46 protein-coding genes and 5 tRNA genes (1 of these 51 only partly in view) are annotated in these 56,408 nt (G+C 34.6%); 31 read left to right on the forward strand and 20 right to left on the reverse strand.

Annotated elements, in window-relative coordinates:
* The 5 genes from RM51_RS14335 to RM51_RS14355 form a co-directional block, all read right to left on the reverse strand.
* A protein-coding gene (locus RM51_RS14335; protein ID WP_039370952.1) for a thioredoxin family protein crosses the window boundary here: on the reverse strand, nt 1–82 show its beginning. Its footprint begins 452 nt before the window's first position; the window shows 82 of its 534 coding nt (coding positions 1–82); the start codon lies at nt 80–82; its stop codon lies off the left edge, out of view.
* Nucleotides 83–120: 38 nt separating this feature from the next.
* Entirely contained in the window at nt 121–1,632 is a 1,512-nt protein-coding gene (locus RM51_RS14340) for a peptide MFS transporter (RefSeq protein WP_039370954.1), read from the reverse strand.
* A 155-nt stretch (nt 1,633–1,787) separates the two neighbouring features.
* The gene (locus RM51_RS14345; protein WP_039370956.1) at nt 1,788–3,542 is read right to left on the reverse strand and encodes a peptide MFS transporter; all 1,755 of its coding nucleotides are present in this window, start codon (nt 3,540–3,542) and stop codon (nt 1,788–1,790) included.
* A 133-nt stretch (nt 3,543–3,675) separates the two neighbouring features.
* Nucleotides 3,676–5,331: a peptide MFS transporter gene (locus RM51_RS14350; RefSeq protein WP_039370959.1), complete on the reverse strand. Its 1,656-nt coding sequence runs from the start codon at nt 5,329–5,331 to the stop codon at nt 3,676–3,678.
* 170 nt (nt 5,332–5,501) lie between these two features.
* Complete coding sequence (locus RM51_RS14355) at nt 5,502–7,631, reverse strand: S9 family peptidase (RefSeq protein WP_039370960.1); 2,130 nt, start codon at nt 7,629–7,631, stop codon at nt 5,502–5,504.
* A gap of 119 nt (nt 7,632–7,750) precedes the next feature.
* On the opposite strand from RM51_RS14355, the gene RM51_RS14360 reads away from it, so the two are divergent.
* The gene (locus RM51_RS14360) at nt 7,751–8,224 is read left to right on the forward strand and encodes a hypothetical protein (RefSeq protein ID WP_039370963.1); all 474 of its coding nucleotides are present in this window, start codon (nt 7,751–7,753) and stop codon (nt 8,222–8,224) included.
* 11 nt (nt 8,225–8,235) lie between these two features.
* Nucleotides 8,236–8,421 carry a DUF6496 domain-containing protein gene (locus RM51_RS14365; protein WP_039370965.1) on the forward strand — a complete coding sequence of 62 codons (186 nt, stop codon included), beginning with the start codon at nt 8,236–8,238 and terminating at the stop codon, nt 8,419–8,421.
* A gap of 219 nt (nt 8,422–8,640) precedes the next feature.
* Here the strand turns inward: RM51_RS14365 and glgP are convergent, their stop codons facing one another.
* The gene (gene glgP, locus RM51_RS14370) at nt 8,641–10,305 is read right to left on the reverse strand and encodes an alpha-glucan family phosphorylase (RefSeq protein ID WP_039370976.1); all 1,665 of its coding nucleotides are present in this window, start codon (nt 10,303–10,305) and stop codon (nt 8,641–8,643) included.
* 200 nt (nt 10,306–10,505) lie between these two features.
* Between glgP and RM51_RS14375 the strand changes: the two genes are divergently transcribed.
* From RM51_RS14375 to RM51_RS14395, 5 genes are all read left to right on the forward strand, one after another.
* Nucleotides 10,506–11,303: a hypothetical protein gene (locus RM51_RS14375; protein ID WP_039370979.1), complete on the forward strand. Its 798-nt coding sequence runs from the start codon at nt 10,506–10,508 to the stop codon at nt 11,301–11,303.
* A 138-nt stretch (nt 11,304–11,441) separates the two neighbouring features.
* Entirely contained in the window at nt 11,442–13,538 is a 2,097-nt protein-coding gene (locus tag RM51_RS14380; RefSeq protein WP_039370982.1) for a T9SS type B sorting domain-containing protein, read from the forward strand.
* Between the two features lie 86 nt (nt 13,539–13,624).
* Nucleotides 13,625–14,215 (forward strand): DUF1572 domain-containing protein, encoded by a 591-nt coding sequence (locus tag RM51_RS14385; RefSeq protein WP_039371115.1) that lies wholly within the window; start codon nt 13,625–13,627, stop codon nt 14,213–14,215.
* 67 nt (nt 14,216–14,282) lie between these two features.
* Nucleotides 14,283–15,629: a tRNA (N(6)-L-threonylcarbamoyladenosine(37)-C(2))-methylthiotransferase MtaB gene (mtaB, locus tag RM51_RS14390; protein ID WP_039370985.1), complete on the forward strand. Its 1,347-nt coding sequence runs from the start codon at nt 14,283–14,285 to the stop codon at nt 15,627–15,629.
* Between the two features lie 53 nt (nt 15,630–15,682).
* On the forward strand, nt 15,683–17,200 hold the full coding sequence (locus RM51_RS14395) for an FMN-binding glutamate synthase family protein (protein ID WP_039370987.1): 1,518 nt from the start codon (nt 15,683–15,685) through the stop codon (nt 17,198–17,200).
* A 52-nt stretch (nt 17,201–17,252) separates the two neighbouring features.
* Here RM51_RS14395 and RM51_RS14400 read toward each other — a convergent pair whose 3' ends face one another.
* A complete protein-coding gene (locus RM51_RS14400; protein ID WP_039370989.1) occupies nt 17,253–17,999 on the reverse strand; it encodes a hypothetical protein in 747 nt (248 codons plus the stop codon).
* 58 nt (nt 18,000–18,057) lie between these two features.
* Between RM51_RS14400 and RM51_RS14405 the strand changes: the two genes are divergently transcribed.
* Nucleotides 18,058–18,495 (forward strand): RNA-binding S4 domain-containing protein, encoded by a 438-nt coding sequence (locus tag RM51_RS14405; protein WP_039370991.1) that lies wholly within the window; start codon nt 18,058–18,060, stop codon nt 18,493–18,495.
* A 23-nt stretch (nt 18,496–18,518) separates the two neighbouring features.
* Here RM51_RS14405 and RM51_RS14410 read toward each other — a convergent pair whose 3' ends face one another.
* On the reverse strand, nt 18,519–19,034 hold the full coding sequence (locus RM51_RS14410) for a shikimate kinase (protein ID WP_039370994.1): 516 nt from the start codon (nt 19,032–19,034) through the stop codon (nt 18,519–18,521).
* 114 nt (nt 19,035–19,148) lie between these two features.
* Between RM51_RS14410 and RM51_RS14415 the strand changes: the two genes are divergently transcribed.
* The 4 genes from RM51_RS14415 (at nt 19,149) to RM51_RS14430 (ending at nt 19,736) form a co-directional block, all read left to right on the forward strand.
* Nucleotides 19,149–19,221, forward strand: a tRNA-Lys gene (locus RM51_RS14415).
* Between the two features lie 35 nt (nt 19,222–19,256).
* Nucleotides 19,257–19,339 (forward strand) — tRNA-Leu (locus RM51_RS14420).
* A gap of 72 nt (nt 19,340–19,411) precedes the next feature.
* Nucleotides 19,412–19,484, forward strand: a tRNA-Lys gene (locus RM51_RS14425).
* Nucleotides 19,485–19,663: 179 nt separating this feature from the next.
* Nucleotides 19,664–19,736, forward strand: a tRNA-Lys gene (locus RM51_RS14430).
* A gap of 158 nt (nt 19,737–19,894) precedes the next feature.
* Here RM51_RS14430 and panC read toward each other — a convergent pair.
* The gene (gene panC / locus RM51_RS14435) at nt 19,895–20,743 is read right to left on the reverse strand and encodes a pantoate--beta-alanine ligase (RefSeq protein WP_039370997.1); all 849 of its coding nucleotides are present in this window, start codon (nt 20,741–20,743) and stop codon (nt 19,895–19,897) included.
* A gap of 170 nt (nt 20,744–20,913) precedes the next feature.
* On the opposite strand from panC, the gene RM51_RS14440 reads away from it, so the two are divergent.
* The 8 genes from RM51_RS14440 (at nt 20,914) to RM51_RS14475 (ending at nt 31,235) form a co-directional block, all read left to right on the forward strand.
* Complete coding sequence (locus RM51_RS14440; RefSeq protein WP_039371000.1) at nt 20,914–21,684, forward strand: glycogen/starch synthase; 771 nt, start codon at nt 20,914–20,916, stop codon at nt 21,682–21,684.
* 12 nt (nt 21,685–21,696) lie between these two features.
* Entirely contained in the window at nt 21,697–23,307 is a 1,611-nt protein-coding gene (locus tag RM51_RS14445) for a DUF4270 family protein (protein ID WP_039371003.1), read from the forward strand.
* 28 nt (nt 23,308–23,335) lie between these two features.
* Nucleotides 23,336–25,189, forward strand: a complete 1,854-nt coding sequence (glmS, locus tag RM51_RS14450) for a glutamine--fructose-6-phosphate transaminase (isomerizing) (protein WP_039371005.1) — start codon at nt 23,336–23,338, stop codon at nt 25,187–25,189.
* Nucleotides 25,190–25,297: 108 nt separating this feature from the next.
* Nucleotides 25,298–26,716: a T9SS ring complex lipoprotein PorK/GldK gene (gene porK, locus RM51_RS14455; protein WP_039371008.1), complete on the forward strand. Its 1,419-nt coding sequence runs from the start codon at nt 25,298–25,300 to the stop codon at nt 26,714–26,716.
* A gap of 48 nt (nt 26,717–26,764) precedes the next feature.
* Complete coding sequence (porL, locus tag RM51_RS14460; protein WP_039371011.1) at nt 26,765–27,457, forward strand: type IX secretion system motor protein PorL/GldL; 693 nt, start codon at nt 26,765–26,767, stop codon at nt 27,455–27,457.
* 52 nt (nt 27,458–27,509) lie between these two features.
* Entirely contained in the window at nt 27,510–29,102 is a 1,593-nt protein-coding gene (gene porM / locus RM51_RS14465) for a type IX secretion system motor protein PorM/GldM (RefSeq protein ID WP_039371015.1), read from the forward strand.
* 22 nt (nt 29,103–29,124) lie between these two features.
* Nucleotides 29,125–30,063: a type IX secretion system ring subunit PorN/GldN gene (gene porN / locus RM51_RS14470; protein WP_039371017.1), complete on the forward strand. Its 939-nt coding sequence runs from the start codon at nt 29,125–29,127 to the stop codon at nt 30,061–30,063.
* 137 nt (nt 30,064–30,200) lie between these two features.
* Nucleotides 30,201–31,235: an NAD(P)/FAD-dependent oxidoreductase gene (locus RM51_RS14475; RefSeq protein ID WP_039371020.1), complete on the forward strand. Its 1,035-nt coding sequence runs from the start codon at nt 30,201–30,203 to the stop codon at nt 31,233–31,235.
* A gap of 59 nt (nt 31,236–31,294) precedes the next feature.
* On the opposite strand, the gene RM51_RS14480 is transcribed toward RM51_RS14475, so the two are convergent.
* Nucleotides 31,295–31,729: an META domain-containing protein gene (locus RM51_RS14480; RefSeq protein WP_052248517.1), complete on the reverse strand. Its 435-nt coding sequence runs from the start codon at nt 31,727–31,729 to the stop codon at nt 31,295–31,297.
* A gap of 41 nt (nt 31,730–31,770) precedes the next feature.
* Complete coding sequence (locus RM51_RS14485) at nt 31,771–32,166, reverse strand: hypothetical protein (RefSeq protein WP_039371024.1); 396 nt, start codon at nt 32,164–32,166, stop codon at nt 31,771–31,773.
* A gap of 381 nt (nt 32,167–32,547) precedes the next feature.
* Between RM51_RS14485 and RM51_RS14490 the strand changes: the two genes are divergently transcribed.
* From RM51_RS14490 to RM51_RS14515, 6 genes are all read left to right on the forward strand, one after another.
* A complete protein-coding gene (locus tag RM51_RS14490) occupies nt 32,548–32,940 on the forward strand; it encodes a hypothetical protein (protein ID WP_039371027.1) in 393 nt (130 codons plus the stop codon).
* Nucleotides 32,941–33,092: 152 nt separating this feature from the next.
* On the forward strand, nt 33,093–34,175 hold the full coding sequence (locus RM51_RS14495) for an efflux RND transporter periplasmic adaptor subunit (RefSeq protein ID WP_039371030.1): 1,083 nt from the start codon (nt 33,093–33,095) through the stop codon (nt 34,173–34,175).
* Between the two features lie 20 nt (nt 34,176–34,195).
* The gene (locus RM51_RS14500; RefSeq protein ID WP_039371033.1) at nt 34,196–37,390 is read left to right on the forward strand and encodes an efflux RND transporter permease subunit; all 3,195 of its coding nucleotides are present in this window, start codon (nt 34,196–34,198) and stop codon (nt 37,388–37,390) included.
* Nucleotides 37,377–38,819: a TolC family protein gene (locus tag RM51_RS14505; RefSeq protein ID WP_039371122.1), complete on the forward strand. Its 1,443-nt coding sequence runs from the start codon at nt 37,377–37,379 to the stop codon at nt 38,817–38,819. Before RM51_RS14500 ends, RM51_RS14505 begins: the two co-directional genes overlap by 14 nt.
* Before the next feature lie 228 nt (nt 38,820–39,047).
* A complete protein-coding gene (locus RM51_RS14510; protein WP_039371036.1) occupies nt 39,048–40,580 on the forward strand; it encodes a M20/M25/M40 family metallo-hydrolase in 1,533 nt (510 codons plus the stop codon).
* A 91-nt stretch (nt 40,581–40,671) separates the two neighbouring features.
* Complete coding sequence (locus tag RM51_RS14515) at nt 40,672–41,361, forward strand: hypothetical protein (RefSeq protein ID WP_039371038.1); 690 nt, start codon at nt 40,672–40,674, stop codon at nt 41,359–41,361.
* Nucleotides 41,362–41,449: 88 nt separating this feature from the next.
* On the opposite strand, the gene RM51_RS14520 is transcribed toward RM51_RS14515, so the two are convergent.
* A tRNA-Ser gene (locus RM51_RS14520) sits at nt 41,450–41,536 on the reverse strand.
* Nucleotides 41,537–41,581: 45 nt separating this feature from the next.
* A complete protein-coding gene (locus tag RM51_RS14525; RefSeq protein WP_039371040.1) occupies nt 41,582–42,607 on the reverse strand; it encodes an asparaginase in 1,026 nt (341 codons plus the stop codon).
* A gap of 78 nt (nt 42,608–42,685) precedes the next feature.
* Between RM51_RS14525 and RM51_RS14530 the strand changes: the two genes are divergently transcribed.
* Both RM51_RS14530 and RM51_RS14535 read left to right on the forward strand, forming a co-directional pair.
* On the forward strand, nt 42,686–43,357 hold the full coding sequence (locus tag RM51_RS14530; RefSeq protein ID WP_039371043.1) for a TrmH family RNA methyltransferase: 672 nt from the start codon (nt 42,686–42,688) through the stop codon (nt 43,355–43,357).
* Nucleotides 43,358–43,384: 27 nt separating this feature from the next.
* Entirely contained in the window at nt 43,385–43,918 is a 534-nt protein-coding gene (locus RM51_RS14535) for a hypothetical protein (RefSeq protein WP_039371046.1), read from the forward strand.
* Here RM51_RS14535 and RM51_RS14540 read toward each other — a convergent pair.
* The 3 genes from RM51_RS14540 to tsaD are packed head-to-tail and all read right to left on the reverse strand — an operon-like array spanning nt 43,915 to nt 46,057.
* Nucleotides 43,915–44,610 carry an RsmE family RNA methyltransferase gene (locus RM51_RS14540; protein WP_039371049.1) on the reverse strand — a complete coding sequence of 232 codons (696 nt, stop codon included), beginning with the start codon at nt 44,608–44,610 and terminating at the stop codon, nt 43,915–43,917. The two genes, RM51_RS14535 and RM51_RS14540, sit on opposite strands and share 4 nt — an antisense overlap.
* 20 nt (nt 44,611–44,630) lie before the next feature.
* Entirely contained in the window at nt 44,631–45,041 is a 411-nt protein-coding gene (locus RM51_RS14545; RefSeq protein WP_039371051.1) for a hypothetical protein, read from the reverse strand.
* The gene (tsaD, locus tag RM51_RS14550; RefSeq protein ID WP_039371053.1) at nt 45,041–46,057 is read right to left on the reverse strand and encodes a tRNA (adenosine(37)-N6)-threonylcarbamoyltransferase complex transferase subunit TsaD; all 1,017 of its coding nucleotides are present in this window, start codon (nt 46,055–46,057) and stop codon (nt 45,041–45,043) included. Before tsaD ends, RM51_RS14545 begins: the two co-directional genes overlap by 1 nt.
* A gap of 4 nt (nt 46,058–46,061) precedes the next feature.
* Here tsaD and RM51_RS14555 point away from each other — a divergent pair, with 4 nt between their 5' ends.
* The 3 genes from RM51_RS14555 to RM51_RS14565 all read left to right on the forward strand — a co-directional run bounded on the left by RM51_RS14555 (nt 46,062) and on the right by RM51_RS14565 (nt 51,900).
* Nucleotides 46,062–50,849 carry a translocation/assembly module TamB domain-containing protein gene (locus RM51_RS14555; RefSeq protein WP_039371056.1) on the forward strand — a complete coding sequence of 1,596 codons (4,788 nt, stop codon included), beginning with the start codon at nt 46,062–46,064 and terminating at the stop codon, nt 50,847–50,849.
* 134 nt (nt 50,850–50,983) lie between these two features.
* Complete coding sequence (locus RM51_RS14560; RefSeq protein WP_039371059.1) at nt 50,984–51,454, forward strand: Lrp/AsnC family transcriptional regulator; 471 nt, start codon at nt 50,984–50,986, stop codon at nt 51,452–51,454.
* A gap of 68 nt (nt 51,455–51,522) precedes the next feature.
* Complete coding sequence (locus RM51_RS14565; RefSeq protein ID WP_039371063.1) at nt 51,523–51,900, forward strand: hypothetical protein; 378 nt, start codon at nt 51,523–51,525, stop codon at nt 51,898–51,900.
* Nucleotides 51,901–52,021: 121 nt separating this feature from the next.
* Here the strand turns inward: RM51_RS14565 and RM51_RS19170 are convergent, their stop codons facing one another.
* The 4 genes from RM51_RS19170 to RM51_RS14585 all read right to left on the reverse strand — a co-directional run bounded on the left by RM51_RS19170 (nt 52,022) and on the right by RM51_RS14585 (nt 56,329).
* Nucleotides 52,022–52,699 carry a TlpA family protein disulfide reductase gene (locus tag RM51_RS19170; protein WP_052248518.1) on the reverse strand — a complete coding sequence of 226 codons (678 nt, stop codon included), beginning with the start codon at nt 52,697–52,699 and terminating at the stop codon, nt 52,022–52,024.
* Between the two features lie 128 nt (nt 52,700–52,827).
* A complete protein-coding gene (locus tag RM51_RS14575) occupies nt 52,828–53,772 on the reverse strand; it encodes a transketolase family protein (protein WP_039371065.1) in 945 nt (314 codons plus the stop codon).
* 97 nt (nt 53,773–53,869) lie between these two features.
* A complete protein-coding gene (locus tag RM51_RS14580) occupies nt 53,870–54,721 on the reverse strand; it encodes a transketolase (protein ID WP_039371067.1) in 852 nt (283 codons plus the stop codon).
* A gap of 168 nt (nt 54,722–54,889) precedes the next feature.
* Nucleotides 54,890–56,329: a sodium:solute symporter gene (locus tag RM51_RS14585; RefSeq protein WP_039371070.1), complete on the reverse strand. Its 1,440-nt coding sequence runs from the start codon at nt 56,327–56,329 to the stop codon at nt 54,890–54,892.
* Nucleotides 56,330–56,408 lie beyond the last annotated feature (79 nt).

Raw genomic sequence — 56,408 nt, forward strand, 5'->3', positions numbered from 1 at the left:
CCTCTTCAATGGTCATCCATTTTACCTGCGCAAAGTTGAAAGTCAACAAAAAAAGACAGATGATGCTTATAATTTTCTTCATGATTTGATATTTAAGTAAAAATAAGCATTTGCTTATTCCTATTTTACTTCCTGCATTAACTTTTTCACGAATGGGGAAATCAAAATTAATACCACTCCGGCAATTACCGCATATAATCCCAATTGTTTATATCCATCAGTATAAGTGATAAGAGCATCATAATTGGTAGAACCTTCTTTTGCGGTCGCTAAACCAGCTCCGATAATTCCGGCAACATATTGTCCGTAAGCCGAAGCCAGAAACCACATTCCCATCATCATTCCTTGAAGGTTTTTTGTGGAAAGTTTCGTCATAATAGATAATCCGATAGGAGAGAGGCAGAGTTCTCCTAAAGTAATCACTAACAAAGCAACGGTGAAGAAATTTAGAGAGGTGATCCCCTGAAGGTCTGCAAAAAGTCTTGTGGCAAATAAAATATAGTATCCTAATCCTAAGAAAATGAATCCCAGACCGAATTTAATGATGGTATTGGGCTCAATTTTTCTTTTGTTTAACCAAATCCAAAGTAATCCGATAAGCGGTGCAAGGAAAATAATGAAGAAAGCTCCTCCTGAATTATTTACTCCATTCGGATCTAAGCCAAGAAGATCTTTGTTCAGATTTTTCGCAGCGAAAATACTTAGTGAACCTCCACTTTGTTCGTAAATTCCCCAGAATAAAATTGAGAATAGAATGAAAACTAAAGCCGCCCAAAGTTTTTTACGTTCGGAAGGCGTTACTTTTGTCATTTCATAGAATAGATAGATCAATGTTAATGGTCCGATAGTCCACATGAAATAATCTGTGTATTCGGTTTTTGCAACCATGATCATAATAATCGGAACGAAGATTAATGATAAAACATAGGTTCCATATTCTTTCCATTTTGGAATCGGTGCAGATTTTACTTCATTGTTTGGATGTCCCGGTTGAAGCCCAATTGTTCCTAAACTTTTTTGTGTAAATACGAAATTGATTAAACTTATTACCATTACAATAGCTGCAAATCCGAATGCTAAGTGCCATCTTAATTCTTCAGGAATAATGCTGGCAAAAAGTTCTCCTTTTCCTATTGCAATACACAAATATCCTCCAAGCAAAGCTCCTAGATTAATTCCTGCATAGAAGAGTGAAAAACCGGCATCTGCTCTCGAATCGTTTGGTTTGTAAAGCTGTCCTACCATTGAAGAGATATTAGGCTTAAAGAAACCAGTTCCTACAACAGTAAATGCAATTCCCAGGAAGAAAAATTTGTGAGGATCTGCTGCCAGAATTAAACTTCCGACAATCATTAAAAGTCCGCCCCAGAAAAGAGATTTTCTGAAACCTAAGATTTTATCAGCGAAGAGTCCGCCAACAAAGGTAAAGGCGTAAACGAAAGCCTGTGTAGCTCCATATTGAAGGTTGGCTTCACTTTCATGAAAATCGAGTTGTGAGATCATAAAGAAAACCAACATTCCTCTCATTCCGTAGAAACAAAAACGTTCCCACATTTCAGAGAAGAAAAGGCTCCAGATTTGCTTAGGGTATTTTCCTTCGAAATTTTGTATTTCTTCTAGAGTTTTGCTCATAATAAGTATATGATTAATTTTTAATTAAGAAGTTCAATTCAATTGCTTAATTATTGAGATGATTTATCAATAATTATGGTTTTGATAAAGAACATACGAAAATAAAAAAAACCTCTGACTTAGCAGAGGTTTTAGTTGTATTTTATTGATGCAGATTAGTTGACACCGTGCATCATTTTCTTTAAGATTGGCGAAATTAAAGCTAAGATCACAGCCGCGATACCACACAATACTACGAATACCATGAAGAATTCGAATAAGTTGTGGATTTCAAATCCTACAAAAGTTGGATTTTCTAAAGGTAACTGAGCCTTTTCAAAAGCAGCAACCTGATCTGCATTTAATGTTACTTTTTTATCTAGAACATCCTGAAGATTTACTCCGATTTCCTGTGCTTTAGAGAATTTATCACCTGTTGCAGGAATCAATGCTCCTAATGAACCTGCCAATGCATAACCGGCAGCATTAGAAATAAAGAATACACCATATAATAAAGATGCAAATCTTTTTGGAGCTAATTTACCTACCAAAGATAAACCGATTGGAGATAAACAAAGCTCACCACACGTTTGGATGAAATATAATAACATTAACCATTTGATCGCTAATAATCCTGTATTTCCAAGATCTTTTACGTTGTGTGCGATGATGAAATAACTTAAAGCAATTAAAGCCAAACCAATTGCTTGTTTCATTGGAGAAACCGGCTCTTTTCCTTTTGCTCTTAATTTATCCCAACATAAACTGAAAGGAACAGCTAATAATACAACGAAAATACCGTTGAAGATCTGAACCATTGAAGGAGGCATATTCCATCCGAAGATGCTTCTGTCTGTTTGGTTATCTGCAATAAACGTTAATGAAGATCCTGCCTGTTCGAAGGCTGCCCAGAAGAAAATAATAAAGAATGATACGATATAGATTACCCAGATTCTTTGTTTTTCTATTTTATTTTCTGCAGAAGACATAATAAGGAATGCCAACGAAATACCGGCTGCATAAATGAAAGGATAAATAATACCTTTGATTAATTGCCCCATTTCTACCGCTTTGAATCCGAATTCTCCTACTAATAAGTATCTGAATACAAAGAAAAGAACGATGAAAATAAATCCTGTAATTCCTAAAGCTGCTCCAGAGAATTTTGCAGTTTGCGTTTCTCCTTCTTCAAAATCAGCACTTGTATTATGTTTTGGTAACCCTCCGATAGGTCTTCCTTCCGGTGTTACAACATATTTATTTTTAAGGATAAAGAATGTTACTGTTCCAATTACCATAGCAATTGAAGCCGCTAAGAATCCCCATTTGAAAGCAAAAATATCTCTTACTCCTGTAGTAGCATCTTTTACGTCTCCTACGTATGGACAGATAAACTGACCTAAAAATGCTCCGATGTTGATTCCCATATAGAAAATCGTGAAAGCAGAGTCTAATTTTGATTTTTCTTGTTTAGGATAAAGACTCCCCACCATTGAAGAAATATTCGGTTTGAAGAATCCGTTCCCGAAAATAATGATGAAAAGTGCCAACCACATGAACATTTTCGCACTATCAAGGCTTCCTGAGAAAGTTGAAGCACTGATGAAAAGTAAGAACTGGCCAATTGCCATTAATGAACCTCCAATTAGGATGGCATTTCTATTACCGATATATTTATCAGCAATGAACCCCCCTAAAAGTGGAGTAAGATAACATAAAGCTAAAAATCCACCATAAATGATCGCTGCATCTGCTTCTTTTATTAATAAGGAATTTACCATGAAGAGCGTTAAAAGAGCTCTCATTCCATAAAAGTTGAAACGCTCCCACATTTCCGTTCCAAAAAGTACCCATAATCCTTTAGGGTGTCTGGAACCTTTTCTTTCAACAAGTTCATCCGGTTTCGGACTTAATGCTTCAGTATTATCCATTTTTTATTGTTAATTTTTGTTAAGACTGACAAATATAGTTTTTTTTGTGTTTTCGGCAAGGTTTTAATTTTATATTTAAATAAAAAAGCCACAGAATAACTCTGCAGCTTTATTTTCTTTATTATAAAAAGGATTAATGCCCTTTTTCTTTCATAATTTTGTTTAATCTTTTTAACATAGACAGCCCTAAAAGTGTAGCAAATATCAATAAAGCGAAGTTTACAAGGAAATAATTCATCTTATTATCATAGTTATACCATGTACTCGCTAAAATTCCGGAAAGCTTGTTTCCAACTGAATTGGCCAGGAAAAATCCTCCCATCATCAAGGCTGTAATTCTCGCAGGAGACAATTTGGAAACGAAAGATAATCCCATCGGAGAAAGACATAATTCTCCAACGGTGATGACTCCGTAGCTCGCAACCAGCCACCAAGGTGAAACTTTTACAGCGCCATTATCTCCGGCCCAAACTGCCAAAACCATTACCAAACAAGATAATCCCGAAATGAAAAGTCCCAGGACGATTTTCGTTGGTGTTAAAGGCTCTTTTCCTTTTCTTCTCAATAAAGCCCAGAATGCAACAACAACAGGGGTCAAAGCAATTACCCAAAACGGATTGATGGATTGGAATAACTCAGTATTGTATAAATAAGTTTTTGTCTCTGGATTTTTCTCTAATTGGGCACGCTGTTCAGGAGAAATATTTTTAAAATAAACATCTTTTCCCTGTACTTTAATGGTGTTCCCATCTTTGTCTTTTTGCGATTGGAATTGGTCGTCGTAGACAGGAACCTCTTTATTTTCATAACTTTTTCCTTCCACCATATAAATTCCTTCCAATGGTTTTTCCAATGATGCCGGAACACTTCTGTCGGTATAATAATTTGCCCATCTTGTTAAAGCCGTTCCGTTTTGTTTGAACACTGCCCAGAAGAACATACTGATCAAAAATACTGAGAGTAAAGCTCCGATGGATGACTTTTCTTCGGGTTTTGCTTTAAAATAAAGAGATGCATAAAAGTAAATAACAGGAATACAAGCGAAAATAAAAGCATCCGTATTATCACTTCCAAAAATATTTCCTGGAATTACCCAACCGATTGCTCCAGCGATAATTGCAGGTAAGAAAACTTTAAGCATGATTTCAGAAAGCTTTGTATCGCCTTCCTGTACAGGTTTCATTTGAGCTGCGTGAATGTAATGCTTTCTACCGATTGTAAAAATCACCATACCAATTAACATCCCGACTCCGGCCGTGATGAACGCTTCACCCCAACCGAATTTATTTCGCATAAACGCAGCAATAATGTTGCAAATAAACGCTCCGATATTGATTCCCATGTAGAAAATATTGTATCCGGAATCTTTATTGGCTTTATAAGGCTCTTCGGAATATAGATTTCCAAGCAATGTGGAAATAGTAGGTTTAAAGAATCCGTTTCCGATAATAATCAAAGCCAGTGAGCTGTAAAACAGAGTCAGATCTTTGAAGACACCCATCCCGATATATCCGGCTGCCATTAGAACTCCTCCTAAATAAATGGATTTAATATAACCCAAAACTCTGTCTGCCAAAAAACCACCGATGAAAGGCGTCAAATAAGTTAAAGCGATATAAGTCCCGAAAATGTCGTCTGCAGTTTTGTCGGGAAGTCCAAGCCCCCCTTTTAAACCTGTCGGTTCAATTACATACAATACAAAAATTCCGAGAATTAAATAATACCCGAAACGCTCCCACATTTCAGTGAAGAAGAGGAAAGGCAACCCTTTAGGATGTTTAGTCTTCATAGTTGAAAATTTCAAATTTCCCAAAAATAGGTTTTTAATTTTAATTGATAAAATGAATTGAATTTTCGTGAAATGATTAATGAAATAAATATAAAAATCCCTCTCAGTACCGAGAGGGATTTTTTATGTATGCTTAAAATACAATACGTGTCATTCTGATGAAGGAAGAATTATAAGTTCTCCAAAATAAAATCAGTCATTTTCTGATACAATTGCGGTCTTGTTTGTCCACCGTAAATTCCGTGGTTTTTATCAGGATACGCCATGAATTCAAATTGCTTTTTGTTTTGAATCAAAGCTTCTGAGAATTCCATAGAATTTTGGAAATGTACATTATCATCGGCAGTTCCGTGGATTAACAAGAATTTTCCTTTTAAAAGATTGGCATATTCAGTAGGAGAGTTTTTGTCATATCCATCCGGATTTTCCTGTGGAGTTCTTAAGAATCTTTCTGTGTACACAGAATCATAATATCTCCAGTTAGTTACCGGTGCAACAGCGATTCCTGTTTTGAAAACATCTGCTCCTTTTGTCATAGCTAAACTGGCCATATAACCACCGAAGCTCCATCCGAAGATTCCGATTCTTGATTTATCGATATAAGATTGATTTCCGAACCATTTTGCAGCAGTAATCTGGTCTTCAATTTCATATTTTCCTAAATTCATATAAGTCACCTTTTTGAATTTAGCTCCTTTATAACCCGTTCCACGTCCGTCAACACAAGCTACGATATAGCCTTTTTGAGCTAACATTTCAAACCAGATTCCGTTTCCGTTGTCCCAAGAGTTCGCAACTTGCTGAGAACCCGGTCCAGAATACTGGAACATGAACAATGGATATTTTTTGTTTTTATCGAAGTTTTTAGGTTTAATGATCCACGCATTCATTTGATCTCCTGCTTCGTTTGGAATGGTGATGAATTCTTTTTCAACGAAATTATCCGTTTTTAACTTTTGAAGCTGAGCATCATTATTCTGAAGTTCTTTTACCACTTTACCGTTTCCGTCTTTAAGAACAAATGTGTATGGTTTTGCTGCAGTAGAAGAAGTTTCAATGAAGTAATTGTAGTTTTTACTGAAGTTGGCAGAGTTATTTCCTTCCGCATTTGAGATCAACTGGGTTTTTCCGTTTTCAATATTGACTTTAGAAACCACTTTGTTAATACTTCCTTTTTCTGTAGTCTGAACATAAATTTCTTTTGATTTTGGATTGTAACCATAGTAATCAGTTACCTCCCAATTTCCTTTTGTAACCTGTTTTTTCAGTTTTCCTTCCTGATCGTACCAATACAAGTGACGGTTTCCGTCTCTTTCAGATCCCCAAAGGAAACTGTTATCCTCTAAAAATTCTAACGTTACGTTATCTGTATCGATCCATTTTTCATCGGTCTCCGTGAAAAGTTTTTTTACGTCTCCTGTTTTTGTATTGACTTTTAAAATATCTGAAGCGTTTTGAGTTCTTTCAGAAGTAATCAATACAATTTCGTCAGCTTTTGCCGTCTGAATAACGTTTGGAATGTAGTAGTTTTTAAAGTTGTTCAAGTTTACTTTCGTTTTTTTACCGCTATCCAAAAGATAGATATGAGCAGAAACGACAGAGTTCTTTTCTCCGGCTTTAGGATATTTGTAACGCATTTCACTTGGGTAAAGCGTTTTTCCATAGATCGGAATATAAATTTCCGGAACATCTTCTTCAACAGATTCGACGAAGATAATAGCATTGGAGTTTTTTGTCCATTCATACAATCTTGCGTGTCCGAATTCCTCTTCGTAAACCCAATCAGCAAGACCATTTAATACTTTATTTTTAACCCCATTTTCTGTAACCTGCGTGATTTTCCCTGAATTTACATCTTGGTAAAAAATGTTATTATCAACAATGAAAGCCACTTTTGTTGCGTCCGGAGAGAATCTTGGCTCCTGAACAGGTTTTCCGTTGTTTAAAGAAATTGTTTTTCCAGATTTTAAATCTTTTACATCAAAGGTTCCTAAGAATGAATGTCTGTAAATCGGCTGACTTTCTTTTAATAATAAAATTTTAGATTCATCATCAGAAAACTCATAGCTTTCAAAATTTCCGTCTACAATGTTTCCTTCTTTTTGAGAAGTTTTATAAGAATATTTAGCAATTCCACCTTGTTCTATTACCAAATAGTTTTCACCGTTTTTCATAGAGGTGATTCCGGCAATGCCTTTTCCTCGGTAATATCCTGAGTATATTTTATCTAAAGTGATTTCTTGCGCTGATAAACTTTGAAATGCAGCAGCAATTGTAAGCGTGAGTAAGAATTTTTTCATTTCTAATTTTAAAGATTTCAAATATAATAATTTTATAAATGCTGAAAAAAGCAATTTAAAATAAAGCTTTTGGCAACAAAATTGAATGTAATGAATATATAATCAAATCAATAATAATTATGGAAACGAATGCATTTAACCAAAAACTGAACCGATATGTTTTAGAGAATCAAATTGTATATACAGGATTTTCCAGTTATGATGATGCTGCACAATGTGCACAGAAAAAAGGAGGAACGTTGGTGGAAGTAGGTTTTAAAGACGGAAACGATAATCCTGAGATTTGTCAGGAGGCAAATTTGATTGAAAAAAAACTTCATTATTATGTTGATGCGGGTGATGAATATAAATTCATTCATTCATCAGATCCAGGGTTCAGAAAATATGCAGATGAACTGCAAAAAATAAAAGCAAGTAATGATAAAACTAGCCCTGATGAAAGGTATTTTGCGAATTTTGAAATTGAGAATACGGAAGACCCGATTATTGTGTTAAAAAACAATCATTTAGAATCGGTGACCTCCAGAGAGCGTTCAAAGTATTTGAAGCATGCATGCGTTTATGAAATAGGGGTAGCCCTACCCAAATCTTAAAAAAAATTATAATGAGCAAGACAAAATATTCTGATAAAGCTCAAGATAAAGTAGGACAAGTAATGCACGAATTTAAGGCAGGAAAATTAAAATCTTCTTCCGGCGAAAAAGTGACCAACAGAAAGCAGGCAATCGCTATAGGAATTTCTGAAGCCAGAGAAGCAGGTTTGAAAGTGCCTCCAAAAAAGAAAAATTGATTAATACACAAAAACGAAATCGGTCTGAAGAAATTTTCAGACCGATTTTGTTATTTTATGATGAATGTTTTTCGCATTTCGTCAGTTCGAGTAATTTTCGAAATGAAATGAAGAAAATATATCGAGAACTTTTAAATTAAATAAACTTCTCGATACGATTTTTTTCAAAATCTACTCGAAGTGACGGGATGTTTTTAAACTAAATTTCTTCTGAAGAAATTACCCATTATAGTTGTAAAGCACTTTGTAATATTCATCCGCCATTCTATCACTATTGAACTGGTCTTTTACATCATTCATCGCATTGTGCTGAATTTTTCTCCACGCATTAGGTTTCTCATAATAAGTAGGAAGAATTTCGTTTTCAAGAATTTCATATAATTTGTTTAAATCATAATTATCCTGTTCATAAACACTCATATTCTGATAATCAGCTTTCGGTACTACAAATGAGTTTTCTCCATGTTTTGCAAACTCAGGAATCCATCCGTCATCTGTAGATAAATTGACAGAACCGTTCATTGCTGCGGTCATTCCTGAAGTTCCTGAAGCTTCTCTTGGAACTCTTGGATTGTTTAACCAAAGATCTGAACCTTGCTTTAAAGATTTACTTAATGACAATTCATAGCCTGTAAGAACGGCCATACTTTTATGATTCTTACTTTCTTCCACCAAAGAATTAAAGGTAGAAATTGCAGAATAATCCATTGGATAAGGTTTTCCCGCCCAAATGATCTGTACTGGATATTTAGGATGATTTAATAATTTGTACAATCTTTCTTTATCGTGTAAAAGCAAATCAGCACGTTTGTAACCAGCAAATCTTCTTGCCCAAACAATCGTGAAAATATTAGGGTTGAATAAATTTCCTGTCTGATCCGCTACAATTTTGAATAATCTTTTCTTCAAATGTTTTTTGCGATAGTCGAAAACCGTCTCATCATTTTCATCTTTTGAATTGTAAAGAGGTTTATCTGACCAGTATTTGAATTCTTGCGCATTCGTAATCGAGGTGATATCACAAATTCCCGGATATTTGCTCCACATAGCTCTGGAAACAACTCCGTGAAGTTTTGAAACTCCATTGGCAATTTTTGCCATTTTCAAAGCGCAAAGAGAATGGTTGAAACGGTCGTCATCAGCACCTTCTATTTTCTTCACTTCTTCCATGCTCAATCCTGAAAAATAAGACATGTCATAGCATAATTTCAGGTTGTGCTTCTCATTTCCTGCTTCTTCTGGAGTATGGGTGGTGAAAACCAGCTTTTCTTTTACTTTATTTAAATCTCCATTGTATTTTTTTAACAAATGGAACGCTGCAGGAAGTCCGTGAGCTTCATTAAGGTGATAAGTATCTCTTTCTATATTCATTTCATCCAATAATCTTGCTCCCCCTTTACCAAGAAGAATATATTGAGCTAGCTTTGTCGATTCATTAGCGTCATAAAGCTTGTGGCAAATCGTTTTTGAAAGATGATCGTTCTCCGGAACATCTGTTGATAGGAAAAACATAGGAGCCGTATTGAAAATTTCAGGATCCAGATACCAAACTTTTACCCAAACCGGAGCACTGTGAATTTCAATTTGAAATTTTATTCCTGTGTCTTCAAGAAAACTGTACATTTTTCTTGTCCATGTTGGTTGTAAAGACTGATCGTGGTTTCTTGCCTGATCATAATATCCGAATTTCCACAGAATACCGATGCCTATAAGATCCTGTTTCAAATTGTAAGCACTTCTCATGTGAGAACCGGCTAAAAATCCGAGACCTCCTGAGTATATTTTTAACACCTGCTCAATGGCAAATTCCATTGAAAAATAGGCTACTTTTTTAGAATATTGGGGATTGATGCTGTAGGGTATTTTAAAATTTTTAAAATCCATAAATCACAGTTTTATAATTGAAGTGGCAAAGGTATTAATTATGAAAATAAACTTTATGTTAATTATATGAGAATTTATTTTTTAAAGCACTTTTTGAATTGTTTTTTTGCTTACCTTTAAGTGTAAATTTTTGATAATCAAAACTTCATAGACTTAAATCGGAAGTTTTATGTGTTCCATAACAATAAAATAATAAGCACATGAAAAAGGCATTTTCTGATGAAGATTTAATTAAAAATCTGAGCTTATATTATCTGAATCGACATTTGAAAAAAAAGCCGATAGAGAAGTATCATCGTAAGATAGATGAGTCTCCGCTGCATGATCGCGAAAAATATAAAAAGAAAGCCGAGATTTTATTGCTGAATTCTTTTATGCACCATTTTCCGGAAGTCCAGTTTGAAAACCTTACCTGCGAAAGTCCAGACTTTATTGCTAAATTCAACGACAAAAAGATAGGAATAGAACTTACGGAAGTAATTAACCATCTTGAAATGAAAAAGGTTGAAAGCAGCTTAAATAAGATTTTCCGTCAGACAGAAATATTGTTAGAACAAGAAGACACTACGAAGTATCGTGGTGTTTATTTTTTAGAATTCTACCCAAACATTAAGTTGAATTCTCTGGAGTATCAGGAAGAAATTATTCAGAATATTTATAAAAGTATTAAAAAAGGTAAACCCTTTGGTGTGGTGAAAAGTATACGAAAATCTTTTCATCGCAGAAATGTTTTCATTACTCACGAATACAATATGAGCTTGTTTGATGAACTTTGCTCTGAGAAGATTTTAGAACTCATTGAAAAGAAAAACGAGAAATTTCCTTATTACGATAGCACAGTCGATGAATGTTGGTTGGTGATAGTTTCCGATATGAATTCTCTGGCTTCCCGTTATACTTTTATTCAGGATAAAGAACATTTAAATGAAGTGGAAAGTCCGTTTCATAAAATTTTTCACCTTGAAAATATGTGCGGTAATATTACGAGTATCAAGTAGTTTATGTTTATTTGTTTAGAATAAATATAATTATTTTGATATTTTGTGATTAAATATTTTGATATTATTGTCTTTTGTTATTGTTAATTTAAAATTGCTATATTTGAAGTAAGTTAAAAAATTAATAACCAATTGATAATGAAAAAAACTCTACTATTATTTCTTTTATTATTATCACAAGCTTATTTTTCTCAGGCAGATTGTTCCACAGCATTGTCTGTTTGTGGAAACTCAAGTATTACTTACAGCCCTACAGGAATAGGTTCGGTTAATGAAACTTTAGGAGGTTGTTTAACAACCGGCGAACATAATTCAATATGGTATAAACTTACTATTGCTACCAGCGGAACACTTACTTTTGATTTGGTTCCGACTGATCCGGGAGCAGATTATGACTGGGCAATTTATGGACCTAATGCTTCTTGTGGAAATTTAGGATCTCCAATTCGTTGTAATGCAGCTACTGTAATTGGGGTAGGTGCATCTACAGGTTTAAATATGACCAGTACAATTACCAGTGCTGCAGGAGGTTCTCCTACGCCTTACTGTATGTATATGAACGTTGTAGCCGGACAAACTTATTATCTGTATATAGATAACTGGGTAGGAGCAGGAAGTACTACGGTTGCTCCGTTTTCTTTAACTTGGGGTGGAACGGCTACTTTGGCTTCTCCTTTTACCGATCCGACTTTGCAGCTACAGCCATTTACTCCTCCGGGAACTCCAGCAGCAAATCCAAATGATCCGAGAGAAATTTTAATTTGTGCAAGTCCTGCTATTTTTGATTTCAGTACATTAACTGCAGGAATTCTTAATGGAAATCCTAATTTTGTGATAACATATCATACGTCTCAAAATGATGCTCTTTCCGGAGCGAATCCTATTTTGGCTCCTCAATTGGTGTATACTACGATGACTTATTATTATAGTATCCATTATTTAGATCCTGCAAATCCTAATAATCCAATCAACTTCTGTAGGCAGACTGGCGTATTTAAGTTTAAAATAGGTGGAATAACAGGTAATAATGTTACCTTATATGCATGTAATAATTATAAATCGGGGAAAGGAACATTTAATTTGACAACTGCTAATGTTTTCAGTGGATCGAATGTGACGATTAAATATTATCAGACAATGGCTGATTTGAACGCCGGAACATCACCGATTACTAATCCTAATCAGTACTTATCGGCAGAAGGTGTGGTGTATGCATCGATAAAAACTTCACAGGGATGTTCTACTGTAGCAGTAATTACACTCAAATTTTATCCGGAAGTGATTGTGAATGATGCTTCTTTAAGGGCTTGCGCATCAGAAGATAATCCTAAAATGGCTTATTTTAATCTGACAACCGTATCAGTAACCACACAGACAGGTATTACTAAAAAATATTATGCTTCTGTAGCTAACGCAATTAATGGAACCAATGAAATACTGACTCCTTTAGCGTATATTTCAGCAGAAGGTGCGGCATATGTAAAAGTAACAGATGGGAATGGTTGTTATGGGATTGCTAAAATAACATTGTCGATAATTCCGGCAGTTTATTCATCCGTTTTAAAAGATAAAACGATTTGTATTGAAGATAAAACAACTCTTGATGCTGGATCTGGATTTGACGGATATGAATGGAGTACAGGAGAAACTACACAGTCAATTGCTAATGTAAGTGTTGGAGTTTATTGGGTAAAACTGAAAAAAGGAGAATGTATTGCCACACAAACAGTGAGAGTACGTGCTTCCGAAGAACCGGTGGTGGTAAGTGTTGACATTTCTACGACTACAGTTACGATAAATGTTACAGGAGGTACGTCACCATATAAATATTCGATGGATAAAATTAACTGGCAGGATTCCAATATCTTTACCAATGTGAAGAGAGGTGATCATACCATCTATGTAAAAGACGCTTATAACTGTGAACCTGTAGATGTTGCTATTGTTGTTCCGAATTTAATTAATGCTATTACTCCAAATGGGGACGGAATCAATGATGTAATTGATTATTCCGCATTGGCAAGCAAACAAAATTTGGTATTTAATATTTATGACAGGTACGGAAATAAAATTTTCCAGGCAGATAAGTTTAATAATTATAAATGGGATGGTACTTCATCAAATAAAGCTGTACCAACAGGAAATTACTGGTATTCTATAACATGGAATGAACCGAGTAAACAGAATACACCTATCAAATATACAGGATGGGTATTGGTGAAAAATAGAGAATAATTAAATTGAAAATAGAATAAAACCGTCATGAAAATGGCGGTTTTTTATTTGTAAAATCTTTAAATTAGTTATTCAAATTAATGCTTATGAAAGATCTATTCATAAAACGTTTTGAGTATTATAAAATGCTTGGTGACAAATCATTTGAACAACTTTCTGATGAGCAGGTTTTCTGGCAGTTCAATGAAGAAAGTAATTCAATAGCGGTGATTGTAAAGCATATTGCTGGGAATATGCTGTCAAGATGGACGAATTTCTTGATAGAAGACGGCGAAAAATCCTGGAGAAACCGAGATGAAGAATTTGTAAATACTTTTAAAACAAAAGATGAAGTCTTAGAATATTGGGAGAAAGGTTGGGAATGTTTATTTAATGCATTGAGTCAAATAAATGATAAAAATTTAAATTCAACAATTTACATAAGAGGTGAAGCACATTCAGTGGTAGACGCTGTTTTCCGTCAGTTGGCGCATTATCCTTATCATATCGGGCAGATCGTCTATATTTCTAAAATGATGAAAAATGATAACTGGAAGACACTTTCTATTGCCAGAAACAAGTCTCAGGAATTTAATACTGACATGAAAAATAAATTTCCCGAAAATGATTTTAATTCCAATTCTTCGCCCGTTTGCTATCAAAATAGTCCCGAAGTAAGAGATGAATTTAAGCAATAGATTGAATCAATTTAAAAATCATATTAAAATTACTATCTTTGCATCCACAAAAATCAGGAGTACATAAATGTCAACTTTTCAAAGAACTGCCGCATTTCACACCCTTGGCTGCAAATTAAATTTTGCGGAAACATCTACTATTGCCCGTCAATTAACAGATGCAGGGTATGATAAGGTGGGTTTCGATGATAAGGCAAATATTTATGTAATCAATACATGCTCAGTAACAGAAAATGCTGATCGTGAATGTAAACTTCACGTGAAAAGAGCTATGAAAGCCAATCCTGAAGGCTTAGTAGTCATTGTTGGATGTTATGCGCAATTGAAACCTGAGGAAATTTCACAGATTGAAGGCGTTGATTTGGTTTTAGGAGCGAAAGAAAAATTCAATATCTTAAGCTATCTTGACGATTTAGAAAAATCTGAAAGCGAAGGTATTGTTCATTCTTGCGAAATTGAAGAAACAGATTTCTTTATCGGAAGTTATTCAATAGGTGACAGAACCAGAGCTTTCCTGAAAGTTCAGGATGGTTGTGATTATAAATGTACATACTGTACAATTCCTTTAGCAAGAGGGATTTCTCGTTCCGATACTATTGAAAACGTATTGAGAAATGCCAAGGAAATTGCTGCAAAAGACATCAAAGAAATTGTTCTTACAGGTGTAAATATCGGTGATTATGGTAAAGGTGAATTTGGAAACAAAAGACACGAACATACTTTTTTAGATTTAATTTCAGAATTAGACCAGGTTGAAGGAATCGAAAGAATCCGTATTTCTTCTATCGAACCCAATCTTCTGAAAGACGAAAGTATAGAGTTGGTTTCAAAAAGTAAAAGTTTTGTTCCGCATTTTCATATTCCGTTACAATCGGGAAGTGATGATTTATTGAAAAAAATGAAGCGTCGTTATTTGACGAAGCTTTATAATGATAGAGTAAACAAAATTCATGAGGTAATGCCTCATGCTGCTATTGGTGTAGATGTAATCGTTGGTTTTCCTGGAGAAACTGAGGAGAGATTTATGGAAACCTATAATTTCCTTAATGAACTTCCGATCACCTATTTACATGTATTTACTTATTCTGAAAGAGAAAATACTGAGGCGGTAGGAATGGAAGGAGTAGTTCCGATTCCTGAAAGAAAAAAACGTAATAAAATGCTTAGAATCTTATCTGAAAAGAAAAAGATGGCATTCTATCAAACCCAACTGGGGAAAACGCTTCCGGTTCTTTGGGAGCATGAAAATAAAGATGGAAAAATGTTTGGCTTCACAGAAAATTATGTGAGAGTCCAGAAAGATTTTGATCAAGCTTCTGTAAATCAAATCGAATTCTTGAATTTAGAAAAAATCCTGTCAGATGGCACGGTTTCTGTGCAATCTTCTTACGAAAGTTTTTTAGCAAAAGCATAGTCTCTTTGCAAAATTTCTACTAAATTTATTTTTAACTTTTAAATACGACATTCATGAGAGATAAGTTTTTATCTTGGGGGATTGTATTAGTTATTGCTACGTGGATTGTAGCGATACTAATAAGAGCACATTATTGGATACCGACGCTGTTATCCGCGATTTATGCATTAGGAGTTTATAATGCTTATCAATCGAAACATGCTATCTTGAGAAATTTCCCTGTTTTGGGCTATTTCAGATACTTTTTCGAAAGTATTTCGCCCGAAATGCAGCAATATTTCATCGAACGAGAAACAGATGGAAAACCGTTTCCCAGAAATCAGCGTTCCGCAGTATACAGACGTGCTAAAAACCTGAGTGATACCGTAGCTTTCGGAACTCAGCTTGAAGTTAATCATAGAAAATATGAAGGAATTAAGCATTCCATTTACGCAAAATCACCAAAAGAAGAACTTCCAAGAGTTTGGGTAGGAGGTGAACAATGTACTCAGCCTTATCACGCTTCTTTATTCAATATTTCTGCAATGAGTTTCGGAGCATTAAGCGATAGAGCGCAGATTTCATTAAATAGAGGGGCAAAAAAAGGTAATTTCTATCACAATACAGGTGAAGGAGGTATTTCACCGCACCATTTGGAAGGAGGTGATCTTTGCTGGCAAATAGGGACGGGATATTTTGGATGTCGTGATGAAGAAGGAAAATTTAACCCTGAATTATTTAAAAAATATTCAACCATGTCTAATGTGAAAATGGTTGAAATAAAATTATCTCAAGGAGCAAAGCCTGGTCATGGAGGTGTTTTACCGGGAGTGAAAAATACTCCTGAAATTGCGAAAATCCGCCACGTCACACCAGGGGTTACAGTTATTTCTCCGCCATCACATTCGTCATTTTCCGATGCTGCAGGTTTGTTGAGATTTGTTCAGCAATTAAGAGACCTTTCAGGAGGAAAACCAGTTGGCTTTAAATTATGTATTGGTGATACTAAGGAATTCGAAGACGTATGTGTTCAGATGAATGTATTGAAAATCTATCCTGATTTTATTACGATTGATGGAGCCGAAGGAGGAACGGGAGCTGCACCACCGGAATTTTCAGATGGAGTAGGAATGCCTTTAGAACCTGCTTTAATTTTTGTGAACAGAACACTTAAGAATTATAATTTAAGAGATAGATTAAGAGTCATTGCTAGTGGAAAGGTCTTAACAAGTCTGGATATTTTGAGAGCTATTGCAATGGGAGCAGATATGTGTAATAATGCAAGAGGATTTATGTTCTCACTGGGATGTATTCAGGCGTTAAGATGTAATTCCAATAATTGTCCAACGGGTGTTGCTACTCAGGATAAAATGCTAATTAAAGGGCTTGATGTGACTGATAAAGCAGAAAGAGTATATCATTTCCATAAAAATACACTTCATACTTGTAACGAATTAATCGCGGCAGCAGGAAGAAGTTCTTACGAAGAAGTTGATGCAACGATGTTTATGAGAGGAGATGAATTTGATCACCTGGCTGATTTGTATTTCCCGGATATTTTAGGAAATGTAAAACAGAAAGCAAGGTCTTAATTTTAGAAAAGTAAATAAAAAAGCGCTTCAAATTTGAAGCGCTTTTTTTGTTTTATTGTTGATCTGCCGGTCTTACCTTGGCATCGTAGATTTGGAAGTTAAATATTAAACATGCATTTTGAAGACCATAGTAATTGCTATCTCTTGCAAAAGCCGCTTTTGAAGGAACTATAATTACACCTTGTAAATTATAGGGAGCTCCATTTGCTGTGTTTTCAAATCCATTGAATTGTTTCAAGCCTTCTTGAAAACCTTCAATTTCGTAATATTTTCTTTGTTTTGCAGCGTCTGTTGTTGCAGCATCTAACATTGATTTTTTTACATAATAAAAAGTAGGATCTGTAAATGGAGAACCATTACCATCAATAGTATTTAAAATTGCACCTGACGATGCAAAACTAACGTTTCCATCACTTTCTGTAGCAAAATAATAATTAGCTCTTATCATGGTTTTGATTTGAGTTGCATTAGTCGCTGTAGAATTTGTTTCGATTGCTGCTCCGGGTGAAGGTTGAGCACCATTTCTAACAATATAAATAACGCCTGAAGGAAGTGTTTGAGGACTTAGTTCAGATAATTTTTTCTCATTGTCATCAGCTGCATCTGTACTGCTGAATGCTTTTATATTTCCTTGTGAATCTAAATAATTCTCATTCATGAATTTTTGAATAGCCTGCTCATCGTAAGAATTTCTGACATTAATATCAGTAGGTTCTACGAAAGTTTCTACTTCATCATCTTTTTTACATGCGGAAAAACATAGGCCACCAGCAAGGATATATAAAAATATTTTTTTCATTTTTAAAAAAACTTTTAATTACTTTACAAATAATATAACGACAAAAGTATAAAAAATTATGAGAATAGATAAATTTTTATGGAGCATTCGTTTTTATAAGACCAGAACCATTGCTACTGAGGAGATTAAAAAAAACAGAGTTTCCATTGGTGTGTCGGTTGTGAAGTCTTCTAAAGAGGTGAAGGAAGGTGATGTGATAAAAATCCGTAAAAATCAGATTGATTATAAAATTAAAGTAATTCAGATTCCTAAAAGTAGAATAGGCGCAAAATTAGTTCCACTTCATATAAAAGATGTGACGGATAATGACCAATACGAATTATTAAAAATGCGTAAAATGTCTCAGGATTACTACCGAATTAAAGGAGAGGGGAGACCAACGAAGAAAGACCGACGTGATATGGATGATTATGTAGAAAATGATGTAGCATCAGATTTTACAGATTGGGATGATTTCTTTGGTGAAACTGGTGAGGATTCAGAAAATGAAGATTAATTGTACTTAAAAACAAAAAAGCTCTAGAGATAGAGCTTTTCTATTATTTCGTTAACAATGTCATCCGGTTCTCGGGAATCAGTAACTACACTGATTTGTGCCTTATTGTAAAAATCATTTCTTTCAAATAAATGCTTAGCAATGAATTCGGCAAGATTTTCATCAGAAATATTAGCAATCAAAGGGCGTTTTTCTTTTTGTTTTAAAAGTCTCTCTGATAAAGTCGCAACAGACGCCCTCAAAAACACACTTTTTGAATTGTGATTAATAATTTCCATGTTATTATAATAAACCGGAGTTCCTCCACCAAGGCTTAAAATCACATTTTCTTCAGAAGCCAAAATCTCTTCTAAAGTTTCTCTTTCTAGCTTTCTAAAGTAAATTTCGCCCTTTCTCTCGAAGATTTCAGGGATTGTTAATTTATTTCTCCGAGAAATTTCTTTATCGAGGTCAATTAATTTAAAATCTAGTTTTTCGCTTAATATTTTGGAAATGTGAGATTTGCCACTTCCCATGTATCCAACAAGTGAAATTATCATGAATTTTTTTTAAACAAATTTGCGAAAAAGTTTTGAGATAAAGAAAAAACTCATATCTTTGCACCACTAAAAACGAGGGACATTATCACAGTGTTTATCGATAATAAAGTGACCGACTCGGTAGCTCAGCTGGTAGAGCAATACACTTTTAATGTATGGGTCCTGGGTTCGAATCCCAGCCGGGTCACAAGCAAGAAAATTACTGGATTTTGTAATTTTATTGCCTGCGTGGTGAAATTGGTAGACACGCCATCTTGAGGGGGTGGTTTCCTAAGGATGTGCTGGTTCGAGTCCAGTCGCAGGCACACTGCAGAAAATTGAAATAATTGATGTGATTTATTAGAATTATTTTTATATTTATCACTACAATTGTGGCCGACTCGGTAGCTCAGCTGGTAGAGCAATACACTTTTAATGTATGGGTCCTGGGTTCGAATCCCAGCCGGGTCACAAGTTTACTGAAAAGTAAATTTTTTTCATATTAATATTTTGTGATTTGGTGTTTCAAAGGCTTCGCAAGAAGCCTTTGATTTTTAAAAATAAATTTTGCAAAAACAAAAAATATTGTATATTTGCACCGCTTAAAAAGCAAAAAGCATTTTTCAAAATGTATTTGTAGATAAGTGACCGACTCGGTAGCTCAGCTGGTAGAGCAATACACTTTTAATGTATGGGTCCTGGGTTCGAATCCCAGCCGGGTCACAAGTTTACTGAAAAGTAAATTTTTTTCATATTAATATTTTGTGATTTGGTGTTTCAAAGGCTTCGCAAGAAGCCTTTGATTTTTTATTTTAAGATGAAGTGTTAAGGCAGAAAAAAGCGCTACTTAAAAAGTAACGCAATTTTTATTTTCTGTTTTTCTAAGATAAGTGCATATTATCAATCAATCTTACACCATCCACAATAACAACAATGAAGGCTCTGTAGCTTCTGTCTTCGTGAAAAAAATCAGTCTCTTTTAAGGTTTCTTCATCTGCAATTAAGAAATATTCGAGTTGCATACCTTGTTGTTGGTCAAAAATTTCCTGTATTTTCTCTTTGATGTCAGGTATTGTAGTTGTTTTGGACCAACTATCTACCTTTTTTAGAGCTTCATAAATGATTTTAGAAGCTTCTTTTCTGTCTTCGTGTAGTCTTTGATTTCTAGAACTTAGTGCTAAACCGCTTTCTGCTCTATAAATTGAAACTCCTTTGATTTTAATAGGGAGTTTTTTCTTTTCAACCATTTTCTTGATAATAGCTAACTGCTGGAAGTCTTTTTCACCAAAATAAGCGTTGTCAGGTTGTATTTGTCTGAAAAGCTCTTCAACAACTGTTCCTACCCCATCAAAATGTCCTGGGCGTGATTTTCCCTCCATCTCATTTTCCAATCCATCGAAGTCATAATGTTGGCTTTCTGTTTTTTCAGGATATATATCTGCTACTTCAGGAATATAAACAGCATCTACTAATCCTGAATTTTGTAAAATCAAAATGTCTCGGTTAACATCTCTAGGATATTTTTCTAAATCTTCAGGGTTGTTAAATTGAGTTGGATTGACAAAAATTGAAGAAATAACAAGATCATTTTCTTTTCGGGCTTCTTCGTACAAAGAAAGGTGTCCTTTATGTAGGGCTCCCATAGTAGGTGCAAAGCCGATTCTTTTTCCCATTTCTTTCTGTCTTTCAATGAAATCCTGAAGCGTTTTTTTATTTTTTAAAACTTCCATAAGTTCGTTATAATAGTATTTCAAAAATACTAAAAATATCATATATTATTACTGGTTTTGATAATTTGGGAAAGGGAATTATCGTAAAAAAATGTTAATTAAAATAATGTTGGATGTTTTTTTGTAATTTTGCACATTAAAGCATTTTTACAAAAATTAGATAGAAGTTTATGCCGAATCAAAAGATACTGTACATTACCACAGAAATGTACCCTTATCAGGAAGATACAAATTTAGCAACAGTGGTAAACAAAATGGCGCTTAAGATGCACAATGAGGGCAATGATGTAAGAGTTTTTATGCCACGATTTGGACAAATAAGTGAAAGGAAGTTTCAGCTCCACGAGGTTATTCGTCTTTCAGGAATGAATATTATTATCAACGATTTAGATCAACCTCTTATCATTAAGGTAGCTTCTCTTCCTGGAGAAAGACTTCAGGTTTACTTTATAGATAACGAAGAATATTTTAAAAGAAAACAATATTATTTCGATGACGAAGGAAATCCTTTTGATGACAACGATGAAAGAGCAATCTTCTTTGCAAGAGGAGTGATAGAAACCATCAAAAAATTAAACTGGGTTCCTGATGTTATTCACTTAAATGGATGGATGTCTTCTTTCGTTCCTATTTATTTGAAAACTTATTACGAAACGGATGCATACTTCAAAGATGCAAAAATCATTCTTTCTTTATACAATGAGAAAGATGCTGCATTGAGTAATAATATTGAGGAAAAACTTAAGTTTGATAATATTTCCGGTTTAAAGGCGTTAGAGAATCCGACAATTCAGAATGTTGTAATTGAAAGCATGAATTATGTTGATTCAATCGTAAAAGGAGATGAGTTCCTAAACGAAGAACTAGACAAAGCTTTCAATGAAACTGACACATCAAAATCAGAGTATCTTGATGTAGATTCTATTAATCAACTTTATTAAAAACACATTTTAATGATTTATACTATTAAAAGAACTTTCGCCATTTTGTTTATGGCGATTTTTGGAAGTGTAATACTATACAATTGTGAACCAGAAACAGATGCTTTAGGTGAACAATTGTTTTTAGATGGAGCAGCTCAAGGAGATGAGGTATCTTATGATGTTATAGCTTATAATATCGATAATAATGATAGTATTCGTAGTGATGCAGGCTCAATGTATGAGGTATATAATTCTACTAGCAGTTTTACCAGAAAAGCTGTATTAGGAGCCTTTACAGAAAGTCAGTTTGGAATGCAAAGGGCATCTTATCTTACGCAGGTACGTTTACCAACTTATACTCCGGATTTTGGAACAAATGCAACAGTAGATTCTGTAGTGTTAGTTGTAAAGCCAACATATGCAACAGATTCTCTAACAACAACAACGAATGAGGATTATATTTCTCCAGATGGAAATGTTGCGGCTAAAAAGGTAGTAAATACTTATCCTGCATATAAATATGGTAAAGCTAAAATTAATGGATCAACTCCACAATTTACAATTAAAGTACATGAAGTTGAAGATTTCTTAAATGGACAGAATGATATAGCATATTCTAACACTGATTATAAATATTATTCACCAGAATTAGGAAGCAAGATATTTAATGGAAATGTAAATAGTGTAACTATTACTAAAGATTCTGATGCAACGTCAATATACACTTCTTCAGCTGTAGGAGTAAGAATTCCTTTAAGTGCTACTTTTTTTCAAACTAAAATTGTAGATAAAGCAAGCTCTGCTGATCTTAAAGATGTTTCTAACTTTATCAGATATTTTAAAGGATTAAGGGTTTCTGTTACTGAAAGTGACGGATATTTATTCCAATTTAATCCAGATGATATAGAGCTGATTATGTATTATAAGAATGATAAGGTAGAGAATGGAACAACTACAAGACCCCAATCCACGTATAAATTTACTATGGGAGCTGCTAATACCCATATTGGTCACTATGAATATGATAGAACACAAGCATTTGAAGATGCTGTGATTGGAGATAAAGTAAATGGTGATGCAAGATTGTATACTCAAGGAATGGGGGGACCCTCAATTGGGATTAAAATTCCAGAAACTACTATTAATGATTTGAAGAAATTATATCAAAATAACAAAACTGCTATTATTGGTGCTAGAATTAGAATTTACACAGATCCAACTTGGAATCCTAATTATTCAAATTTTAATAACAAATATGTGAAACCTGGCTTGTTTACGATTGTTCAAAAAGATAAAGATAGTAATGGAAAAGAGACGACTGCTTTTACTACAGATTTATTAAATTTAAGTGGGTCTATAAATTTTGCTCGATATAAAACATATGACATTGATAAGAATCCTACATATTATGATTTTACAGTTACAAAATCTATAAAGGATATTGTTGAGGCTGGGATAGATAATAAGGATAAATATTTTAAAATTGATTTGGGAGACTTTGTTGCTAATTCTTCAGGGGTTTCATTAGGATATAAATATACTAATAGAGCGTTTACTACAGATAGAGTTATATTCATTGGTAATGATCCATCTAATAATCAATACAAAATACAACTTAAAGTTGTAAGCAGTAAAAAATAAAATACAAATAAAAACACAAAAATAAACTATGTGCGGAATAGTAGGATATACAGGATTTCAGGATGCGTATGATATTGTTATCAACGGTCTTAGAAGATTGGAATATAGAGGGTATGACAGTGCTGGGATTGTCTTAGAAGATGGAAATAATAAATTAGAAGTTGAGAAAACAAAAGGTAAAGTTGATGACCTAGTAAGAATTTCTGAAAATTTAAAAGGTACTTCGAAAATTGGTATGGGGCACACTCGTTGGGCTACACACGGAGTTCCTAGTGATAGAAACTCTCATCCACATCTTTCTAATAATGATAAAATTGCCCTTGTTCATAATGGTATTATTGAAAATTACGATACTATTAAAACAATGCTTACTGAAAAAGGGTTTACCTTCAAATCAGAAACAGATACAGAAGTTTTAGTAAATCTTATTCAATATTTTATGGATTTAAATACTGAAACAGATTTTCCTACTGCGGTAAGATATGCTCTTAATGAAGTATATGGTGCATATGCTATTACGGTAATGCATGAAGATTATCCAGGGGTTTTGGTTGTAGGAAGATTAGGTTCGCCTTTAGCAATCGGGATTGGAGAAAAAGAATATTTCATTGCGTCAGATGCATCTCCTTTTGTAGAATTTACGAAGGAAGCTATTTATCTTGAAGAAGGTCATATGGCGACTATTTCATTGGAAAATGGTGTAGATATTCGAACTATTAGTGAGAACTCTAAAATTGAACCTGAGATTCAAGAACTTAAGTTGAGTTTAGAGCAGATTGAAAAAGGTGGTTATGAGCATTTCATGTTGAAAGAAATTTTCGAACAGCCAAAATCTGTACACGATACAATGAGAGGTAGACTTCTTGTAGATGAAGGAGTGATCAAAATGGCGGGAATCTGGGATCATATTGAAAAGTTCAAGAATGCAAACAGAATTATAATCATCGCTTGTGGAACTTCTTGGCATGCAGGTCTTATTGGAGAATATTTAATTGAAGAGTATGCAAGAATTCCGGTTGAAGTAGAATACGCTTCGGAATTCAGATATAGAAATCCAATTATTACGGATAAAGATGTGGTAATTGCAATTTCTCAATCTGGAGAAACTGCTGATACAATGGCTGCTTTAAAATTAGCTAAAGAAAAAGGAGCATTTATATATGGTATTTGTAATGTGGTGGATTCTTCAATTGCAAGAATTACAGATGCAGGTTCATATACACACGCTGGTCCGGAAATCGGAGTTGCTTCTACAAAAGCTTTTACAGCACAGTTAACTATTCTTACTTTAATTGCATTTAAATTAGGAAAACACAACGGAAATTTGGGAAATGCAGATTTCATGAGCTTAATTGCCGAGTTAGAGGCCATTCCTAAAAGAATTGAAGATGTTTTAAGTTCAACACATGAATTAGTTCAAAATATTGCTAAAGACTTTGTAAACGCTACAAACTTCTTATATTTAGGAAGGGGATATAATTATCCTGCAGCATTAGAAGGTGCATTGAAATTAAAAGAAATCTCCTATATCCATGCTGAAGGATATCCTGCTGCAGAAATGAAGCATGGTCCTATTGCATTAATTGATGAAAATATGCCAATTGTTATCATTGCTCCAAAAAGAGGGCATTATGATAAGATTGTAAGCAATGTTCAGGAAATTAAAGCAAGAAAAGGGAAAGTTATTGCTGTTGTTAATAAAGGAGATACTCAAGTAAGTGCGATGGCTGATTATGTTATTGAAATCCCTGAAACATCAGAATGTTTCTCACCAATCGTTGCATCAGTGCCATTACAGCTATTGGCATACTATATTGCAGTGTATAGAGGAGCGAATGTAGACCAACCAAGAAACCTTGCAAAATCTGTAACTGTGGAATAAAAATTTGGTGTAAATAAAATAAATTTAGATTTATTCCGTTATTTCAAAAAAAATCTTAAAAGTTTCTTAAAAAAATTATATATTTACGGCTTAATTATAAAAATTAACATGAAAAGGATATTTCTTTTATTATTGTCTGCGTCAGTAGCGTCGGTATCTTGTTCAGGTGGTGGTACTTCTTCTGTAGGGAAACCAGGAACGAAAGGAGAATTGATACCAAGAGAAAAAGCAAAATCATTTGTTGCGGAAAGACCATATGGTATGGTTGCGATTCCTGCAGGCTCGTTTATAGCGGGTATGGCAGATCAAGACCCAACAAACTCTCCAGAAAAATCAGCGTTGAAAACATCAACGGTTTCTTCTTTCTTCATGGATGAAGCTGAAACTACGAATGCGGAATACAGACTGTTTATTAATTATGTGAGAGACTCTATCGCTAGAACATTACTTGCAGAAGCTGCAGGTGAAGGCGGAGATGGCGGAGGAAAAGGAGCTGCCATAGGAGACTATGCTTACCTAGCTAAAAAAGAAGATAATTTAACACCATATCAAGAATATTTAGAAGGACAAGGAGGAGCTGATGAAGGAAGTTACGATGCAAGCAAGAAATTAGATTGGAAAATTCCTTTACATTGGAATACTACAAAGTATCCGGATGTAGAATATGCTGAAGTTTTAGAATCTATGTACTTACCAGCTTCTTCAAGAGTTGGAAGTGAAAGACTTCTAGATGTAAGTAAATTAAAATACACTTATCAATGGGGAGATATGGACGCTGCTATTGCTGATAATGCAAGAGGAGCGAACTATTTAAAAAGAGAAAGTATTGCCATTTATCCTGATACTACGGTTTGGGTAAAAGACTTCCACTTTACTTATAATGAACCATTATTTGAACAATACTTCTGGCACAAAGCTTACAAAGATTATCCTGTAGTTGGGGTAACTTGGGATCAAGCAAGAGCTTATTGTAACTTTAGATCTAAATTGAAATCTGATTACAATGAAAGTTTAAAAAGAAGAAAGCAAAGACCTTTGAAATTCCGTTTACCTAACGAGACTGAATGGGAATATGCTGCAAAAGGTGGAAAATCAAATGCTACTTATCCTTGGGGAGGTCCTTATTTAATGGATGACAGAGGTTGTTATCTTGCAAACTTCAAGCCAAAAAGAGGTAACTATATGGAGGATGATAAAAAAGGTACTTATACTTACACTGCTCCGGTAAAGAAATTTAGAAAAAATGGTTTCGGTTTATTTGATATGGCTGGAAACGTTGCTGAATGGACAGAGTCAGGATATAATAACTCATCTGCAGTATTTACTTCTACGCTTAACCCATCTACTAAAGATAAATCTGATACTAGAAAATCTGTAAGAGGAGGTTCTTGGAAAGATGTTGGGTATATGTTGATGACAGGTATGAGAGATTGGGAAAGAAAAGATTCTGCAAGAAGTTATATTGGATTTAGAACAGTACAGGATATTCCTGAAGCTGCTGTAAAGCCAAGAAAAATAAACAGATAAAAACCGGAAAGACTTAATTTACACTAACATTAAAAAAAACTAACTTATATGTTTAAGACTAAAGATGCTTGGATGAATTTCTTTTATTCATTCGGTGCTGCAATTGTAATTCTTGGAGCTTGGCTTAAAATTACTCACATTACATTGGGACCTATTAATGGTAATATCGCTCTTACAGTAGGACTTATTACTGAAGCTATTATCTTCATCATTTTTGCCTTCGATCCACCGAAAAATGAAGAGTCTTATGCTTGGGAAAATGTTTATCCTGAATTATTAGATAAGCATGCAAATCCTAACCCATTACATTCTAATGTTTCGACTAGAAATAACAACAATCATTTAGCTGAATTAGAGAACTCTCTTTCTGGTAAACTTGATAAAATGTTACAAGATGCAAAACTTGACGTTCAGTTATTTGACAGATTAAGAACAGGAATCGATAAATTTTCAAGTTCTGTAGATCAGATCAACCAAACAGTTGACGTATCTGCTTCTACACATAAATATAATGATCAGTTGAACAAAGCTGCTCAACATATGGAAAGCATGAATGCTCTATACGCTATGCAATTAGAAAGTGGTAAGAGACAATCAGAATTTGCAAACAAATATGTTGAAGATATGCAAAAATCTGCTGAGCAATCAGAAAAATTCAACCAAGAATTACAAGGCTTAACGTCTAATTTAAATAATTTAAATAGAGTTTATGGCGGTATGTTAACTGCGATGAAGTCTTAATTTCTTAACCATTTCTAAATTTTAATTATTTAATCAAACAAAAGAAAAGAGAATGGCAAAAGGAAAACAGACTCCACGTCAGAAGATGATCAACCTTATGTATTTGGTGTTCATCGCGATGATGGCCCTAAATATTGACGTAGAGATTATCAGGTCGTATTATGATTCAACAAGATCTCTTAATGAGACCCGCTTTTTAACAGAGCAAAAAAATAAAGATATTTTTGAAAAAACTTTAGAAGCTAAAGCTCAGCAAGTTCCTGATACTTATTCACAACCTTGGTCTCAGTATCAAGTGTTAAGAGATAAGATCAATAGTTTGGTAAGCGCAGCTGAAGAAGTTAAAGTAACGTTGAAAAAACAATCAGAATTCCATGACAAAGATGAGAATGGAAAAGATATGGACATCAGCGAGAACTTTTCAGCTTTGAATAACAACGAAGCTACTACAGAATATTTCTTTAATGAAGGTGATGAGAACAGCCCTTCAAAAAATGCTTTAGCGTTAAAAGCTAAAATAGATGATGTAAGAAATTATATCGTAAGTACTTTCGGAGGTAACCCTCAGCTTTTGAAATTAGTAGAAAGAGCAAATGCTTCTCTAATTGCTGAATACCCTCAAGGAAAATCGCCAAACGGAAAAACTTGGTTTCAGAATAAATTCTATCACCAACCGCTTATCGCTGCGATTTCTAACTTAGGGATTATTCAGAATGATGCAAGAAACGTACAATCTGATGCATTGGCACTAATGCTACAAGAAAAAGTAGATGCTAGTATCAAGTTTACAAGTTATGAAGCGATTGTTTCTGCTCCTACTGATATCGTTGCTGGTAATAAAGCTGAAGCAGTTGTAATGTTAGGTAACTACTCAAACAGTAACAAGATCAGTATCAGTGGTGTTGGTAGACAGGAAAATGGTAAAGGATTCCTTTCTTTAAACACAGGAGGATTAGGAGAACATAAAATTGGTGGTGTTATTACACTTACTGATGCTAGTGGAAAAGCTCAACCTTTCACATGGACTCATACTTATAACGTAATTGCAGGTCCACAAGAAGTAAAACTTGAAAAAGGATTATTGCTTTCTGCAGATAAGATGAATGTAATGTATAGAGGATTAGAAAACCCGGTATCTGGATCTATCTTAGGTGCTGATAATTCTAAACTTACATTATCTGCTTCTGGAGGTGCTATCGTGAAGAGTAAAGGAAACGGTAAATGGGATGTAATTCCTCAAACTGGAACTGTTGTTAAATTAACATTATCTGGTAGAGAACCTAATGGTAAAACAGTATCTCAAGTATTTGAATATAGAATTAAAGGAATTCCTAGACCTCAAGGACAAATTAGAGGAAAAGCGGTTAACTACATGCCTGTTGGTTCAATTCCTAATCAGGTTGTTGCAGCAGCGTTGCCAGACTTTGATTTCCCTGTTTCATTTACAGTTAATAGCTTTATATTGAAATTACCAGGAAGAGCAGGTACAATGGTTCAAGGTAGTTCTTTATCTTCTGCGGAAGGTCTTATCAAAAACCTTAGACCTGGAGACGTAGTTCAGATTTATGACATCCAAGCAACTGCAACTGGTTTAGGTAATCAGAAATTGAAAGAAATTTCACCAGTAATCATTAATGTTCAATAAGATTAATTTGTAAAATCATATTATGAAAAAATATATTAGCAGTCTTTTAGTATTGGTTTCTGGGTTTGCATTATCCCAAACCATTCTAAATGCTTCTTCTCCAGAAGAATTCAGACAAATGAGAGCTGAAAACATGAGAAAAGTGGGAGATACTGTTATTAGCAATAAAGTAAAACCACTAGAGTACGGATTTGTAGACGATAAAGATGTCTTAAAAAGTATGTATGTATGGGAAATCATCGATATGAATGATAAGATTAACCAGCCATTCTACTATGATAATCCAGATGGGTTGCTTTCAAAAACAACAAGATCTCTTTATCAAATCTTGTTGGATGCGGCTTTAGAAGGTAAAATCGAGGAAGTTTATGAAGATGAAAACTTTTCTACAAAATCAACTCCTGAAGGGATTAAGAAGAAGTTGGAAAGTGTAAGAGTAGATGAAGAACTTATTGAGATCATCAACTCTGGTGTTACTCCGACTGAAGAACAAAAAAAGCAATACACAGACTATATTAGAACTACAACAGATAAAGTTAAAGTTCTAAAGATTATGGGTATGTGGTTCATTGATAAAAGAGATGGTCAGATGAAATACAGACCTCTTGGTATCGCTGCAATGGGACCAGATCCATCAGCAATTGGAAGAATTGGTCCAGATGGTAAACCTTTGGCAGGTGCAGATGAACTTGTTGATTTATTCTGGGTATACTATCCAAAAGCAAGAGATATCTTAGCAAATAACTATGTATTCAATAGAAAGAACTCATCAGCTGACTTATCTTTCGATGATGTTATTAATGCAAGAAGATTCTCTTCTGTAATCTATAAATCATCAAGCGGTCTAGGAGACGGAACTATTAAAGATTATGTTCCTAGAAATGCTGAAGAACAACTTGAAGAAAGTGAAAGAATCAAAGGACAGATTCTTGAAATGGAAAACGAATTGTGGAATTATTAATATTTCATTTGATTCATATAAAAAACCTGAGTATTTTTACTCAGGTTTTTTTATTGTAATCCATTCTCTATTACTTATTATAGAAGATTAGCGATGGAGACGATTGCATATAACCTTTAATTAATGAAGATTCTTATATGAAAAAAGTAGATTATATAATTGTTGGAGACGGATATTCAGGCGTATTCTTGGCACATCAACTGATTAAAAATAATAAATCCTTTGTCATGTTTTCTGAAGGGAAAAAGAGTGCTTCACAGGTTTCTGCTGGGATTATAAATCCAGTTGTTTTAAAGAAATTTACTACTTTTTGGAAGGCGCAGGAACAAATAGATTTTTTAAAGGATTCACTAAAAGAGATTGAGGGGTATACTGGAAAGAATTATTTAATAGATGCTCCTATTCACAGAATTTTTCATGATGAAAATGAACAGAAGCTTTGGCAGAAAAAGTCTGAAAACTCAGAGCTTATTAACTTTTTAGACAAAAATTTCGATCACATAGAGGGGGTAAAAAACGATTTTAATACAGGAAAGGTAAATCAATCTGCAAGACTTGATGTGAGTGGATTTTTCACGGGTCTATTCGGTTTTCTTGAAAATGGATCACAATTAATCAAAGAAAAATTTGATTACGCTAAAATTAATACTATAGATTCTACTTATAAAGATATTGAGTTTGAAAATATCATTTTCTGTGAAGGAATGGGAGTGAAAGAAAATCCTTTCTTTTCAGAAATTCTTGTGAACGCCAATAAAGGTCATCATATCAAAGTGAAATTATCTGAACCTTTATCCCAGAATATTACCATTAAAAAGAAACATTTCTTATTTCCGATAGGTGATGTATATTTCTATGGCGGAACTTACGATCGGGAGCAGCTGCACAGCCATATAGATGAGTCTGCGGTGGAACAATTAGTAAAAGGATTAGGAGAGATTTATCCGTATGATTTTGAAGTAAAAGAAGTTAATTTTGGATTCCGTCCTACCGTGAAAGATAGAAGGCCTATTATTGGAAAGCATAACGAACATTCTCAAATGTATGTATTTAACGGATTGGGGGCAAGAGGAATCCTCAATGGATGTTATTTTTCCAAGGTACTCTATGATTTTATTGAAAATGAATTGCCACTCCCTGCTGAAGTGAGTATGGAAAGATTTGCCAATTAAATAAGAAAATATCGAGACTGTAAAAAGACTCGATATTTTTTTTATATATGTAATTGTGTTTAATTGCTAAGGACAAATTTTGCTAAAGGAGCCATTCTTGCTCTGTTAAGAGTAAGAGTGTTACCGTTTACAGAATAATTATCAGCAGCTAATAAAGCTTTTGTAAACAACTGCTCAGTTTCAAGATCTTCACAAGCCATCATGGTAGACATTCCTTGGTTGAATTTGATACGCATGATGTCCGGTTTTATTTCAAAACTTCCTCCTACACCATTACATCCTCCATGTCCCTCATATCTCATCTCTTTCGTGTTTAGCTTAAAATAAGGATTGTTTTTAGGGTTTTTTAGCTGAATAGGTTTGCCATTAATTTCAGTAAGTTTCCAAGTTTTTTCTGTGATATCATTAGTTGATGATTGCTTCTTGGCGCTATTGCAGGAAAAAAGAAATATTGATAAGACGAAAATGATAATGTAATGGTGTAGATTTTTCATAGTAATAAAATTTTGATTGATATAGTTTGGTGTGATTTGCTTTAGTAAGAAGCCATTTTTGTAGGATCATTTTGTTTATCTTTCTTGTAATGAAACAAAACCATATCTGCATCCTTTTTCAGGAAAGTAATATTTCCTCGGATATTAGAATATTGATATTGATCATTAGCAGCAGTATAATCAGGTAATTCATCAACTTTTTTTATGTCATAAGTTTTACCTTCAAGAAAAACTTTGGCTGTATTTTGAGTATGATTGATCACAACTTCCATCTGATCGCCGAAATCATCTACGAAAGCTGCTCTAGTAATGCTGTCATTGGCTATTTCTGTCGGAACCTTTGCTACTACGATTTCGTTTTCTTTTGTAGAGTGTTTACATGCTATTGTAGCAAGCCCAAGCATATAGAGGATTAAAAATGGAACCTTTTTTTTCATAATAATTTATTTTTACGTGTTTCATTGGTGTGATTTGGAAAGTAAAGTTATAATTTTTTTATATAAAAACTGTTAAATTAATATAAATTATATGGTTTATTTAAAATTAGTAAAATATTTTGTATTGAAATTACTTTATAGAGTTATTATTTTCCTATAATTGATGATGCTTTTGAATTTTTTTTTAATGATTTGTGTTTTAAGTGTCTGAAAATCATATTTAAATAAATTTATTTCTTATGGTGGTTTTAAATAATTACAAACTATAGGCTATTATTCAGCATATTTTCAGGAGAGTTAAATATTGTTAATATATGTCATTTGTCATGAAATTGTTTTTAAATGTATCCAAACTAAAACCTACATTTGTGCCTTGAAATCATGAGAAATTATATAGTATATTTTTTGACCACTCTTTTTCTGCTATTCGTAGTGGAAAGCAAGATGAATGTCAGAACGTTGAAAAATGACTATAATACTCATTCTTCTCATAACTTACCCAAAAGAGCCAACCGTCTCAATCAGACTTACGAAAAATTATCTATCCAACAATCGCCGGATGATGTAGACAATGCTTATTCTCTGGAATTGGCAGAAGACGATTTTCAATGGTCAGATACTTTACAGACTATTGCTGTTTTCGCAAGCGTTTTTAGCTTGGTGTATATTTTTGGGCTAAAAAGCTTTAAAAGATCGAAACCAAACATTCATGGTTTCCTATCCAATCTTTCTACAGTTAAAAGATTCATTCTAATTCGTTCTATCAGAATTTAAAAACTCACTTTTTCGATGCATTTTTCTGTCTTAATTCCAGGCGGGAAATGTTCTGCGTTGTGCTTTGGTTGGTAATCCGCACATCGTAACTATTCTCATTACCAAATTTTCATATTAAAACATTAACGATTTATATAAACTCTAGAATTATGATGACAAGAGTTGTCGCAAGCATTGCGCTAAGCAGTATTTTATTGTTCACAAGTTGTAACAAGAAAAAAGAAGAAAAAGAAGAAGCTACGGTTTATCCGGTTACCTCTCCAGTAGTAATGGATACGGTGATAGATAAAGAATTTGTAGCTCAGATCAGATCTGTGAAGAACATTGAAGTTCGTGCACAGGAAAAAGGTTTCCTTGAGAAAATCTTTGTAGACGAAGGTCAGTTTGTACACCAAGGTCAGACTTTGTTCCGAATTATGCCGAAACTGTATCAGGCTGAATTACTAAAAGCTCAGGCAGAAGTTGCTCAGGCTACGATTGAACTGAAAAATGCAAGTACATTAGCCAACAACAACATTGTTTCTAAAAACGAAAGAGCAATGGCAAAAGCTAAACTTGATGCAGCCAATGCAGAAGCTAAATTGGCTCAGATTCATTTATCATTTACGGATATCAAAGCTCCGTTTTCAGGGATTATTGACAGAATTCCATTGAAATTGGGAAGTTTGGTTGATGAAGGAGATTTATTGACTTCTCTTTCTGATAACAACGATGTGTATACGTATTTCAATGTTTCAGAACCTGAATATCTAAATTACCAAAGAAATGTAGCGACAAGAGGAAGCAATCAGGTGGCTTTGGTCATGGCAAACGGAGATATTTTTCCTCAGAAAGGTGAAGTTCAGACTATCGAAGGAGAATTTGACAGCGAAACCGGAAATATTGCTTTCAGAGCTAAATTCCCAAATCCGGATAAATTATTGAGAAACGGAGAGACAGGAAAGGTTAGAATGACTTTACCGCTTAAAAATGCTTTAATTATTCCTCAGAAAGCAACCTATGAAATTCAGGATCAGAAATATGTTTTTGTAGTAGGGAAAGATGGAGTAGCTAGATCTAAGAATATTAAAGTTGCTTACGAGCTTCCGGATTTATATGTGGTTGCTTCCGGATTGGCAACGGGAGATCAAATATTGTTGGAAGGAGTTCAGAAAGTAAAAGACGATCAAAAAGTTCAGTCGAAATTCCAGGATCCTAAAAAAGTTCTTCAATCATTGAAATTAAAAGCAGAGTAAGGCTCTATAAATGAAGTAGTATGTTTAAGAAATTCATTCGCAGACCTGTTCTGTCTATCGTAATCTCTTTGATTATTGTATTTATGGGGATTTTGTCCCTGGTTAAACTACCAGTTACCCAGTTCCCTTCTATTTCTCCGCCAAAAGTAAACATCACCGCAGAATATCCGGGAGCGAACAACGAATTGTTGATTAAATCCGTAGTTATTCCGTTAGAAAGAGGTTTAAATGGGGTACCGGGAATGAAATATATGACTTCCGATGCCGGAAACGACGGGGAAGCTTCTATTCAGGTGGTTTTCGATTTAGGAACCGATCCTAACGTAGCAGCAGTAAACGTTCAGAACCGTGTATCTTCGGTTGTAAATAAACTTCCGCCGTTGGTAGTGCGTGAAGGGGTGAAAATTACCCGTGAAGAACCTAACATGTTAATGTATATTAACTTGTATAGTGATGATCCTAAAGCTGACCAGAAATTCCTTTTCAACTATGCAGATATCAACGTAATGTCTGAATTGAGAAGGGTAAGCGGAGTTGGTTTTGCAGATATCCTAGGAACAAGAGAATATGCAATGCGTATCTGGCTTAAACCTGACAGATTAACAGCGTACAGTATTTCAGCAGATGAAGTAATGGAGGCGTTGAATGCGCAGAGTTTGGAAGCTTCTCCCGGAAAAACAGGGGAGAGCTCAGGAAAAAGATCTCAGTCATTTGAATATATTTTAAAATATCCTGGTCGTTTCAATAATGAAAAAGACTATGGAAATATTATTCTTAAAGCAAAACCGGACGGAGAATTTATCAGATTAAAAGATGTTGCAGATGTAGAATTCGGATCTTCAATGTATGATATTTACTCTACATTGAATGGTAAACCTTCTGCTGCAATCACCGTAAAACAATCTTACGGTTCCAATGCAAGTGACGTTATCAAAAATGTAAAAACTTTGATGGCAGAACTTCAGAAAACGACGTTTCCGAAAGGAATGCATTATGATATCAGTTATGACGTATCCAAATTCTTGGATGCTTCGATGGAAAAAGTTGTGCATACGCTATTTGAAGCCTTTATTTTGGTGGCAATTGTGGTATTCCTTTTCTTAGGAGATTGGCGTTCAACATTGATTCCGGCGATCGCAGTTCCTGTTTCGTTGATTGGTACTTTTGCCGTGATGTCCGCGTTTGGAATTACACTAAACATGATCTCACTTTTTGCCCTTGTAATGGCAATTGGGGTTGTGGTCGATGACGCGATTGTGGTAATTGAAGCGGTACATGCGAAGATGGAAGAGAAGCATTTATCTCCGTTAAAGGCAACAGAAGAAGCAATGCATGAAATTAGTGGGGCAATTATCGCGATCACTTTGGTAATGGCATCCGTGTTCATTCCAATTGCATTCATGTCAGGTCCGGTTGGGGTTTTCTATCGTCAGTTCTCCATTACTATGGCTTCTGCGATTATCCTTTCAGGGGTAGTAGCATTAACGTTGACCCCGGCTTTATGTGCTTTGATCCTAAAAAATAACCACGGAAAAGCTAAAAAAAGAACTCCGATTACGATTTTCTTAGATAAATTCAATGGAATATTTACTAAAGGAGCAGGAAAGTATGAAAAAATGCTTAATAAAACAGTAACTAAAAAAGCATTTACATTACCATTATTATTGGCATTCTGTGCGGCGACATTCTTTTTAAGTAACTCTTTACCTTCAGGATTTATTCCTGCAGAAGATCAGGGGATGATTTATGCCATTATTCAGACTCCTCCGGGTTCAACATTAGAAAGAACAAATCAGATTGCTAAAGAATTATTAAGAGAATCTGAAGATATTGACGGGGTGCAATCTGTTTCTTCACTGGCAGGTTATGAAATCCTGACAGAAGGTACGGGTTCTAACTCGGGTACCTGTTTGATTAACCTTAAAAGTTGGGAAGATCGTAAAGAATCTGCTGCGGAAATTATAGAAAAGCTTGAAGAAAAAGCTAAAAATATTCCTGGCGCGAATATAGAATTCTTCCAGCCGCCATCAATTCCTGGGTATGGTGCTGCAGGTGGTTTCGAACTTCGTTTGTTGGATAAAGCAGGAAGTGGAGATTACCATAAGATGGAACAGGTGAGTAACGATTTCGTAAAAGAATTGAAAAAACGTCCTGAACTGGGTTCTGCATTTACCTTCTATTCTGCGAGTTTCCCTCAATATATGTTGAGAGTGGATAATGATCTTGCTGAGCAAAAAGGAGTGACAATTGAGAATGCGATGGATAATTTATCAACCTTAATTGGTTCGAATTACGAGACGAGTTTCATTCGTTTTGACAGACCTTATAAAGTAATTGTTCAGGCAGGTCCTCAATATCGTGCATTACCGTCAGATCTATTGAAATTATACGTGAAAAACGATAAAGATCAAATGGTTCCATACTCAGACTTTATGCATTTGGAAAAAGTGTATGGTTTATCGGAAATCACGAGACATAATATGTACAATTCTGCCGAGGTAAGTGGAACTCCTGCACCGGGATATAGTTCCGGACAGGCGATTGCAGCCATTAAAGAAGTAGCAGATAAAACATTACCAAGAGGTTTCGGTATCGACTGGGCAGGGATTTCTAAAGACGAGGTAAGCCGTGGAAACGAAGCAGTGTTTATTTTCTTAGTGTGTTTAGGATTCGTTTATTTAATTCTTGCAGCACAGTATGAAAGTTTCATTCTTCCGTTACCGGTAATTTTATCCTTACCAACAGGTATTTTCGGAGCGTTTTTATGCTTGAAATTATTAGGATTAGAAAACAATATTTATGCTCAGGTAGCGATGGTCATGTTGATCGGTCTATTAGGTAAAAACGCCGTGTTGATTGTAGAATTTGCCGTGCAGAAGAAGGCTGAGGAAGGAATTCCTGTAGCAAAAGCTGCGATTGAAGGAGCGGCAATCCGTTTCCGTCCGATTTTGATGACATCATTTGCATTCATTGCTGGTTTGATTCCTTTGGTAATGGCAACCGGACCGGGAGCAATTGGTAACCGAACGATCGGTACAGCAGCAGCAGGAGGAATGTTGATCGGAACTATTTTCGGATTGATGATTATTCCTGGATTGTACTACATTTTCGGAACAATTGCTGACAAGTCGAGATTGTCGAAATATGAAGAGGAAAATCCTTTAACAGAACAAACAGAACCGTATCAACACGATGACAAACATGAAGATTTATAATAAATATATAGCAGCCATCGCCTTATCGCTTGTTTTAACAAGTTGTAAGGCGCCAATGGCGACCGTTATAAAAGACGAGGTAAAAGAAAATGTGCCTCAGAATTTTAATCAGGAAGATCAGGGAGACGCTAATAATAACAGCGGAACAACACCTTGGAGACAATTCTTCACGGATCCGAATCTGGTTACTTTAATTGAAACATCATTAAAGAACAATCAGGAGCTTATGATCACTTTACAAGAGATTGAAATTGCAAAAAGTGGAGTATTAGCGAAAAAAGGAAAATTGACCCCTACAGTTACTGCCGGAATTGGAGCAGGATTGAAAAAAGCAGGACGCTACACCAGTGAAGGAGCAGGTGATGCAACTACGGAAATAGAGCCAGGAAAAGAAATGCCTGATCCGCTTGGGAACTTCGAAGGTGGTTTAATGGCGAACTGGGAAATCGACATCTGGAAAAAATTAAGAACAGAGAAAGAAGCGGCAGTTGCTCATTATCTTTCAACAGTTGAAGGAAAGAATTTTGTTCTTTCAAACTTAATTGAAGAAGTTGCGGATAATTATTACGAATTGCTGGCTTTAGATAATCAATTGGATATTATCCAGCAGTATATTAAGCTTCAGCAAAAGGCGTTAGAAATTTCAAAAATTCAGAAAGAAGCTGCGGCAACAACTGAATTGGCGGTGAAAAAATTTGAAGCCGAATTAGCAAAATCTAAAGCAACAGAATACACAATCCGTCAGGAAATTACAGAAAAAGAGAATCAGATTAATGCTCTGTGCGGTCGTTATCCACAACCGATTGTAAGAACAAAAGAAGATTTTATGACCACTATTCCGCAAACGGTATATACAGGAATTCCGTCTCAATTATTGGCGAACCGTCCTGATATCAAACAAGCAGAATTGGAATTGAAATCATCAAAACTAGATGTAGAAGCAGCGAGAAAAGAGTTTTATCCTTCATTGGAAATCTCAGCAACATTGGGATTAGAAGCGTTTAAGCCTTCTTACTTAGTGAAAATGCCGGAATCTATTGCTTATAATTTAGCAGGCGAATTAGCAGGACCGCTGATTAACAAAAGTGCGATTAAAGCGAACTTTCAGACTGCGGATGCAAGACAGATTCAGGCTTTATATGAATATGATAAAACGATTTTGAATGCTTATTTAGATGTGGCTAATCTGATGTCTAAAGTGAAAAATATAGACCAATATTATCAGTTGAAAGCACAGGAAACAAAATCGTTGGAACAATCAATCGATATTGCAAATCAGTTATTTAGAAATTCAAGAGCAGATTATTTAGAAGTTCTTTTGAACCAAAGAGATGCATTGGATGCAAAAATGGAACTGGTAGAAGCGAAAGAAAAACAGCTGAGTACAGTTGTGGATATTTATAAGAGCTTAGGCGGAGGCTGGAAGTAATTGTAAATCCTTAATGTTTTATTTTGGGAGATCGTCATCTTGACGGTCTCCTTTTTATTTTTACAGTCAGTAGAATTTTTCTTAAAGAGCCTGTGGATGAAAAGAAAACAATAGAGAAAAATGAAGGAAAATGAATGTAAATCATTGTAAACTAATGATGTTTTTGTTGATTGGCGTGGGCGAATTGTTAAAAGCGTTTAGTATATTTGATTACCAAACTCAATTACTATGAAAAAAATACTTTTAATATGCTTAGCTGTCATCTTACTTTTAATTATTTTTCTCATAATAAGAACCCTCACTTATCCATTTAAAAAAAATGAGGTTTCTACTGGGAAAGCTTGGGATATTGTCCGTAATGATTCTGCGGTTCAGCGTTTGTCAGGAGGGATAAAAATTCCTACAGTTTCTACGGGCGAATTAGGTGATTTTGATTTTGCTCCGTTTGAAAAATTTAAAACTTATTTAAAAGAATCTTATCCTTTAGTATATCAAAATACTGAAAACTATGAAATCAATACCTATGCATTGGTTTTTAAAATAAAAGGAAAAAATAGTTCTTTAGCTCCTATTTTATTCTTATCCCATATTGATGTAGTTCCGCCAGGTGATGCAGAAGTTACGAACAAGAATGAAAATATAAATCAATTTAATGATAAACCAACGCTGAGAATTTCAAAAGTGGCGGAAGATTGGGAATATGGTCCGTTTTCCGGAGCAGTAGCAAACGGGAAAATCTATGGGAGAGGAGCGATAGATATGAAAGGAATGCTTTTCTCCTTAATGGAATCAGCAAATGCGATTATTGAAAATAAAATACAACCCGAACGGGATATTTATCTGGCTTTTGGTTTTGATGAAGAAGTGGGAGGGAAGAAGGGAGCGACTCAAATTGCTGAACATTTTAAAAAACTGGGACTAAAATTTGAAGCCGTTTATGATGAAGGAGGTCTTATTTTGGAAAAAGGAAATGTTGCCGGAATTGATAATGATGTTGCAGTTGTTGGATGTGCAGAAAAAGGCTTTCTTTCAGCAAAAATAAAAGTAAAAGGATTAGGTGGTCACTCTTCTATGCCGCCAACAGAAAGTGCTATTGGCAAAGCTGCAATTATCATGCAGCGACTTGAAAAAAATCAGATGCAACCGATCATTACTCCTTCTATGGAAGAATTCTTTAAAAATGTGGGAGGAAGAATGCCTTTTTTAAATCAAATGGCGATTGCGAATACATGGCTGCTTAAACCCATGTTGTTTTCTCAACTTACAAAAAATAATACCACAAATGCTTTGGTAAGAACTACGACAGCGCTTACCATGATGAAAGGAAGTGACGGAACTAATGTTCTTTCTCCCGAAGTGGAATTTGTGGTTAACTTTAGGTTACTTCCGGGGAATACCGTTAAAGACGTTAAAGAACATATTGCAAAGGCTACCGAAGGTTTTGATGTGGAAGTAGAAGAAATTGACAATACTAGGGAGGCTTCTGCGGTTTCGCCTACCAATAACCGCGCTTATAAAATAATTCAGGAGGGTGTAAAGCAAATTTATCCTGAAGCGATAGTTACTCCTTACCTTACTGTGGGAGGAACAGACGCATATAAATATCAGATCGTGAGTGATCATATTTACCGCTTTATGCCAATTAAAATCAATCGTTTTGAACAACAGAGCATTCACAGTACTAATGAATATATCAGCATTGAGAACTATCTTAGAATGATTCATTACTTTGAATTCATTATGAAAAACTACGATCAATAAGAATTGTCAAATATTTTTTTTGGTTCATTTTAATACGTCAAGTTTTGTCGTGTTAGCAGAATAGTTTTGTAGTATCAAAATAACAAAAGCTATGAAACTGCCATTGTATTTAACTTTTAATGAATTTGAAAACCATTATTACGACGATTTAGAAAAATGGTTTGAAAAATATAGTACTGCAAGTGAAATTGATTATCTGAAAGCTCTTGCCGATGTTTACAGTCCTTATTTGTACTATAATTTTGCGAATGACAAACTTCAGGCAGATGCGACCATTCAGATTAAGGATTGCTTTTTCCCTTATCGAGAAATTATAGGACTTTCCTTTTGTACAGGCTGTGAAAATGACAAAAAAACTCAGATCTTAAAAGGAATCAATCATGAATTCGAGTGGAAAACAATTACCATGATGGAGTATGCTCAGCATATTTTGGATAAAATAAACAGGCATTTTTCTAAAAATAAAACGGAGGGAAATGTTCTAGATTTTATGAATGATTATCAAATTATTACTTCCAGAGAAGGTGCCGGATTTTGCGTGAATTATAATCTACATCAGCAAACCCTCCCTTTTTTGAAAGCTTATCTTCCAACCTATGGAAGAACTGTAAATATTGAAGTATATAGAAATTTTATTTTCTCGGTAGTTCAGATCGCAGAATTTATCGATCAGAAATTAAAAGATGTTCAGGCTTTTGAGTATATGATGTATTCAAAATTAAAATCTGAAGCTAAATTTAAAGTGCAGATGAGCCACCAGTTTTTAACAATCTGTAATTAATTTTTATACCACACATTCATATAACTAAATTATAGTTTGAAATTTTTCAAACGAAAAAATCCTGATCAATTGATCAGGATTTTTTTTGCAGAGAGGAAGGGATTCGAACCCTCGATACAGTTACCCGCATACTACCTTTCCAGGGTAGCTCCTTCAACCACTCGGACACCTCTCTTTTTCAGATTGCAAAAATAGAGTAATTTATTGAATCTGCAAATTATTAATGGGATTCCTCAGAAATTTCTCCACAAAGACTTTGGGTGAAGTTTTTAGCAAAGTTTCCTTGGTAAGAAGGATTATCGATGAGGTGCATTGCTTTTGTGATTGCACATTCAGCAGTCATATCTTTACCGCTTATTGCTCCTATCCTTGAAAAAATATTACTGTTTTCATATTTTCCAAACGAAATTCCTCCGGAAATACACTGACTTACCACTACGATCTCCGTTCCGTTGTTTCGGATTTCCTGTAGTGTTTCTTGTGTTTTTTCGTTGTTGAAAATAGTTCCGGATCCAAAAACCTGAAGAATCAATACTTTCATTCTTGGAATTTCTTTAAAATGACTCAGATGCATTCCCGGAAAAATTCTCCAGAATAAAATATCTTCGGAAATATGTTCATCCACATGAAATTCTATGCTGGGATCACAGCGGTAAAGATTGTCTTTAATAATATTCAGGTGTACCCCGGATTGTCCTAAAATAGGGTAGTTTGGACTTGAATAGGCATCAAAAAACTCGGCAGAATATTTTAAGGTTCTGTTTCCTCGAAGTAATTTATATTCAAAATAAATGGCAACTTCCTGAATTACGGCTTCATTATTTTCATACAAACTGGCATAATATAAACTGGTCAGAAGATTTTCTTTGGCATCAGTTCTTAAATCCCCGATAGGAAGTTGTGATCCCGTAAAAATAACAGGTTTTCGTAACCCTTTTAACATGAAACTCAGTGCAGAGGCAGTATAAGACATCGTATCAGTTCCGTGAAGAACCAGAAAACCATCATATTCGTTATAATTTTCACGGATATAATTGGCAATCATTCTCCATTCTTTCGGTCCCATATCTGATGAATCCAGTGGCTCTTTGAAAGGGTGAAGAGAAACTTCGCATTCCATCAATTTCATTTCCGGCATTTTTTCAAAAATATTTCCGAAGTCGAAAGCGCGGAGACTTCCTGTTTCATAGTCTTTTTCCATACCAATGGTTCCACCGGTATATATTAGCAGGACTTTTCGTTTCATGTAACTTTTATTAAGAATTTAGACCATTGTCGGGTTCATTCCTCAAAATTACGTTAATTTGCAAAGATTTGAAAATGAATGGAAGATTTAGTAAAAACATACGAGTACCTCAAACAGTTTTTAACGGAAGAAAGATTAAAAAAAATTGAGCATTTTGCTCCTGAAAGTTCAGATTTTGTACTGCCGGTTTTAGAAGATGTTTATCAGTTTAGAAATGCTGCTGCAATTGTTCGATCTACGGAAGCTTGCGCTTTTCATAAAGTAGTTGCATTACAGGAAGAACATAATTTTGAACCCAATCTAAGAGTGACTAAAGGTGCGGATACCTGGGTGGAAGTAGAAAAACTCCCCCGAAATATGGAGTCTTTCCAAAAGATAAAAGACAGAGGGTATAAAATGGTGGCAGTATCGTTAGAAAAGAATGCTAAATTTTTACCTGAATATGAAATCACAGAACCTATGGCTTTGATTTTCGGAACTGAGATGGAAGGTGTTTCGCAGGAAATTTTAGACTTAGCGGATGAAACGTTGGCTATTCCGATGTATGGTTTTACCAGAAGTTTTAATGTTTCTGTAGCAGCTTCCATCTGTTTGTACGAATTAAAACAAAAACTGATGAAGTCCGGAATAGATTATAAGCTTAATGAAGAAAAATTACTAAGGATGAAAATTCTTTGGGCGGTCAATTCAATGAGAAGTGGAAATCAGATTTTTGAAAAATATTTAAAGGATAATAATATTAACTTTTAAAAGTTATAGTTGAAAGTAAAAATGTGCATGACAAGATTATTCCCTCTTTTGTTTCTGTTTTTTTCAGGATGTTTATTTTCACAACTGAAATTTGATACATTATCCCACAGAAGGTACAAAACAACGATTACTCCTGCAATATTGGTTGGATATCACTATGCGGGTGATGCCAAAGACAATACAGAGACTTTCAGAGCTTCACAAATGCACATCATTGAATTGGTAGTGGGGAGAATAATCGATTACGGTGGAAATCACGGAGCCGCAAAAGTTTATTATGCAGGAAGTGATTTTATTATTAATAACAGACATGGTTTTTTTATGGCACCTAAAATTGGTGTTAGTTCAAGTGCCGGAATTTCTATGGGAGCTGAAGTTCAGTTTCAGACCAATTTTCAGAAAGTTATTCCAAGGGCTATGCCTTATTTAGGATTCGGTGGAAGTGGTGGAAAGCTTACCGTTGGATATAATTTCAGATTGTTAAAAGCTGAAAATTTTCCAATTAATACACTTCAGATCGGGTTGACAATGCCTATCAAAAGATTTAAAGAGAAAAGTTAGATCATTTTATTGTAGTTCCATGCCGCTACAAAAAGTCCGGCAGTTTCTGTTCTTAACCTTTGGTTTCCTAGCGAAACAGCTTGTATTTTATTGTCTGCTAAAAATGAAATTTCTTTTTCAGAAAAGTCTCCTTCAGGACCAATTAAAAAAGTGATACTTTCCAGATGTGGAATCTCTTTAAGATGAGTTCTTTCAAGATTTTCGTGACAATGGGCTACAAAAGTATTTTCAGGATTGATTTTTTTTAGGAAATCCGAAATCTTTATTGAATCATTAATGACAGGAAAATGAAAACGTAAACTTTGTTTTGAGGCAGCAATAGCCTGTTTTCGCAGCTTATCTATATTGATGTTTTTACGCTCGGTTTTTTCGGTTTGCAGAATACTAATTTCGGAAATTCCCATTTCTACAGCTTTTTCTACAAAAAACTCAATGCGGTCAATGTTTTTGGTAGGAGCAATCGCAATATGAAGTTTTGGGTTGAAATCAGGAAGGTTTCCTTTGATTTCAGAAACTTCAATGTTTGCTTTTTTTCCTTCAATGATCAGTTTTCCAGAGGCAAGATTTCCGTTTCCGTCCGTTACATGAATATCTTCACCGTTTTTCATACGAAGAACCTTTACAATATGCTGCTGTTCTTCCTCATTGATGATTGCTTTTCCGTTATTTATCTCTCCAAAAAAAAGTTTCATAGAAAAAAGTGTATTATTTCTTAAAAAAAGATCTCATTCTCGCTCAAAAATGCAACTCCGGTTTTTATCGTAGTATAAATATCACCTTCGCAGTCTCTGTAAGAACACATGTAAATTTCTTCAACCCAATTATTGTTCATGAAAATCATGTTCAGATATTCATTTTTTCTTAAATTATTTTTGATGGATAAATAATCTCCTTCTTTCGGCTCATAAGCAAAGCTGAAAACATTCTCCGAATTTATTTTTTCTAAAACCTCTTCCTTAATATTTTGAATATATCCAATTTCTGAACTCACCATTAAATAATCATCGTCTTCAGTTTGGGCAACGACTTCATTTTTTCCTGTAACGGTTTCTAAAACCCAATAATATTTTGAGTTTTTTTTAGAATGCGTTCCCAGTACTTTTTCTTCTAATAATATCTTCATTATAAATCGTATTTCGCCGTCGCTGTTGTTCTTAGATCAGTAAATTCACCTCTTTCAAATTTCAGCTGAGCTACCATGGCAATCATTGCAGCGTTGTCTGTTGTATATTCAAATTTTGGGATATAGATATTCCAGCCTAGTTTTTCATGATTGTCCTGCATCACTTTTCTTAAAGCTGAATTGGCAGAAACTCCACCGGCAATTGCCACTTCTTTTATATTTAAGTCTAGTGCCGCTTTTTCCAGTTTGTTCATCAAAATTTCAATGATGGATTTCTGAACAGAAGCGCATAAATCATTAAGGTTGTTTTTAATAAAATCAGGATCTTTTTTTACCTCTTTTTGGATGAAATATAATACTGAAGTTTTAATTCCGCTGAATGAATAATCGTAATTCTCCAGCTTAGGTTTATTAAATTTAAAAGAATCAGGATTTCCCTCTTTTGCCAATCGGTCAATAATAGAACCTGCAGGATAATCCAGATCAAATATTTTTCCGATTTTATCAAAAGCTTCCCCCGCAGCATCGTCAATGGTTTTTCCAATGATTTCCATCTCAAAATAATCTTTCACCAAAACGATCATTGTATGACCTCCACTTACGGTAAGACATAAGAAAGGAAATTTGGGCGGCATAGGATTTGCATCCTCAATGAAATGTGCTAAAATGTGTGCCTGAAGGTGGTTTACCTCAATTAAAGGAACATCTAAACTCATAGCCAATGACTTGGCAAAAGATGTACCTACAAGAAGCGAACCCAAAAGTCCGGGACCACGTGTAAAGCCTATGGCAGAGATTGCATTTTGTTGTATATTTGCTTTGAGTAAGGATTTTTCAACAACAGGAATAATGTTTTGCTGATGTGCTCTTGAAGCCAATTCAGGAACCACACCACCATATTCTTTATGAATTGCCTGATTAGCGGCGATATTAGAAAGAATAGCATTTCCTTTGATAATAGCTGCTGAAGTATCGTCACAAGACGATTCGATACCTAAAATTATAGAGTCGCTCATAATAATGGCAAAGTTAGAGAATAATAACGAGAATGAGAACAAAAAATCAGTAGCTGAAAACTTAGGGAATCAGGTACAGAAAACTGTGGAAAATGTTCAAGAAACCGTAAAAGAAGCTTCCGAATTTGCCTCAGATGCCATAAAACATCCTTTGGATGCCGCTCAGGAAATAGGAAAGCAGGCGGCAAAAGATGTAACGAGCTATTCTTGGTGGGCGCGACTTTTACTGATTCTTTTTTGGTTTGTTCTTAGTGTCGTTGTTCTTGCTTTTATTGCCATTAATCTTCCCATTACCAAAAGATGGGCTGCAGATCAGGCGTTACAAATTGTAAACAGAGATTTTAAAGCAGATATGTCTACCGAAAGTGTTGAGGTAGACTTTTTCGGAGATGTTACTATTAAAGGCTTAAAAGTAAAAGATTATAAAGGTTTTGAATTCATAAAAGCTAAAGAATTTATTGCCAATTCAGACTGGTTTTCATTAGCGACCAATATAGGAAAACACAATTCTTTAAGTTTTAACGGATTGATCCTTAAAAATGCCGATGTAAAAGTAATTACCTATAAAGGCGACAGTATTTCAAACTTCATACGATTTACAAAATTATTCGACAGCGGAAAAAAAAGAGATCCTAATAAACCTCCTTTTCAGCTTAATTCCCGATTAGAGATTTTGGATTCCAAAGTTTCTATCATTAATCAGAATTCACCTGGAGAACCGGGAAAATGGCTTACTGCGACCAATGTTAATCTAAAAGCTCCAAAAGTAAGAGTAAATGGAGCAAATATTGCTGCACAAATCAACAATTTCACATTTACGACCAAGAGATGGGGGAAATCTCATTTTGTAGAAACCTTTTCTACGGAATTTTCTATGACAGAAGATTTTCTGTTGCTTAAAGATTTGACTTTAAATACCGATCATTCCTTACTACAGGGAGATATTAAATTTAATCTACATAAAGGTTCTTGGGCTGATTTTACCAATAAGGTAAAATGGGAGATGAATATCAATCAGGGAAGCCAGCTTAGCGGGTATGATATCAGTTATTTTGTAACCAATTGGGATAATTTTATTCCTTTCAATCTTTCCGGGAAAATGGAAGGGCCGCTAAATCAATTTACTTTAGAGAACTTTCTGATTAGAAATCCTGATGTGAATATTGCGACAAAGAAACTGAAAGCGGATAATCTTCTTAAAGGAAACTTCCTAATACAAACTAACGATCTTTCTGCTGATTTCACCTATAAGGACTTAAAAAAGATGATGCCTTCTTTCATTTCGAAGAAGATGAAAAACTTTGCAGATGATTTTGGAAAACTGAAATACAACGGAACGGCTAAAGTAAGTCCAAAGCAGGTCTATGTCTCATCTGGAAACCTTATGACAGGAATCGGACAGGCTAAAATCACAAATTTCACATTATCAGATTATAGTTCTTCATTACCAAAATATGTTGGATATGCAGAGATAAAAGATTTGAATACCTCTGTAATCACAAAAAATAAGTCAGTAGGATTAATTTCAGGTAAATTTAATATCAACGGACAAAGTTTTGATGTTAATACCATGAAGCTGAGTACGAAATCTCAGATTTCAAGTGTTGAGATTATGAATAAAGAGATCAATAACGTGTATTTAGACGGTTTATTAGATCATAAAAAATATAACGGGCTCATTACGGTGAACGATGAGCAGGCAAAAGCTACTATAAAAGGATTAATAGACTTCAGTACTTCAAGAATTTTTGCCAACGTAGATGCCAATGTGAATTATTTGAATATGAATTACTTCACGGGTAAACCGGGAAATCAAATTGTAAGCGGACAAGTGGTTGGGAAAATGGCAATGTCTACCATTAATGATTTGAATCTAGATGTAGAAGCTCATAATATAGATTTTGCAACGGCAGACCAACGATATAAAATTCCTAACGCAAAACTTAAAACGTATCTGGAAAACGGAGGAAGAGTAATTGATGTGAATGCTCCGGGAGCTCTTGATGGTAAAATTTCGGGGAGATATAACCTTGCAGACCTTGTTGGAATGGTAGAAAACGGATTAGGAAAAATCTTAGTAGGTCCTCCACCAAGAAAATTGTACCGAGGTGAAAGTTTTGCAATGAATTTTAATGTCGAGCAAGGCTTGATCAGTTATTTTATGCCGGATTTGAAACTACCGCAAGGAGCTAAAGTGGAAGGTGAATATGATGGTAATTCTAATAATTTAATACTAAATCTTGATGCAGCTTCTCTGAAATATGTGATGACCAAAGTAGAGGAAATTACAGATGCAGATAAAGCATTGGCTGCGGCGAATCCTTCCTATAAAATTAATGAGAGGGAAAATATTACGAAAGACAGCGCTATGGTCGACAGTGTTATGGTAAGAATTAATACGGCTAATCTTGATCAACAGCTGTACGCTAAAATAAATAAGATAGAATACAATAAAAATATACTTCGGGATATTACCTTAACCGGTAAAAATGAAAATAATACCATCCTTAGAATTTCCACCAATTTTAAACATGGAAGTCCTGAAGATGATATGGAAGATAAGTTGAAAAGCTATGCGATCAATTTCAATCAGTCTACGAATGCAGCAGGTGATTTTGTGTTCAGATTCGAGCCTACGGAAATTGCCTTTAATGATGTAGTTTGGAGAATAGATACTGATCCGAACTTAGATCATTCTATTGTATATAGGAAAAAGACATCCGACTTTGAAATAAGGAATCTGAGAATTTATTCAGATAACAGTTCATTGCAGATTAATGAATCAACCTTTAAATCTGCAAAAGACTTTTATGTAGATGCGGAAGTAAAAGACTTTTCAATAGAGAAACTTTTAGAAATGCAGTCGGGAGGTAATTCTATGGGAATAAAAGGACTGGCAAATGGTAACGTAAAAATCAGAATGGATAAAAATACGTTGCAGCCTCTTGTAGATATGACCATAGATGATATCATAATGAATGGGAACGACATGGGAGATATTACCATATCGGCGACCAACAGTTTTTCTTTAAATGTTTATGATATTGATATAAAAGTTGCTTCGGCTGGAATTATTGGAAATAACAATCTACATGTTACCGGAACTGTAAATAACAATACTTCGACTCCTATTATCGATCTTACGGCTGAAATGAGAGATTTTGATCTGGCATTTACCCAACAGTTTGTACAATCCATTTTTGGAAATATGCGTGGTAAAGCAACGGGGGATCTTAAAATCAGTGGAAAGCTGAATGATTTGGATTATAGTGGAGATATTGATTTGAAAGGATTTGGTTTGAAACTTTTATTTACCGGAGTTGATTACTCTTTTGATGATACTACAATTCCTCTGTCAAAAGGTTTAGCAGTTCTTAATAATATTGGAGTTCATGACGGAAGAACAAATTCTCAGGGAACTATTTCAGGATATATCCGTTTTGAAACTTTATCTTCCATGCAGGTCGCTTTGTTCTTTAATGCGAGTAATCTGATGGTGCTAAATTCAACCCAAAAAGATAACGATTTGTTTTGGGGAAGAGTGTACGGACAAGGGGAAGCTACCATTTCTGGGCCAGTTTCGGCATTGGATATTGAAACCAGTCCACGAACACCATTTAAAGCCTTATTTGGAAGTACCTTTACTTTTAATTCCGCTTCTACCAGCAATGTGGAAGAATTTAAAATGCTGAGGTTCTTAAAAGAAAATAAGATTGGGGAAATCGTACTGGAAGAAAAGAAGAGATCCGGAGCGAATATGAATATTGATTTAAGCTTAGATATTGATAAAGGAACTACCGTAAATGTTTTGGTGGGTGATGATGTCGGAAATATTTCTGTGAAAGGGACTGCGAATAATCTGAAATTCCAGATGAGCAGACAGGGAAATATAGCGATGAACGGAGCTTATATGGTGGATACCGGAACATTTATTTCTAAAGCGATTCTTAATAAAACTTTCCAGATAGAAAAAGGAAGCAGTATTCGTTGGGACGGTGATGCTATGAAGCCAGCTTTAGACATTACTGCAAATTATATGAGAATGGTTTCCAATACCGGAGAATATCTGAGTATGAGTGGTCTTCAACCGATTAAAATTCTTCTTCAGGCTAAGATTACCGAAAGTTTGACAAATCCGGATGTAGAATTGGGGTTGACGGCTTTAGATGTCTCTAGTCAGGTAAAAGAATCATTAAATGCCAAATTAAGTCAGGATGGTGAAAAAGTATTGCAGTTTGGATCTATTTTGCTGCTTAACAGCTTTAATATGACGACGGGTGGAGTAGGTGTAGATTTCGCAGGAGTTGCTGAAAGTTCCGGATACAATATGATTTTAAAACAATTGGGTTCCGCTTTGAATACAATGAGTAATGAATTCCAGATCGACTTAAATTATGTAAAAGGAGATCAGAACTCAAATACAGGAGACAGAGCCAATGCCGGTGTGAGCTTCGAAGTTTCCCCAAGAGTGAATGTGAAAACGGGTCTTGGAATTCCACTTTCTAAAACTGATAATACAGATACAAATAACTTCCTTTCCGGGGAAGGGTCTATTGAATATGATATTTCTAAAAAGAATGACGGTACTGTTCTCTTAAGAGGATATTCTAAGCCATCTAATATAGGAATGGGAACAGGTCTTAATGCGAATGGTTCAGCAAATCAGTCATATGGAGTGGGGGTCGTTTGGAGTAAAAGTTTTAATTCTCTGTTTAAGAAGAAAAAGAATAAAAAACAGCAGCCTGCTGAAACTGAAATAAAAACAGATTCTGTAAAATCAGAGGTTAAATAATTAGAATATTTTAATGATTTTTATCATCCATGTTAATTATTGTTAATGTTTGCTATAATTTTTTTTGCTAAATAATTTTTACTAAATTTGCAAAATATATATTTGTTTTTTACAAAAAATACAATCAGACTAATATGAACTATCAACTGGACGAAATAGACAAGAAAATTCTTGATTTCTTAGTAGAAAATACAAGAATGCCTTTTACGGAAATTGCAAAACAAATGGATGTTTCTGCTGGAACAATTCACGTAAGAGTGAAAAAAATGGAAGATGCGGGTATTATTTTGGGATCATCTCTTAACATCGATTACGGAAAGCTAGACTATCACTTCACAGCTTTTATCGGAATTTTATTGACAAAATCTAACAGAACTCAAGAAGTTTTGAAAGAATTGTCAACTCTTCCAAATGTAATCGAAGCGAGCGTTATTTCAGGAAAATATAATATTTTCTGTAAAGTAAGAGCTAAGAATACTGATGATGCTAAAAGAATTATTTATCAAATAGATGACATTCAGGATGTAATGAGAACTGAAAGTATGATCTCTATGGAGGAATTCTTAAGCGACAAAAACAGATTGATTAACGCTATCTCTATTTAATCAAATTTTAAACGAATTATATAAAAAGAACTTATGAAATCTCTCATAAGTTCTTTATTTTTGTACCTATGGAAGAATATAGCTATTTTGATGAAGATCCGAAGAAAGGATGGGGTTTTATAGGGGCATTCGCAGCCTTGATGTTGTTTACGATCATGGGATTCGGAATCGATCTTGATGAATATCTGCAGCATGAAACATTAAATATTCCGGCTTGGTATTCTTATGCTATTTTCACGATTGACGCGTTGATGGTTGTAAGTCTTGTTTTAATGTTTTTTTACAGAAAAATAGGCATCTTTGCATTCCCTGCGCTGCTTGTTCTGCACTTCTTTATGCACAATTATTATCTGTCAACTTTTCTGTATACAGATGTTACCAATCTTTTCCTTTTTACAGGATTCGGGATGTTGGCAATTATTCCGAAATGGAAGTTTTTTAAATAACCTTAGGGTATATTATAATATAAAAAGAAACGGGCTTTAAGCCCGTTTCTTTTGTTTAATGATCTTTTGCCGATTTAAAAGTGAATTCTTAATGGGGAAGAAAACAAGTTTAATACTAAAATTATTTAGGGTTTAGCTTATCCAAAATTTTCTTGGCATACATTTGACCCTCCGGATTATTGTAACTTACAAAACTGATAAAATTACCATCCTTATCCAAAATAAAACTTGTTGGATAAAAAGGAATTTCCATTAAGTTTAATAAAGGGTGTTGGTTGGATAAGTGAACAAAATTAAAAGAAGTCTTCTCCAAAAATCTTTTTACAATAGTCTCTTGATCAAAAGTAACGGCAATAAAGTTTACTTTGTCCTTATATTCTTCCTGTAGCTTATTGAGATCAGGAATTTCTTCAACACAAGGTTTACAGTTTGTGTACCAACAATTGATAAAATAAGGCTTAGATTTATTAATACTTTTATTGTTGCGGACTTCTTCTAATCCTATAAAATTGACCTTCTTTTTAAAAATTTGCTCAAAGTATACTTGATTGTTAAAATAGTATCGGGTAGTATGGTCGGCTAATTCAACTTTTAGATTGGGGAGAGCAAAAGTACTGTCGTTCTTTTTGAAAACTAAAGCTATTTTCTCTGTTAACTTTCCTTTTGTAGAAATATTATCTTTAAACTTTTCATAGCTGGTTTGATTAAAAACCTGATTTCCATTTAAGATATGATATTGATTTTGTGCAAATAAGAAGTAAGTGTTTAAGAAGAGGAGAAGAGAAAAGAGTTGTTTCATTTGTTTTAGTTTTATAACAGCAAAACGTATTTTTTAGAATATTTATTGTTGAAATTTGATCTCAATGAAATCTAAAATAAAAAAGCATCCCCGAAAGGATGCTTTTCATATATATATGTAAGAAAATATTATGCTAAAATTCTCTTTACTGCTTCTTTTACAGCGGCAGCATCGATTTTATATTTCTTCATCAATTCAGCTGGTGTAGCAGACTCTCCGAAAGTATCATTTACAGCAACGAATTCCTGTCTTGTAGGTCTTTTTCTAGCTAACATTCCTGCAACAGACTCCCCTAAACCACCAAGGTAGTTGTGTTCTTCAGCAGTAACGATTTTACCTGTTTTTTCTACAGATTTTAAGATGATTTCTTCATCAAGAGGTTTAATTGTGTGGATGTTGATTACCTCACAAGAAATACCTTCTTTTTCAAGCTCATCAGCAGCAACTAAAGACTCCCAAACCAAGTGACCTGTAGCAACAATTGTTACATCAGTTCCTTCCTGTAAAAGAATTCCTTTTCCGATTTCGAAAGGCATATCTTCCGGAATGAAAACAGGAACAGTTGGTCTACCGAATCTTAAGTATACAGGACCATCGTGCTCAGCAATAGCAATAGTAGCAGCTTTTGTCTGGTTGTAGTCACAAGGGTTGATTACAGTCATTCCAGGAAGCATTTTCATCATACCGATATCTTCTAATACTTGGTGAGTAGCACCATCTTCTCCTAAAGTAAGACCTGCGTGAGAAGCACAGATTTTAACGTTTTTCCCAGAGTAAGCGATCGATTGACGAATCTGATCATATACTCTTGAAGTAGAGAAGTTAGCGAAAGTTCCCGTAAAAGGAATTTTTCCTGTAATGCTAAGACCTGCAGCAAGACCCATCATGTTTGCTTCTGCAATACCAGTCTGGTAGAATCTTTCAGGAGCTTTTTCAATGAACTTCTCCATTTTCAAAGATCCGATAAGGTCTGCACAAAGTGCTACAACATTAGGGTTTGTATCAGCAAGTTCAGCTAATCCGGCTCCGAATCCTGAACGTGTATCTTTTTTTTCTGTATATGTAAATTTCATTTTACTTAAGTTTTTAATAATTGATAAATGATAGGTGATTAATGATATTTTAAAGATTTGCAATCATCATTTATCGTTGATAATTTATCATTTATAATTAATAATCAGCAGGAGCTTCTAAATATAATTGTTTGAATGCTGTATCCAATTGCTCATCGTTAGGAGCTTTTCCGTGCCAAGCATGAGTTCCCATCATAAAGTCTACACCTGCTCCCATTTCTGTATGAAGAATGATTGCTACAGGCTTTCCTTTTCCTGTTTCTGTTTTTGCTTTTTCAAGAATAGCGATTACAGCTTCAAGATCGTTACCGTTTTTCTCTTCCAAAACTGTCCATCCGAAAGCCTCCAATTTTGCATGAAGATTTCCTAAAGAAAGTACATTTTCTGTACTTCCGTCAATTTGTTGTCCGTTATAGTCAATCGTAGAAATGATGTTATCCACTTTTTTTGCTGCAGCATACATAAATGCTTCCCAAACCTGACCTTCCTGCAATTCACCATCTCCATGTAGAGAGTAAACTAAAGAGCTGTCTCCGTCTAATTTTTTACCTTGAGCCACACCAAGAGCTACAGAAAGACCTTGTCCTAAAGAACCAGAAGCGATTCTTACACCAGAAAGACCTTCGTGAGTGGTAGGGTGACCTTGCAATCTAGAATCTAATTTTCTGAAAGTACTTAATTCTTCAACAGGGAAAAAGTCGAATCTAGCTAAAGTAGAATAGAATACCGGAGAAATGTGTCCGTTTGAAAGATAGAAATGATCTTCATTTTTACCTTCCATCGTGAAAGGAAGATTATAGTTCATTACCTTTCCATAAAGGGCTGTGAAGTATTCAGTACAACCTAAACTTCCACCTGGGTGACCAGAATTTACAGCGTGAACCATTCTTAAAATGTCTCTTCTGATTTGCGTAGTAAGAGATTTTAACTCTTCGATACTTTTACTCATTTTATAAGATTTATTTGCACGCGAATTTACAATTTTTTACTGGGTTACGGAAATGCAAAAACTCTGAGATTAAAACTCAGAGTTTTAGTTGTTTAAATATTTTTATTATTGAACGGGTTCAACGGCTTTCTTCCCATTTATGAAACCAGTTCCATAAGGGATGAAAATTTATTTTTTTCTAATAAGCCACAACCCTACGAAAGTAAGAAGACCATTGATAATTAATAATTCCAACCCGATTTTGAATTCCCCGAAGATCGTTTCCTGATATTTATCGATAAAGAAAGAAATTACAGGGGCTGCAATACAAATGAAAGGTACTAACTTGTCTTTAACTTTATATTTTGTGAAAATTCCAAAAGCAAATAATCCTAAAAGTGGTCCGTAAGTAAAGCCGGCAAGTTTTAGGATAAGCCCGATCATTGAGTTGTCATTGATGATTTTAAAAATAATCACCATGATAAGGAATGACAAAGCAACCAATAAGTGGATGTTTTTTCTGAATTTTTCTTTCTTTTTATCGTCCCAGTCTTTCTTCTCTTTCATTCCGAAAATATCGATACATAAAGAAGAAGTAAGAGCAGTCATTGCACCATCTGCACTTGGAAATAAAGCCGAAATCAAAGCAATAATAAAGATAATCGAAATAAACGGAGGCATATGATTCAATGCAACGTCCGGGAATAACTGGTCACCTGCGCTCGTCACATTTTCCTGTGCTCCGTAAAGATGAAGAAGTCCGCCCATATAAAGGAACAATGAAATTACACCCAACAAAATAAAACCAAGCGTTACCATGTTTTTCTGAGAATCTTTTAATTTGGTTACAGATAGACTTTTCTGCATCATTTCCTGATCAATTCCTGTCATCGTAATCGTTATAAAAGCTCCTGCCAGAATTTGTTTAAGGAAAAAGCTTTTCTGATTCGGATCAAAATCAAAGATTTTTGTGTAGCCTTTTTCGTTCATAGCTGTCAAACTTTCTCCAACATTTAATCCTAAATGATTTAACATATAAATTGTACAGATAATTAATCCCAACAACATACAAGAAGTCTGTAACGTATCCGTCCAAACGATGGTTTTTACACCCCCTTCATACGTATAAAGGATAATCATTGCTAAAATAATCAGTGTGGTTACAATAAACGGAACGCCTAAACTATCAAGAATTGAAACCTGTAAAATATTCACTACCAGATATAATCTTGCCGTTGCACCAACCAATCTGGAAACGATAAAAATCCATGCTCCTGATTTGTAGGAAAGCTGTCCCATTCTTTGCTGAAGGTAGCCGTAAATTGATGTTAGTTTTAATCGATAATATAAAGGAAGAAGGACGTAAGCAATAACAATATAGCCAATCAGATAGCCTAAAGTAATCTGTAGATAGGCAAATTTATCATTTCCAACAGCTCCGGGAACACTCACAAAAGTCACCCCAGAAAGTGACGTTCCTATCATCCCGAAGGCCACAAGCATCCAATTACTTTTACGGTTTCCGATGAAGAAACTATCATTATCACTTCCTTTTCCGGTGCGGTAAGCTACCCAAAGTAGCAATGCGAAATATACGATAATGATGGACAGTAATATAATTGGAGACATATGTACTCAGTTTTAATTTCAGCAAATATAGTTTTTTTCTGTTCTGTTGGAAAAGAAAAAACCTTTCAGATTGCAATCT

Source organism: Chryseobacterium taiwanense (assembly GCF_000813825.1).
GTDB classification, from domain to species: Bacteria; Bacteroidota; Bacteroidia; order Flavobacteriales; family Weeksellaceae; genus Chryseobacterium; species Chryseobacterium taiwanense.

Excerpts from the sequence above, each read along its gene's own strand:
- RM51_RS14360 (WP_039370963.1), top strand. The coding sequence starts at position 7,751 with ATGGAAACGAATGCATTTAACCAAAAACTGAACCGATATGTTTTAGAG.
- RM51_RS14565 (WP_039371063.1), top strand. The coding sequence starts at position 51,523 with ATGGAAGAATATAGCTATTTTGATGAAGATCCGAAGAAAGGATGGGGT.
- RM51_RS14395 (WP_039370987.1), top strand. The coding sequence starts at position 15,683 with ATGAGAGATAAGTTTTTATCTTGGGGGATTGTATTAGTTATTGCTACG.
- RM51_RS14480 (WP_052248517.1), bottom strand. The coding sequence starts at position 31,729 with ATGAAAAATCTACACCATTACATTATCATTTTCGTCTTATCAATATTT.
- RM51_RS14505 (WP_039371122.1), top strand. The coding sequence starts at position 37,377 with ATGAAGATTTATAATAAATATATAGCAGCCATCGCCTTATCGCTTGTT.
- glmS (WP_039371005.1), top strand. The coding sequence starts at position 23,336 with ATGTGCGGAATAGTAGGATATACAGGATTTCAGGATGCGTATGATATT.
- RM51_RS14445 (WP_039371003.1), top strand. The coding sequence starts at position 21,697 with ATGATTTATACTATTAAAAGAACTTTCGCCATTTTGTTTATGGCGATT.
- RM51_RS14385 (WP_039371115.1), top strand. The coding sequence starts at position 13,625 with ATGAAAGATCTATTCATAAAACGTTTTGAGTATTATAAAATGCTTGGT.
- RM51_RS14490 (WP_039371027.1), top strand. The coding sequence starts at position 32,548 with ATGAGAAATTATATAGTATATTTTTTGACCACTCTTTTTCTGCTATTC.
- porM (WP_039371015.1), top strand. The coding sequence starts at position 27,510 with ATGGCAAAAGGAAAACAGACTCCACGTCAGAAGATGATCAACCTTATG.
- RM51_RS14540 (WP_039371049.1), bottom strand. The coding sequence starts at position 44,610 with ATGAAACTTTTTTTTGGAGAGATAAATAACGGAAAAGCAATCATCAAT.
- RM51_RS14400 (WP_039370989.1), bottom strand. The coding sequence starts at position 17,999 with ATGAAAAAAATATTTTTATATATCCTTGCTGGTGGCCTATGTTTTTCC.
- RM51_RS14355 (WP_039370960.1), bottom strand. The coding sequence starts at position 7,631 with ATGAAAAAATTCTTACTCACGCTTACAATTGCTGCTGCATTTCAAAGT.
- RM51_RS14500 (WP_039371033.1), top strand. The coding sequence starts at position 34,196 with ATGTTTAAGAAATTCATTCGCAGACCTGTTCTGTCTATCGTAATCTCT.
- porN (WP_039371017.1), top strand. The coding sequence starts at position 29,125 with ATGAAAAAATATATTAGCAGTCTTTTAGTATTGGTTTCTGGGTTTGCA.
- RM51_RS14580 (WP_039371067.1), bottom strand. The coding sequence starts at position 54,721 with ATGAGTAAAAGTATCGAAGAGTTAAAATCTCTTACTACGCAAATCAGA.
- porK (WP_039371008.1), top strand. The coding sequence starts at position 25,298 with ATGAAAAGGATATTTCTTTTATTATTGTCTGCGTCAGTAGCGTCGGTA.
- RM51_RS14545 (WP_039371051.1), bottom strand. The coding sequence starts at position 45,041 with ATGAAGATATTATTAGAAGAAAAAGTACTGGGAACGCATTCTAAAAAA.
- RM51_RS14365 (WP_039370965.1), top strand. The coding sequence starts at position 8,236 with ATGAGCAAGACAAAATATTCTGATAAAGCTCAAGATAAAGTAGGACAA.
- RM51_RS14380 (WP_039370982.1), top strand. The coding sequence starts at position 11,442 with ATGAAAAAAACTCTACTATTATTTCTTTTATTATTATCACAAGCTTAT.
- RM51_RS14485 (WP_039371024.1), bottom strand. The coding sequence starts at position 32,166 with ATGAAAAAAAAGGTTCCATTTTTAATCCTCTATATGCTTGGGCTTGCT.
- RM51_RS14340 (WP_039370954.1), bottom strand. The coding sequence starts at position 1,632 with ATGAGCAAAACTCTAGAAGAAATACAAAATTTCGAAGGAAAATACCCT.
- RM51_RS14440 (WP_039371000.1), top strand. The coding sequence starts at position 20,914 with ATGCCGAATCAAAAGATACTGTACATTACCACAGAAATGTACCCTTAT.
- RM51_RS14375 (WP_039370979.1), top strand. The coding sequence starts at position 10,506 with ATGAAAAAGGCATTTTCTGATGAAGATTTAATTAAAAATCTGAGCTTA.
- RM51_RS14555 (WP_039371056.1), top strand. The coding sequence starts at position 46,062 with ATGGCAAAGTTAGAGAATAATAACGAGAATGAGAACAAAAAATCAGTA.
- RM51_RS14515 (WP_039371038.1), top strand. The coding sequence starts at position 40,672 with ATGAAACTGCCATTGTATTTAACTTTTAATGAATTTGAAAACCATTAT.
- panC (WP_039370997.1), bottom strand. The coding sequence starts at position 20,743 with ATGGAAGTTTTAAAAAATAAAAAAACGCTTCAGGATTTCATTGAAAGA.
- RM51_RS14405 (WP_039370991.1), top strand. The coding sequence starts at position 18,058 with ATGAGAATAGATAAATTTTTATGGAGCATTCGTTTTTATAAGACCAGA.
- glgP (WP_039370976.1), bottom strand. The coding sequence starts at position 10,305 with ATGGATTTTAAAAATTTTAAAATACCCTACAGCATCAATCCCCAATAT.
- RM51_RS14495 (WP_039371030.1), top strand. The coding sequence starts at position 33,093 with ATGACAAGAGTTGTCGCAAGCATTGCGCTAAGCAGTATTTTATTGTTC.
- RM51_RS14575 (WP_039371065.1), bottom strand. The coding sequence starts at position 53,772 with ATGAAATTTACATATACAGAAAAAAAAGATACACGTTCAGGATTCGGA.
- tsaD (WP_039371053.1), bottom strand. The coding sequence starts at position 46,057 with ATGAGCGACTCTATAATTTTAGGTATCGAATCGTCTTGTGACGATACT.
- RM51_RS14475 (WP_039371020.1), top strand. The coding sequence starts at position 30,201 with ATGAAAAAAGTAGATTATATAATTGTTGGAGACGGATATTCAGGCGTA.
- RM51_RS19170 (WP_052248518.1), bottom strand. The coding sequence starts at position 52,699 with ATGAAACAACTCTTTTCTCTTCTCCTCTTCTTAAACACTTACTTCTTA.
- porL (WP_039371011.1), top strand. The coding sequence starts at position 26,765 with ATGTTTAAGACTAAAGATGCTTGGATGAATTTCTTTTATTCATTCGGT.
- RM51_RS14410 (WP_039370994.1), bottom strand. The coding sequence starts at position 19,034 with ATGATAATTTCACTTGTTGGATACATGGGAAGTGGCAAATCTCACATT.
- RM51_RS14345 (WP_039370956.1), bottom strand. The coding sequence starts at position 3,542 with ATGGATAATACTGAAGCATTAAGTCCGAAACCGGATGAACTTGTTGAA.
- RM51_RS14510 (WP_039371036.1), top strand. The coding sequence starts at position 39,048 with ATGAAAAAAATACTTTTAATATGCTTAGCTGTCATCTTACTTTTAATT.
- RM51_RS14530 (WP_039371043.1), top strand. The coding sequence starts at position 42,686 with ATGGAAGATTTAGTAAAAACATACGAGTACCTCAAACAGTTTTTAACG.
- RM51_RS14560 (WP_039371059.1), top strand. The coding sequence starts at position 50,984 with ATGAACTATCAACTGGACGAAATAGACAAGAAAATTCTTGATTTCTTA.
- RM51_RS14350 (WP_039370959.1), bottom strand. The coding sequence starts at position 5,331 with ATGAAGACTAAACATCCTAAAGGGTTGCCTTTCCTCTTCTTCACTGAA.
- RM51_RS14535 (WP_039371046.1), top strand. The coding sequence starts at position 43,385 with ATGACAAGATTATTCCCTCTTTTGTTTCTGTTTTTTTCAGGATGTTTA.
- RM51_RS14525 (WP_039371040.1), bottom strand. The coding sequence starts at position 42,607 with ATGAAACGAAAAGTCCTGCTAATATATACCGGTGGAACCATTGGTATG.
- RM51_RS14585 (WP_039371070.1), bottom strand. The coding sequence starts at position 56,329 with ATGTCTCCAATTATATTACTGTCCATCATTATCGTATATTTCGCATTG.
- mtaB (WP_039370985.1), top strand. The coding sequence starts at position 14,283 with ATGTCAACTTTTCAAAGAACTGCCGCATTTCACACCCTTGGCTGCAAA.